52 protein-coding genes and 2 pseudogenes (2 of these 54 cut by a window edge) are annotated in these 57,671 nt (G+C 60.4%); 28 read left to right on the top strand and 26 right to left on the bottom strand.

What is annotated here, in order from left to right:
* Positions 1–67, top strand: the 3' end of a protein-coding gene (locus J3P73_RS27935) for a LysR family transcriptional regulator (protein WP_018480656.1). 884 nt of this gene lie to the left of the window's left edge; 67 of the gene's 951 nt are visible here — the last part of the coding sequence; its start codon lies off the left edge, out of view; its stop codon occupies positions 65–67.
* A 189-nt stretch (positions 68–256) separates the two neighbouring features.
* Here the strand turns inward: J3P73_RS27935 and J3P73_RS27930 are convergent, their stop codons facing one another.
* Positions 257–1,246, bottom strand: coding sequence for a potassium channel beta subunit family protein (locus J3P73_RS27930; RefSeq protein ID WP_024319743.1), 990 nt, complete (start codon positions 1,244–1,246; stop codon positions 257–259).
* A 1,798-nt stretch (positions 1,247–3,044) separates the two neighbouring features.
* On the opposite strand from J3P73_RS27930, the gene J3P73_RS27920 reads away from it, so the two are divergent.
* On the top strand, positions 3,045–4,676 hold the full coding sequence (locus J3P73_RS27920) for an ArnT family glycosyltransferase (protein WP_130687473.1): 1,632 nt from the start codon (positions 3,045–3,047) through the stop codon (positions 4,674–4,676).
* A gap of 145 nt (positions 4,677–4,821) precedes the next feature.
* Here J3P73_RS27920 and J3P73_RS27915 read toward each other — a convergent pair whose 3' ends face one another.
* On the bottom strand, positions 4,822–5,592 hold the full coding sequence (locus J3P73_RS27915) for an alpha/beta fold hydrolase (protein WP_130665752.1): 771 nt from the start codon (positions 5,590–5,592) through the stop codon (positions 4,822–4,824).
* A gap of 310 nt (positions 5,593–5,902) precedes the next feature.
* Entirely contained in the window at positions 5,903–6,655 is a 753-nt protein-coding gene (locus tag J3P73_RS27910) for an SDR family oxidoreductase (protein ID WP_024319740.1), read from the bottom strand.
* Between the two features lie 412 nt (positions 6,656–7,067).
* Between J3P73_RS27910 and J3P73_RS27905 the strand changes: the two genes are divergently transcribed.
* The 7 genes from J3P73_RS27905 to J3P73_RS27875 all read left to right on the top strand — a co-directional run bounded on the left by J3P73_RS27905 (position 7,068) and on the right by J3P73_RS27875 (position 14,698).
* Positions 7,068–10,703 carry a PAS domain-containing protein gene (locus J3P73_RS27905; RefSeq protein ID WP_130665753.1) on the top strand — a complete coding sequence of 1,212 codons (3,636 nt, stop codon included), beginning with the start codon at positions 7,068–7,070 and terminating at the stop codon, positions 10,701–10,703.
* Positions 10,700–11,341, top strand: coding sequence for a response regulator transcription factor (locus tag J3P73_RS27900; RefSeq protein ID WP_024319738.1), 642 nt, complete (start codon positions 10,700–10,702; stop codon positions 11,339–11,341). The genes J3P73_RS27905 and J3P73_RS27900 overlap by 4 nt, the downstream gene beginning before the upstream one ends.
* Positions 11,342–11,344: 3 nt before the next feature.
* The gene (locus tag J3P73_RS27895) at positions 11,345–11,722 is read left to right on the top strand and encodes a response regulator (protein WP_024319737.1); all 378 of its coding nucleotides are present in this window, start codon (positions 11,345–11,347) and stop codon (positions 11,720–11,722) included.
* Position 11,723: 1 nt separating this feature from the next.
* A complete protein-coding gene (locus J3P73_RS27890; protein ID WP_024319736.1) occupies positions 11,724–12,416 on the top strand; it encodes a response regulator transcription factor in 693 nt (230 codons plus the stop codon).
* Positions 12,417–12,615: 199 nt separating this feature from the next.
* Positions 12,616–12,969 carry an ArsR/SmtB family transcription factor gene (locus J3P73_RS27885; protein WP_024319735.1) on the top strand — a complete coding sequence of 118 codons (354 nt, stop codon included), beginning with the start codon at positions 12,616–12,618 and terminating at the stop codon, positions 12,967–12,969.
* Between the two features lie 451 nt (positions 12,970–13,420).
* Positions 13,421–14,086, top strand: coding sequence for a nitroreductase (locus tag J3P73_RS27880; RefSeq protein WP_024319734.1), 666 nt, complete (start codon positions 13,421–13,423; stop codon positions 14,084–14,086).
* Between the two features lie 39 nt (positions 14,087–14,125).
* Positions 14,126–14,698, top strand: a complete 573-nt coding sequence (locus tag J3P73_RS27875) for an NADPH-dependent FMN reductase (RefSeq protein WP_024319733.1) — start codon at positions 14,126–14,128, stop codon at positions 14,696–14,698.
* Between the two features lie 72 nt (positions 14,699–14,770).
* On the opposite strand, the gene J3P73_RS27870 is transcribed toward J3P73_RS27875, so the two are convergent.
* The 6 genes from J3P73_RS27870 to J3P73_RS27845 form a co-directional block, all read right to left on the bottom strand.
* A complete protein-coding gene (locus J3P73_RS27870; protein ID WP_018073084.1) occupies positions 14,771–15,958 on the bottom strand; it encodes a galactarate dehydratase in 1,188 nt (395 codons plus the stop codon).
* Between the two features lie 12 nt (positions 15,959–15,970).
* Entirely contained in the window at positions 15,971–17,182 is a 1,212-nt protein-coding gene (locus tag J3P73_RS27865) for a mandelate racemase/muconate lactonizing enzyme family protein (protein WP_024319732.1), read from the bottom strand.
* Positions 17,179–18,900, bottom strand: coding sequence for an ABC transporter ATP-binding protein (locus J3P73_RS27860; protein ID WP_024319731.1), 1,722 nt, complete (start codon positions 18,898–18,900; stop codon positions 17,179–17,181). The genes J3P73_RS27865 and J3P73_RS27860 overlap by 4 nt, the downstream gene beginning before the upstream one ends.
* A 7-nt stretch (positions 18,901–18,907) precedes the next feature.
* Positions 18,908–20,029, bottom strand: coding sequence for an ABC transporter permease (locus tag J3P73_RS27855; protein ID WP_017967395.1), 1,122 nt, complete (start codon positions 20,027–20,029; stop codon positions 18,908–18,910).
* Between the two features lie 9 nt (positions 20,030–20,038).
* A complete protein-coding gene (locus J3P73_RS27850) occupies positions 20,039–21,025 on the bottom strand; it encodes an ABC transporter permease (protein ID WP_003562632.1) in 987 nt (328 codons plus the stop codon).
* Positions 21,026–21,148: 123 nt separating this feature from the next.
* Positions 21,149–23,086 carry an ABC transporter substrate-binding protein gene (locus tag J3P73_RS27845; protein ID WP_024319730.1) on the bottom strand — a complete coding sequence of 646 codons (1,938 nt, stop codon included), beginning with the start codon at positions 23,084–23,086 and terminating at the stop codon, positions 21,149–21,151.
* A 321-nt stretch (positions 23,087–23,407) separates the two neighbouring features.
* Between J3P73_RS27845 and J3P73_RS27840 the strand changes: the two genes are divergently transcribed.
* The 9 genes from J3P73_RS27840 to J3P73_RS27800 all read left to right on the top strand — a co-directional run bounded on the left by J3P73_RS27840 (position 23,408) and on the right by J3P73_RS27800 (position 32,237).
* The gene (locus J3P73_RS27840) at positions 23,408–24,121 is read left to right on the top strand and encodes a FadR/GntR family transcriptional regulator (protein WP_018073078.1); all 714 of its coding nucleotides are present in this window, start codon (positions 23,408–23,410) and stop codon (positions 24,119–24,121) included.
* Positions 24,122–24,142: 21 nt separating this feature from the next.
* On the top strand, positions 24,143–24,973 hold the full coding sequence (locus J3P73_RS27835; RefSeq protein ID WP_024319729.1) for an NAD-dependent epimerase/dehydratase family protein: 831 nt from the start codon (positions 24,143–24,145) through the stop codon (positions 24,971–24,973).
* On the top strand, positions 24,970–25,863 hold the full coding sequence (locus tag J3P73_RS27830; RefSeq protein WP_130673593.1) for an SMP-30/gluconolactonase/LRE family protein: 894 nt from the start codon (positions 24,970–24,972) through the stop codon (positions 25,861–25,863). The genes J3P73_RS27835 and J3P73_RS27830 overlap by 4 nt, the downstream gene beginning before the upstream one ends.
* 57 nt (positions 25,864–25,920) lie before the next feature.
* The gene (locus tag J3P73_RS27825; protein WP_018073075.1) at positions 25,921–26,874 is read left to right on the top strand and encodes a dihydrodipicolinate synthase family protein; all 954 of its coding nucleotides are present in this window, start codon (positions 25,921–25,923) and stop codon (positions 26,872–26,874) included.
* A gap of 141 nt (positions 26,875–27,015) precedes the next feature.
* Positions 27,016–28,602 carry an ABC transporter substrate-binding protein gene (locus tag J3P73_RS27820; RefSeq protein ID WP_024319727.1) on the top strand — a complete coding sequence of 529 codons (1,587 nt, stop codon included), beginning with the start codon at positions 27,016–27,018 and terminating at the stop codon, positions 28,600–28,602.
* Between the two features lie 6 nt (positions 28,603–28,608).
* Positions 28,609–29,706, top strand: coding sequence for an ABC transporter permease (locus J3P73_RS27815; RefSeq protein ID WP_018073073.1), 1,098 nt, complete (start codon positions 28,609–28,611; stop codon positions 29,704–29,706).
* A 4-nt stretch (positions 29,707–29,710) separates the two neighbouring features.
* Positions 29,711–30,646: an ABC transporter permease gene (locus J3P73_RS27810; protein ID WP_018073072.1), complete on the top strand. Its 936-nt coding sequence runs from the start codon at positions 29,711–29,713 to the stop codon at positions 30,644–30,646.
* Entirely contained in the window at positions 30,643–31,497 is an 855-nt protein-coding gene (locus tag J3P73_RS27805) for an ABC transporter ATP-binding protein (protein WP_018073071.1), read from the top strand. The genes J3P73_RS27810 and J3P73_RS27805 overlap by 4 nt, the downstream gene beginning before the upstream one ends.
* The gene (locus tag J3P73_RS27800; RefSeq protein ID WP_018073070.1) at positions 31,494–32,237 is read left to right on the top strand and encodes an ABC transporter ATP-binding protein; all 744 of its coding nucleotides are present in this window, start codon (positions 31,494–31,496) and stop codon (positions 32,235–32,237) included. Before J3P73_RS27805 ends, J3P73_RS27800 begins: the two co-directional genes overlap by 4 nt.
* Positions 32,238–32,435: 198 nt before the next feature.
* Here the strand turns inward: J3P73_RS27800 and J3P73_RS27795 are convergent.
* A pseudogene (locus tag J3P73_RS27795) lies at positions 32,436–32,879 on the bottom strand (GNAT family N-acetyltransferase).
* 179 nt (positions 32,880–33,058) lie between these two features.
* The gene (locus J3P73_RS27790) at positions 33,059–34,156 is read right to left on the bottom strand and encodes a hypothetical protein (RefSeq protein ID WP_130657021.1); all 1,098 of its coding nucleotides are present in this window, start codon (positions 34,154–34,156) and stop codon (positions 33,059–33,061) included.
* A gap of 396 nt (positions 34,157–34,552) precedes the next feature.
* Here J3P73_RS27790 and J3P73_RS27785 point away from each other — a divergent pair, with 396 nt between their 5' ends.
* Both J3P73_RS27785 and J3P73_RS27780 read left to right on the top strand, forming a co-directional pair.
* On the top strand, positions 34,553–35,065 hold the full coding sequence (locus J3P73_RS27785; protein ID WP_032988759.1) for a hypothetical protein: 513 nt from the start codon (positions 34,553–34,555) through the stop codon (positions 35,063–35,065).
* A 112-nt stretch (positions 35,066–35,177) separates the two neighbouring features.
* Positions 35,178–35,381, top strand: coding sequence for a cold-shock protein (locus J3P73_RS27780; RefSeq protein WP_003550088.1), 204 nt, complete (start codon positions 35,178–35,180; stop codon positions 35,379–35,381).
* A gap of 190 nt (positions 35,382–35,571) precedes the next feature.
* On the opposite strand, the gene J3P73_RS27775 is transcribed toward J3P73_RS27780, so the two are convergent.
* The 12 genes from J3P73_RS27775 to J3P73_RS27720 form a co-directional block, all read right to left on the bottom strand.
* A complete protein-coding gene (locus J3P73_RS27775; RefSeq protein ID WP_024319724.1) occupies positions 35,572–36,513 on the bottom strand; it encodes an ABC transporter ATP-binding protein in 942 nt (313 codons plus the stop codon).
* A 22-nt stretch (positions 36,514–36,535) separates the two neighbouring features.
* Complete coding sequence (locus tag J3P73_RS27770) at positions 36,536–37,171, bottom strand: ABC transporter permease (protein ID WP_024319723.1); 636 nt, start codon at positions 37,169–37,171, stop codon at positions 36,536–36,538.
* Positions 37,168–37,800, bottom strand: a complete 633-nt coding sequence (locus J3P73_RS27765; protein ID WP_003550062.1) for an ABC transporter permease — start codon at positions 37,798–37,800, stop codon at positions 37,168–37,170. Before J3P73_RS27765 ends, J3P73_RS27770 begins: the two co-directional genes overlap by 4 nt.
* 37 nt (positions 37,801–37,837) lie before the next feature.
* Positions 37,838–38,656, bottom strand: coding sequence for a phosphate/phosphite/phosphonate ABC transporter substrate-binding protein (locus J3P73_RS27760; RefSeq protein ID WP_024319722.1), 819 nt, complete (start codon positions 38,654–38,656; stop codon positions 37,838–37,840).
* 6 nt (positions 38,657–38,662) lie between these two features.
* Positions 38,663–39,667, bottom strand: a complete 1,005-nt coding sequence (locus J3P73_RS27755) for an ornithine cyclodeaminase family protein (RefSeq protein WP_207580024.1) — start codon at positions 39,665–39,667, stop codon at positions 38,663–38,665.
* Positions 39,668–39,785: 118 nt separating this feature from the next.
* Positions 39,786–40,673 carry a glycine betaine ABC transporter substrate-binding protein gene (locus J3P73_RS27750; RefSeq protein ID WP_130663320.1) on the bottom strand — a complete coding sequence of 296 codons (888 nt, stop codon included), beginning with the start codon at positions 40,671–40,673 and terminating at the stop codon, positions 39,786–39,788.
* Between the two features lie 114 nt (positions 40,674–40,787).
* Entirely contained in the window at positions 40,788–42,293 is a 1,506-nt protein-coding gene (locus J3P73_RS27745) for an HAL/PAL/TAL family ammonia-lyase (protein WP_130687409.1), read from the bottom strand.
* Positions 42,290–43,057 (bottom strand): histidine utilization transcriptional repressor HutC, encoded by a 768-nt coding sequence (gene hutC / locus J3P73_RS27740; protein ID WP_130663322.1) that lies wholly within the window; start codon positions 43,055–43,057, stop codon positions 42,290–42,292. The genes J3P73_RS27745 and hutC overlap by 4 nt, the downstream gene beginning before the upstream one ends.
* Positions 43,054–43,905, bottom strand: a complete 852-nt coding sequence (locus J3P73_RS27735; RefSeq protein WP_024319717.1) for a MaoC/PaaZ C-terminal domain-containing protein — start codon at positions 43,903–43,905, stop codon at positions 43,054–43,056. The genes hutC and J3P73_RS27735 overlap by 4 nt, the downstream gene beginning before the upstream one ends.
* A complete protein-coding gene (locus J3P73_RS27730) occupies positions 43,902–44,708 on the bottom strand; it encodes an SDR family NAD(P)-dependent oxidoreductase (protein ID WP_130665756.1) in 807 nt (268 codons plus the stop codon). The genes J3P73_RS27735 and J3P73_RS27730 overlap by 4 nt, the downstream gene beginning before the upstream one ends.
* Positions 44,705–46,255, bottom strand: a complete 1,551-nt coding sequence (locus tag J3P73_RS27725) for an acyl CoA:acetate/3-ketoacid CoA transferase (RefSeq protein ID WP_130665757.1) — start codon at positions 46,253–46,255, stop codon at positions 44,705–44,707. Before J3P73_RS27725 ends, J3P73_RS27730 begins: the two co-directional genes overlap by 4 nt.
* 100 nt (positions 46,256–46,355) lie before the next feature.
* A complete protein-coding gene (locus tag J3P73_RS27720; protein WP_204337956.1) occupies positions 46,356–47,381 on the bottom strand; it encodes a YeiH family protein in 1,026 nt (341 codons plus the stop codon).
* A gap of 101 nt (positions 47,382–47,482) precedes the next feature.
* Between J3P73_RS27720 and J3P73_RS27715 the strand changes: the two genes are divergently transcribed.
* From J3P73_RS27715 to J3P73_RS38305, 3 genes and pseudogenes are all read left to right on the top strand, one after another.
* Entirely contained in the window at positions 47,483–48,406 is a 924-nt protein-coding gene (locus J3P73_RS27715; RefSeq protein WP_024319713.1) for a LysR family transcriptional regulator, read from the top strand.
* Positions 48,407–48,490: 84 nt separating this feature from the next.
* The gene (locus J3P73_RS27710; RefSeq protein WP_130692949.1) at positions 48,491–49,447 is read left to right on the top strand and encodes an IS481 family transposase; all 957 of its coding nucleotides are present in this window, start codon (positions 48,491–48,493) and stop codon (positions 49,445–49,447) included.
* A gap of 123 nt (positions 49,448–49,570) precedes the next feature.
* Positions 49,571–49,656: pseudogene (locus J3P73_RS38305) on the top strand (type II toxin-antitoxin system VapC family toxin); the annotation flags it as partial.
* A gap of 46 nt (positions 49,657–49,702) precedes the next feature.
* Here the strand turns inward: J3P73_RS38305 and J3P73_RS27705 are convergent.
* Positions 49,703–50,641, bottom strand: coding sequence for an AraC family transcriptional regulator (locus tag J3P73_RS27705; RefSeq protein ID WP_024319712.1), 939 nt, complete (start codon positions 50,639–50,641; stop codon positions 49,703–49,705).
* Between the two features lie 132 nt (positions 50,642–50,773).
* Here J3P73_RS27705 and J3P73_RS27700 point away from each other — a divergent pair, with 132 nt between their 5' ends.
* The 3 genes from J3P73_RS27700 (at position 50,774) to J3P73_RS27690 (ending at position 53,261) form a co-directional block, all read left to right on the top strand.
* Positions 50,774–51,490 carry an SDR family oxidoreductase gene (locus J3P73_RS27700; protein WP_024319711.1) on the top strand — a complete coding sequence of 239 codons (717 nt, stop codon included), beginning with the start codon at positions 50,774–50,776 and terminating at the stop codon, positions 51,488–51,490.
* 261 nt (positions 51,491–51,751) lie between these two features.
* Positions 51,752–52,669 carry a DMT family transporter gene (locus J3P73_RS27695; RefSeq protein WP_024319710.1) on the top strand — a complete coding sequence of 306 codons (918 nt, stop codon included), beginning with the start codon at positions 51,752–51,754 and terminating at the stop codon, positions 52,667–52,669.
* A 190-nt stretch (positions 52,670–52,859) separates the two neighbouring features.
* Complete coding sequence (locus J3P73_RS27690) at positions 52,860–53,261, top strand: pyridoxamine 5'-phosphate oxidase family protein (protein WP_130663324.1); 402 nt, start codon at positions 52,860–52,862, stop codon at positions 53,259–53,261.
* 70 nt (positions 53,262–53,331) lie between these two features.
* On the opposite strand, the gene J3P73_RS27685 is transcribed toward J3P73_RS27690, so the two are convergent.
* Positions 53,332–54,576, bottom strand: a complete 1,245-nt coding sequence (locus J3P73_RS27685; protein WP_024319708.1) for a DUF763 domain-containing protein — start codon at positions 54,574–54,576, stop codon at positions 53,332–53,334.
* A 115-nt stretch (positions 54,577–54,691) separates the two neighbouring features.
* Here J3P73_RS27685 and J3P73_RS27680 point away from each other — a divergent pair, with 115 nt between their 5' ends.
* Complete coding sequence (locus J3P73_RS27680; protein ID WP_130665530.1) at positions 54,692–56,203, top strand: phospholipase D-like domain-containing protein; 1,512 nt, start codon at positions 54,692–54,694, stop codon at positions 56,201–56,203.
* Here the strand turns inward: J3P73_RS27680 and J3P73_RS27675 are convergent.
* Complete coding sequence (locus J3P73_RS27675; protein WP_130657009.1) at positions 56,150–57,112, bottom strand: lysylphosphatidylglycerol synthase domain-containing protein; 963 nt, start codon at positions 57,110–57,112, stop codon at positions 56,150–56,152. The genes J3P73_RS27680 and J3P73_RS27675 overlap by 54 nt on opposite strands.
* Positions 57,113–57,231: 119 nt before the next feature.
* Here J3P73_RS27675 and J3P73_RS27670 point away from each other — a divergent pair, with 119 nt between their 5' ends.
* Positions 57,232–57,671, top strand: partial view of an endonuclease/exonuclease/phosphatase family protein gene (locus J3P73_RS27670; protein ID WP_130663326.1) — the 5' portion only. It continues 289 nt past the right edge of the window; 440 of the gene's 729 nt are visible here — the first part of the coding sequence; the start codon lies at positions 57,232–57,234; the stop codon falls past the right edge of the window.

Raw genomic sequence — 57,671 nt, 5'->3', positions numbered from 1 at the left:
GTCGGGCTTCGAGAGCTTGCGCCACCTGATCAAGCGTCATGAGGAAGCCGTCGTCTGGGGCAACTAGCGGGCAGCAGCCTGCGATGAAGACGCGCTTCGCTAACGACCGAAATATGGGATGCACGGGGGCGCTACGCGGCACTTCACATTCTCGAACGTGCCCACCGCCGTCGGCAGTACCATGGTGCTGGTAACATAACTGGCGCTTTTCCCTCGACGAACACTTAGTGCGGCTCGTCGAGGGAGATTTGTTCGCCTAGAAGCGACGTGGTCCTTCGGGCTTGTTTCCGACGATCGTGTCGATCCGTTCCAGAACGTCAGACGTCATCTTCTGTCGGTGTGAGAGGGCCGCGAGATTGTCCTGCAACTGGCTAGCGCGCGAGGCTCCAAGAATGACGGTCGAGACGTTCCGATTGGCAAGGCACCACAAGAGGGCGAGATGCGTGATCGACATGCCGATCTCGTCCGCGAGCTTTGCGAGCTCGCCGACTTGTCTGAGCTGGGCGCGGCCGGCATCACTGGACCACTTCTCCTTCAGCCATTCGTAGCCCGGCAGGTTCATCCGACTATCGGCCGGAACACCGTTATTGTATTTGCCGGTCAGGACGCCCGAGGCGAGCGGCGACCAGATCGTGGTGCCAAGGCCCATCAGGTCATAGAGCGGCAGATAGTCAGACTCGACCTTCTGGCGCTCGAAGATGTTGTACTGCGGCTGTTCCATGGTCGGCGGCGTGATGCGCAAGTCCCGAGCCACGGCGTAGGCTTCCGTCAATTGCTGCGCGGACCATTCCGACGTGCCCCAGTAGAGCACCTTGCCCTGGGCGACGAGATCATGCATCGCCCGGACCGTTTCCTCGATCGGCGTGTCGATATCCGGGCGGTGGCAGAAGAAAAGGTCGAGGTAGTCGACCTGAAGCCGCTTGAGCGCTGCATGGCAGGCGTCGGTCACATGCTTGCGCGACAGGCCGCGCTGTGTCGGCTTCTGGCCTCCCCAGAAGACCTTGCTGGAGACGACGAAGCTGTCACGGCTCCAGCCAAGCCTGCTGAGTGCCTCGCCCATCACGATCTCGGACTTGCCGCTCTCGTATCCTTCAGCATTGTCGAAGAAGTTCACCCCGTTGTCGTAGGCAAGCTTCATGAGGTCGACGGCGTCGCTTCCATTTACCTGCTTGCCGAACGTGACCCATGAGCCGAAGGAGAACTCGCTCACTTTCAGGCCCGACTTTCCCAAACGTCGATATTCCATCATGCAACTCCCGCAAGTTATGAATAGGTACCGGCCGGTCACCGGGGTCGGTGTCGCCCGATTGATCAACGACCGATTGGCGTAATCTATGGCATGAGCAACGATATGCGAGGCTCAGCTCGGTTCTCATACCCTCTTTTGTGACGAGACGCCGAATCCAAAGAAAAGGGCGCTCCACGACATCAGTCGGAGCGCCCGTGGCATGCGATCGACGACGTTTGCGGCGGAGGTCGACAGCAGCAACGGCAGAATGATGAGATTCGGAACGGATAGGCAACATGCGATTGGCATCTGCGACGTTATCGCCCGCTGATTGATCGTGTCGTCCACCGGATATCCACAGCCTATCCACAGGCACGGCGGCGGCGACAGCAACAACTTCAATGACATTCGCCTGGCGGCAAAACACTCCTCACAAATGCTTATGTGACTGTGGGATGACACCGCATTTTTGTTTGTCTCTTCGGATACAAACCGTGGCCTCGCTCAGATAGGCTCAGCGCTCCTCCCGACCGTGGCGGCGGACGCCGGGAGGGGTGGGCGGTGGGCAACATGAGGGCCCGCCGCCTTCTTTTAACCGCGCCCCCGGCCCGGCCAGTTCACACGTATAGTTTGACAATTCCCTTGGCTTCCAGGGCCTCGACCGACCTCCGGCGAGATACGCCCTGGCGATGTCATCGACGTCGACCTTCCCGAGGCGCCTCACCGAAAACTCGAGGGGGTCGAACACTAGTTCTGTGAGCCACTCTCACGGACAACCAAGTATGGTCGGAGATGACCGCCAGACTTCTGCATTGTCGTTGAAAGGCAATTCGCGCGTCCTCCAACCGCCGGCCCTTTACCACGCGCATTACTAGCCTGACGGCGTGGCGGCCGGTGTTGCCGATGAACTCCTGCGTGCCGTCAACTGATTGCTGCAGGTGCGCCGACGATCTGTGCGGCGGCCTGGAAGCCCGCGTAATCCGATGCCAATCCTTTGGACCTTCCGGCGACACTTCAACGCTTTTGCCGCCAGAATCCGGCCCAACGTTGACTTACCCGGCAAATGAATGTTTGCCATTTCCTGTTTTGCAGTGCACAATATTTGCTGCTAACAGGACTTGGCCGGTGAGAATTTGCATCTACAAATCAGATGAAGCTCCTGAGGTAACGCTGTTTTTGCGAGAAGGCGTGCCGGTGCCTGCACATCCGAAGGGCCAAAAGTGGCGGCACTTAAAAGCGGTTGTTGGCGAAGAGGTAAGGGCGGACCTTCTGACACAAATAGAGATCGGGAATGGATGTCTTTTTGTCAATCTTGGGGCATCTCCGAAGCACTGATCTAGGATGCCGCGGTGAACGCTGTTCACCCGACATGGAAATATACTCGCTCATTATCGCACCCCCCAGATCACCAATCGGCTGCCCTCCAAAAGAGGCCGATAGCGGCGTGCATATTGCCCTTAGATAGGCGACACCCCCTCACGCTCATCGTCTCCCACGGCTTCGCTGAGCGGCGGCTCGCGCATCTCCGCACTCCATATCTCAGTTTTCGGATTGGCAGCCGCCCCGCCGGCGTTCTTATTATGTTCGCGTGAGTCAATAATCAATCTGGGTGAATTGCTTTTTAAGGCTTTGCTGATGAACTGCCATCATGACAAAGCCGCCCCGCAAGCCGTCCGAGCCGATGCTCGGTGAAGCCTACGAGCAGCTCCGCAGCCGGCCGCGCCGGCGGCGAGATCCCGCTCAGCCTAATCTTCCTCACGATCCGATGCCGGCGCGTATCGCGCCGCCTCGGGCGTCACGGCCGACACGGTTTCATATGACGCACGACCCGGAATTGAATCAGGGCGAAGGTCAGGAACACCCGCAGCAGACGACCGACCGGGACATGGCTGCTCGCAACTACCTGAACCTCGACACCGCGATCTTGCTGGGGATCCTGTTCATTGCGATCGTCTTCAGATTCCACAAGATCACCTTGCCGCTGGTCGACGGCTTCAGCTGGCGCGAGATAAGCACTGCAATGATGGCCGACAATTTCCAGCAGCGCAGCTGGAACATCTTCTTTCCGGAGGTCAGCTGGACCGGGCCTGGGCCAAGCTATCAGGGCCGCGAGTTCCAGATCGTCAGCTATCTCACAGCCCTGCTCTACCAGCTCTTCGGCTGGCACGACTGGTTCGGCCGCATGGTTGCGGCCTTCTTCGGTCTGGTGACGGTGTTTTCGCTGCACCGGTTAACGGCGCTCTGCTGGAACGAGATGCACGCCCACGCGACCGCACTTGCCTACGCGCTGATGCCGGCGGCGATCATGATCGACAGCTCGTTTCTTCCCGATCCCGCGATGCTGGCCTTGGTGACTCTTGGCGTCTGGCTGTTCGCCAAATACTGGGCCGGCGGCAGCGGCTGGTTCCTGCCGCTCGCCACGGTCTGCTTCTCGCTCGGCGTGCTGTCAAAGCCACCAGGCATCGCTGCCGGCGCCGTCATCTTCTATCTGATGGTCTGCTGGATTCTGGAGAAGAAGCGAAAGCAGGCGGCCTGGGTTTTCCTGTCGGGGCTTTTGAGCCTGGCCATCATTGGCGCTTATTTCAGCTGGGCGATTTATCTCGGCCGCAGCTATCCGCCGTTTCATGTCGCCGGTAGCGGCGGCTATATCTGGGATTACGGCTTCTGGACATATGTCAGGGACAGGTTCTACTTCGAATCCTTATCGAACACCTCCGTCTTGTGGTTCTACGGCTATCCGTTCCTGGTGCTGCTCGCGGTCGGCTTGTGGATGCCGCCCAGCCCTGCCAAAGACCCGAAACAACGCACCCTTTCGGCCATTCCCTATGTGTGGCTGGCTGCGGCCATGATCGTCTACCTGGCGGCCGCGGGTGAGATAACCAGCAATGTGTGGAACTTCCACATCTTCCATGTACCTGTCGCGATGTTCTGCGGCCACGGCGCGCTTCTTCTGGCAACGCTTGCATCGCGGAGTATTCTAACGCCGGCGGTGGTGCTTCGCTCGATCTGCATCGTGGCCGTCGCGCTTGACTGGTCGACCTTGCCCCTCGTCAGGACGATGAAGAAGCCAATCGCCATGAAGGGCAAGCTGCTTGGCGAGGAACTGGCGCGGTTGGCGCAACCGGGCGATCTCGTCGTCGCCATCGCCCCCGAGGTCGGCGATCCCGTCGCAGTCTACTACAGCAGGGCGCGCGGCTGGGTGTTCCCGCCTGGCGGAGGCGATGTCGAATGGTCGAAATTCGTCGCGGATGACGCCACCGCGATCGCACAGCTCGAGGAATTGCGCGCGCAGGGCGCGGATTTGTTCGGCGCGGCCAAGAACGCCGTCGACAAGCAGGACCGGCTATTCGTCGAGCATCATGATGGGGTCATCGACTATCTGGACAAGACCGCAACCAAGCTTGTGGATTCGGATGATTTGCTGGTCTATAGGATCACCCGCCCATGAGATCGCGACAGTCCAGGGCCATCGGCCTGGGACAGGATATGGCCTCGACTGTTCGAGAGAAAAGAGAGTTCATAATCTCGCATTGCGTATTGCCTTACCACGACCGGATCAATGCTGATCCGGTCGCAGAACCACAGTGCGCCGTTTATTTGTTGGACGCAGCGTCTTCGATGACCTTCGCGACTTTATCGGGATGAGAGACCATCACGACGTGAGACGCGCCTTTAACCACAACCGTCTCTTTAGAACCCGCTCGTTCCGCCATCCATCCTAGCGCCTTTGGCGGTATGTTTTTATCCGCGTCACCATAGACGAACCAAGACGGGATCTTCTTCCAGCTCGCCACAGTCGAGGCCTCGCCAAGAGCCTTATCGGTGATTGGGCGCTGTGTTGCGGCCATCAGCTTGCCCTCCGCCTTGGATACATCTGCAGCGAATTGATCGTGAAACGCGTTCTGCTTGATGTACAGGTCCTTTACTCCACCATCCAACGGGACGGGTTCCGCAAGGGTCGGTGCGAGCGTGCTTCCGGGAAACTTGCCCGAAAGCACGAGGGCCGTTTCCCCAACATCGGGCGCGAACGCCGCGACGAAGACGAGCGATTTGACATTGGCGCTGCCTGCTGCTGCCTCGTTGATCACTGCGCCACCGTAGGAATGGCCGACGAGAACGACGTCAGTCTTCAATCCTGCAACCACTTTGCCTACGTAATCGCCATCGGACGTTACACTTCGAAGCGGATTAGCGACCGCCACCACCGGATAACCATCTTTTTCGAGACGTGTGATCACGCCATTCCAACTGGAGGCGTCGGCAAATGCGCCATGCACAAGGACGACCGTCGGCTTTTCGGCCGCGTGGGCGTTCAAGAGGCCACCTGCGGTGATCGCGGCAGCGGCGACAAATATCTTCAACATAGTCAAACTCCCTTTGTATCGCACACGATTACCTAGCGCACAATCTTTCAGAAAACAAGTCCTGGAATTCCCGTTCACCTCGATTTGAAGATTGCGGTGAGCCATTAAGGCCGCACGTTGCTCAGACCAGACCCGGCAACGATGCCGGTCCTTCGCCGCATCCGGCTCTTACTCTAGGAAACTGTTGCGATTCCACTGGGCCGCGCCATTTGGCACATTCAAAGGCGCCAGGGCTCCAATCGAAGTTGGGTGAAAGTTCAGCGGCAGGTCAACTTTAAATCCCTTAGCTGCCGGCGAAAAGCCGCACGACCTACTCCCCCATCGATTGGTAGAGCCAGTCGGAGAGCTTCTCGGTTGCCACTCGCGCACCGGCGCCCGGAAGCAGCGCGTCGTCGGTCAATTCAACGCCGAAATACGAGGCGGATGGATCCGTTACCACCTGCCGTTCATCTTCATTCGCGGCGAGATAGATCCGAGCGATTTCATCAATACCGAATTGTTCCGGGCCGCTGATCTCGGCGATACCGTCCAACGGCGCTCCCGTTGCCAATTCAGTCAGCAATGCGGCGACGTCCCCGGCTGCGACCGGCTTCATGAACGCCGGCGGCAATCGAAACACATCACCATCGGCACCGGTGTCGATCAATCCGCTGATGAACTCGTAAAACTGTGTGGAGCGGAGAATAGTATAGGGTCGCTTTGACGCCCTGATGAGATTCTCCTGCACCATTTTCGCGCGGAAGTAATCGCTTTCCACGAGACGCGGCGTGCCGACGACGGAAAGTGCAAGATAGTGCCTGACGCCGGCCTCAGACGCGGCAGCGAGCAAATTCCTGGTCGAAGCCCTGAAAAAATCCAGCGCTGCGCTGTCGCCGAAGGACGCGGCGTTGGTGACATCAATAATGACCTCAGTCCCTGCCAAGGCCGCATCAAGGCCTTTTCCGGTGATGGTGTCGACGCCGAGCGACAACGACGCGGCCGTGACTTGATGACCGGACTGACGGATGTTTTCGCTGAGCCGTGTTCCGATAACACCGGTTGCTCCCGCCACAGTGATATTCATCTCAGCACCCCCTTGTTGCATTGCGCGGCGCAGATGAGGACGAGATCGCCGACGGGCTCGCTATCGTCTTCAATGTCTGGCGATCGATTGGATCGACAATGACTGGAAAGCCAGGCGCCCTCTATCGTCCATGGGGTCCGGTCGCTTTAGCCGTAGGTCTAGGAAAGCCAGCCCAACGGTTAGGATGCCCCACCAGGAAGGCAGAACAGGTCCCCAATTCCTCGTTCGCGCAAAGGTGCCGACCCCGGCACGGGGGCTACATCCCCGCGCAATGCATGGGTTTCCATGAGTTGCGGTTGTAATGTGGCGGGGTTACGGTTTGAACATGAGCTCGCCAGCCCCGAAATCGAGAAGAACTACGGTACGAAACGCCGACGATCCGCTGGCTTTGTCTGTCCGGCAGGAGCAACTGATGATGAGCGTCTGGTCGCACCGCCCCCGACCCCTGCACCTGGGGCTTTTCGTCGTGGCCTATGTGCTGGCCTGCGGATTCGCACAGTCGCTGGCGATCGTCCCTGGAACCGGTATTTCCATCTGGCCCGCGAGCGGGCTTTTCATCGCAACACTTGTCCTCGCCTCCGGCTACAGCTGGCCCTGGTGGATACTGGCGGGCTGCCTGGCTGAACTATTCAGCAATTACCTGTGGTTCCACAGCCCCTTGCCTGCGGCCGTCCTGATCTACATCGGCAACGCCCTTGAAGCGGTGGCCGGGGCATGGCTCGTCAACCAGACTTTGAAGCGGCCAGTTCGGCTTGAAACCTTGCAGGACGTTTTCGCATTTGTCGTACTGGGCGCAGGGATTGCGCCCATCGTCAGCGCGACTGTGGGAAGTGCGACCCTGGCATGGTTTGGCATGCAATCGCAATCCTTTGCAACGGCTTGGCCTCTATGGTGGATCGGAGACGCCACCGGCGTCTTGATCGTAGCACCGCTGGCACTGGTCGTGTTTCATAGCTGGCGCGGCACGACCCGGCTCTCAGCCGCGCAATGGGTGGAAGCTGGCGTCCTGGGGTTGATCTTTCTCGGCGTTGGCGCTCTTTCTCTGAGCGGCTACCTCCCCTTCGCATACATCATCATGCCGCCCCTTCTTTGGGCTGCCGTTCGCTTCGAGTTCAAAGGGGCTGCCGTATCCTTGGCTCTCCTCGCCCTGATCACGGCGCTGTTTACGATAACGGGGACCAGCCAGTTCGCCGGCGATCCCGAGTCCCAGAAGCACAAGCAGGTCATGCTGCAGCTTTTTCTAGCCATCTCGGCATTTTCGGCGCTCATCGTGGCCGCCATTTCCCGGCAGCACCAGTCGGCAGTGCTCAATTTGCGCCAAAGCATAGAAACATTGCGGGAACGGGAGGAGGAGCTTTCGCATCTCGTGGATATGGTTCCGAGCCATGTGTGGCGCCTGACGCCCGATGGCGAGCCGACATTCTTCAATAGGCGGATGGTCGATTTCCTCGGCCTGGATGTCGTGGATTTCAATAAGCCGGGCATGAGTCGGCTGGAGGCGCTCCTGGACGCCACCGTTCATCCCGAGGATGCGGTGGGGTTCGGTGATGCCCTTCGGAGGTGTCTTCTCACGGGCGAAAACTTCGCCAGCCGCTATCGCTTGCGTCGCGCCGACGGAATTTATCGCTGGATGTCGAGCCGTGCCGAGCCAATGCGGGATCAGGCGGGGCGCATCGTCCAGTGGTACGGCCTTTGCCACGACATCGACGATCAGGTCCATGCCGAGGACGCTGTGCGTCGGAGCCAACAACAGCTTCAGCAGATCATAGACGCCGTGCCGGTCCGCATCTGGAGTGTAGAGCCCGACGGCGGGTCGTTCTATTTCAATAAGCGGTATCAGGATCATTTCCGCTCGGTTATCGCCAATTTCGACGCTCTCGGTGAACCGCGCATCGACGATCTGCTGCAGCAGCTGGTTCATCCCGAAGACGCTCCCGGTATCCAGCGCACACTCCGGAACTGTTTCGAAACCGGCGACGGCTCCGCGATGCGATTTCGCTGGCGCGAAAAGGATGACGTCTACCGCTGGGCGGAGTGCCGGGTGGAGCCTCGGCGCGACGAAAACGGAACGGTCGCGGAATGGTATGGCGTTTCTCTCGACATCGACGATGAGGTACGCGCACTGGAGGCGTTGCGCAACCGAGAGCGCGAACTCTCGCAGCTCGTCGACATGGTCCCGGCTCAGATCAGGCGCCTGACGCCGAAAGGCGAGCCGGTCTTCTTCAACAAACGCCTGATCGACTTTTTCGGTCTCGACGTAGGCGATATGGACAGGCCCGACATGAGCCGCCTCTCGTCGGTCATTCACACCCTCGTCCATCCCGATGACGCATCGAGGTTGCTGGAGACGGTTCACCGTTCCCTCGCCAGTGGCGATCCCTTCTCGATAAAATACCGCATGCGCCGTTTCGACGGTGCCTATCGCTGGGTCGACGGCCGTGCGGAACCGCTGCGGGATCAAAGCGGCGCAATCATCCAATGGTATGTGATCTCAGTCGACATCGACGACGAGATGCGTGCGCAGGAAGCGCTGCGCGACCGCGAGCGAGAGCTTTCGCAACTGGTGGATATGGTTCCCAGCATGCTCTGGCGGCTCAATTCGGAAGGCACGCCGACCTTCTTCAACCAGCGCCTGATCGATTTTCTCGGTCTCGGCATCGCCGATATGGAAAAGCCCGGCTTGAGCCGGCTGGCAGCCCTCATCGAAGCCGCCGTCCATCCCGATGATGCCGCCAACCTCGCCGAAGCGCTCAACCATTCGCTCGTCACCGGCGAGCGCTTCTTGAAGCAGTATCGCCTGCGGCGCGCCGATGGCGTCTACCGCTGGGTGAAGGGCAGCGCGGAGCCGTTGCGGGATGAAAACGGCCGGATCATCCAATGGTATGGTCTCTCGCATGACATCGACGATCAACTGCGCGTCGAGGAGGCGTTGCGGGAGAGAGAACGCTCGCTTTGGCAGCTCGTTGAAACGCTGCCGGCGATGATCGATTGCGCCGCACCGAATGGCGAGCCGATCTATCGCAGCCAGCAACTGCGTGATTTCCTCGGTTATAATCTCGAAGAGTTGGATGGAACGGGCAAAACCCGGCTGGACGGCACACTCGATGCCGGTGTTCATCCCGACGATGTGGCAGGGGTCAAAGAAAACTATGCCCATTCATTGGCCACTGGCGAGCCCTATGCGCGTAGGCACCGTCTGCGGCGCCATGATGGTGAATATCGCTGGGTCGAGACGCGTGCGGCACCGATGCGCAATGCCGAAGGCGTCATCGTCCAGTGGAATGTCATCTGCCTTGATATCGACGGTGAGGTTCACGCGGAGGAAGATCTGCGTCGAGCGCGAGAGGGTCTTGCACGGGCGAGCCAGGTGGCGAGCCTGGCCGAGCTTTCTGCCTCCATCGCGCACGAGGTGAACCAGCCGCTTGCGGCCGTCGTGGCCAACTCACACGCCTGCCAGCGCTGGCTCATGGCCGAGCCGCCGAATATGGAGCGGGCACAGAGGACGGTCGAGCGCATCATCCGGGATGCCAACTCGGCGGCGGATGTCGTCAGCCGCATTCGCGCTCTGTTCAAGCAATCCGTTGACAGGAGGATCCAGACGACGCTCTCCAGCATCATCGATGAAGCGCGCAACCTCATGGCCGACGAAGCGTCGCGGCGTCGCGTTCGGATCGATGTGGGCATCGACGGCAACTTTCCGCTCATCGCAGTCGATCGCATCCAGATCCAGCAGGTTCTGATCAATCTGATCCGCAACGGTATTGAGGCGATGGAAGCCATTGCAGGAGATAAGTTGATCGAGATGCGCGTGCGCCACATCGGCAATGTCGTCCAGACCGAAATCAGCGATCGCGGCCACGGTATCGAGTTCCCCGAGAAGATGTTCGACCCGTTCTTCACGACAAAGGAAAATGGCATGGGCATGGGGCTGGCGATCTGCCGCTCGATCGTCGAGCAGCACGGCGGCCGATTGTGGGCCGAGAAGAACGAACCCCACGGAGCGACGTTGGTCTTCACCTTGCCCATAGAAATGAAGGCGGCGTCATGACGATTGATGACCATATTGTCTTCATCGTCGATGACGACGAACGTGTTCGGGAAGCGCTCAGCGAGCTGCTGGACTCGCACGGCATGCGCGCCATCGCCTTCGAATCGGCCGGCGACTACGTGAGAGCGGACAAGCCGGATGTCCCCGCCTGCCTCATCCTCGATATCGAGCTGCCTGACATCAACGGCCTCGATCTGCAGACACAGATCGCCGGCAGGGATCATCCGCCGATCGTCTTCATCACAGGACATGGCGACATTCCCTCCTCCGTGCGTGCGATCAAACATGGCGCGGTGGATTTCCTGACCAAACCCTTCAGCGATGCAGACCTCATGGCGGCAATCCACGCAGCGATCGCTGAGGATCGAGAGAAGAGATCGGAACGCGCCGAGCTCGATATGCTCAGACGGCACTATCTCGACCTGACGCCGCGAGAGCGCGAGGTGCTGCCACTCGTCGTCAGCGGCCTTCTCAACAAGCAGGCGGCAGCCGAATTGGGGATCAGCGAAGTGACGCTGCAAATCCACAGAAGAAATGTGATGCAGAAAATGGCGGCGGCATCGCTCGCCGATCTGGTGCGGATCGCGGAGAGATTGGAAATACCGATAACCCACTCGCGCCGAGTGGGAGGGAATTGAAACATGAACAAGACAAGACACGTCGTGGCAATTGTCGATGACGATCCAAGGTTGCTTGAATCGATGGGCGACCTTCTGGAATCTGCGGGTTATGTGGCCCGCAGCTTCTCATCGGCGGGCTCGCTGCTCGTCAACGGGCTGTCGGACCTCGACCTGCTCATCACCGATATCGGAATGCCTGGCATCGACGGCTTCGAACTTCGTGACCTGGTAAGGAAATCACGTCCGGAGCTGCCGGTATTCATGATCACGGGCCGCCACGAAATAGCCGATCAGGGACGCGCTCAAGGCGCGGGCGGATTTTTCCGCAAGCCCTTCGATGCCCAGGCCCTGCTGGCGGCCATCGCCAACGCTTTGCATAAATCGACAGATGGAGGGTGACATGAGAGTTGACCAGCCGTTGCAGCGGAGATCGGCGCCGTTATCACTGCAATGCACTTATGAAGAGAATCAGCCGCTTGTCATAATTGTCGATGACGACGCCTCGGTGCGCGAGGCACTGTCTGAGCTGATCTTGTCGGCGGGTTTCCAGTCGACCAGTTTTGCTTCGACCCGAGAATTGCTTGAAGCCGATATATTGGATAGCCCCGGCTGCCTGATCCTCGACGTGCGCATGCCAGGCGCAAGCGGCCTTCACCTGCAGAGTCATCTGGCCGAAAACGGCATTTCCAAACCGATCATCTTCCTGACCGGACATGGCGACATCCCGATGACCGTCCAGGCGATGAAGGCCGGCGCCGTGGACTTTCTCACCAAACCGGCGCGGGACCAGACGCTGCTCGACGCCATCAGTGCGGCCATTGCGATGGATGCCGAGCGACGGGCGGAAGCCGCTATCGCCAAGCGCAATATCGAGCGCCTGGAGACGCTGACGCAGCGTGAACGCGAGGTTCTGCATGAAGTGGCGCGCGGACGTCTCAACAAGCAGATTGCCTTCGATTTCGGCATCAGTGAGGTGACGGTCAAGCTGCATCGCAGCAATGTCATGCACAAGATGGAGGCGGCCTCCATCGGCGAATTGATCCGGGCGTGGGAAACACTGCCCGCACAAATGCGCCAGGTCGGCCCGCGCTAGCTTACTCGCTTATAGGTGATGAATGCCGGCCTCGAACATGATCTGCCGCCGCTGTCCATTTGATGCGCGCCGTATCCGATTCGCGCCGGAAAAGACGATGCGGCGCCGATAGTGGGTTTCGGCCCCGCACCCATGCGTTATCTCTAAATTAAAGCTCGGGGATATGACCCGGCTTTGGTTCCCCAAAGGAGATCTCGCCTTGAACAATCAATCGTCAGCCGCGCCTTCCCCTGAAACCAACGCCTTCGACAACGAAGCAAACTTCCTGTCAGCCATGGGGAATGCCAAACGGCTTCACATTCTGCATCTGTTGGCCGAAGGAGAAATGTCTGTGAGCGTCCTGGCCGACGAGGTGGGATTAAGCCAATCTTCGACTTCCCAGCATTTGGCAATTCTTCGAGAACAGGAACTCGTGCAGACCCGAAGGGCTGCCCAGACGATCTACTATTCACTTCAATCAGCTGCAGCCACAGCGATGCTCGATACGCTCGCCGACATCTTCGGATGGCACCGTCGCACCGACGTAGAATGTGCCCGAACCGTACTCACCTGACGAAATCACGAAGCGTTGCTCTTGCGGAGGATGATCTTGTCGGCAACTCAGGATCGACGCCGGGGCAACGAAGAGCAGCGCAATGGCGAAGAAGGCGGTTTCGAAAGAGATGACTGCGGCTTGAGCGTAAGCGCCAAGCTGAGGCCGTTCAGGCGGCGCAATTCCAAGGCCGGGATGCGGTGGCGCGGGAGCCCCGCGGTGCTTGGCCCACATGCCCCTCGAACGCGTCGATCCCTGATGTACGTTTGATGTACGCCTCCTAGACCACGGTGTGATTACGCCTCCATTGCGAATGGCGATAATGGACCACATCAGGAACGGAACAGTCAGGAGACGGCCATGAGTATGGACAATACTTCATACCCCGGCAGACCAGAACCCGACGAACTTTCGTCGCGCTATGCGCTGCGGATCGGCGAGATTGCTGGGCTGGGGGCGGACGGAGGCGATCATGGACGTATATGAGGCAGTCAAAAGTCGACGGTCGGTGCGCGGATTCAAAGACGAGCCTGTGGAGAGGGAGGTACTTGAGCGTGTACTGTCCGCCGCAGCTTGGTCGCCGTCAGGATCGAACATCCAGCCGTGGAACACCTACGTGATGACCGGCGCATCGCTGGCCGAGCTCAAGACGTCCGCCGTCGAGCGCGTGGCCCATGGTGACCCCTGGGATAAGCGGGAGTACGAGATGTACCCGCCCGCGCTGAAACCTCCCTACGGGGAGCGCCGGTCCGCCTTCGGCAAGGAGCGCTACAGCGCGCTCGGCATTGCACGCGAGGACTGGGAGGCGCGCCAGCGGGCAGCAATCGCCAACTGGAACTGTTTCGGCGCGCCCGCCGCCCTGTTCTGCTACATTGACCGTGACCTGGGCCCACCCCAATGGGCCGACGTTGGCATGTATCTGCAGACCGTCATGCTGCTGCTCCGCGCCGAAGGTCTGCACAGTTGCCCGCAGATGGCGTGGTCGCAGGTTCGCGAGACGGTCGCGGAGGTCCTCTCACCCCCGGACGGGCTCATCCTCTTCTGCGGCATGTCGATCGGGTACGAGGACCCCACGGTCAGTTACGCCCGTACAGGCCGCGCCCCGCTCGGCGAGACGGTCACGTTCCTCGGCGATTAGTGACTTGCCAATCATCATCGCGAGATATTGGAGAACGCCATGACCACGCATAGAGTAGGCTATCTCATCGGCAGCCTCGCCAAGGGCTCGATCAACCGCAAGCTCGCCAAGGCGTTGGTGCGGTTCGCCCCGCCGGAACTTGAAATGTCGGAGATACCCTTCAAGGACCTGCCGCTCTACAGCTACGACTATGATGCCGACTACCCTCCGGCTGGCAAAGCATTCAAGGCGGCAATCGCGGCCGTCGACGCCGTGCTGTTTGTCACGCCCGAATACAATCGATCCATACCCGGCGGGCTGAAAAACGCAATCGACTGGGCGAGCCGCCCCTACGGCACCAACTCGTTCAGACGTAAGCCGTCAGCGGTGATCGGCACGTCGCCGGGCGCGATAGGCACAGCAGTCGCCCAGCAGAATTTGCGCAGTGTGCTCAGTTTCTGCAACTCTCCCCAGATGAATGCCCCGGAAGCCTACATCCAGTTCACACCGGGGTTGATCACCGATGACGGCGAGGTCACGAACGACACCACCGCCGATTTCCTTCGCACTTTCATGCAGGACTTTCATGTCTTCATCGCAAGGGTTCGCTCAGTGCTGCCTAGGGATGCCTAGAAGCGTCGCCCTGCGGGCGCTGGCCGGGTCCATCCGGACGGCCAGCTCCTGTTTTTAAAGCGCGCGATGCCCTCAGGCGAAGGCGTAGGAGCCGTCAGGCCGCTTCGGCACGCGCCGCTGCCAATGGATGTAGCCTTCCTCTTCCATCGCCTTCTCGTCCATTTCGACGCCCCAGCCCGGCCGATCGGGACGCAATTCGAGATAACCGTCCTTCGGCAGATAGGGATCGACGACGTAGCGGGTTTCTCCCTGCCGCTTCTCGATATCGATGCCGCCATAGACGTAGGCCTGTCCCTTTGGCAGCCGGTATTCGAGGATGCGGAAATTCTGCGCCGCGGCCGAAAAATGAACATTGACCGCGGTGGCAAGCGGTCCCATCGGGTTATGCGGCGCCACCCCAACGAAGAAGGCTTCGGCGAGCGTGGCGATGCGGCGCATTTCGCTGATGCCGCCGACAACGCAGATATCCGGCTGGATGAGGTCGGCGCCCTTGACCTGCAGCAGGCGCAGGAACTCGTTTCTGTTATAGAGCGACTCGCCGGTTGCGAGCACGCAATTGAGCCCCTGTTTCAGGTCGCCCCAGGCCTCGATATTTTCAGGACGCAGCGGCTCCTCGTAAAACAGCGGGTCGTAGGGGGCCAAGGCATTGCCGAGTTGCCTTGCGGCGATCGGCTCGAAGATCTTGGCGTGGGCGTCGAAGGCGATCTCGTATTCGTCATTGACCGTTTCGCGCAGCGAGCGGAAATAATCAGCCGAGGCCTTGACGACGTTGCCCCAGCGATGGGCGTGCATGTCGAGACGCCAGGGGCTGAGCTTGAAGGCGGTAAAACCCCACCCCTCCTTCAGACGATCGAACTCGTCGCGGGCCGCCGGCGCATCCGGTGCGGTGTATACTCCGGCATAGACCTTGATGCGGTCGCGCACTTCGCCGCCCAGCAGCTTGTAGACCGGGACGTTCGCTGCCTTAGCCGCAAGGTCCCACAGGCAGTGATCGAGCGCGGAGATCGCGGCAAGACCGAGCGCGCCCGGCGGGAACCGGCTTTGCTGGATCAACAGATTGACCAGATAGTCGACGCGTGTCGGATCCTGGCCGGACAGAAATTCGTAGAGGTAATCCAGCAGCGGCGGAAGCGCCTTGTCGGGGCCGTGATTGTAGCATTCACCCCAGCCCGTTAGCCCATCATCGGTGTCGAGCGCGACGATCACGCGGGGACGGTCCTTGTCGCGGGTCATGAAAACCCGCATGCGGTCGATCTTCATCTTTTTGTCCTTCTAGCGATTGAAATAGCTGCGGCGCGACTGGCGCGTCTGCACGTAGAGATGCTGGTTGTCGGTTCCGGGATTGTAGGCGCCGGCACCTTGCGGCACCGAGACATTGCCGCCGCTGGGGAAGCGCGCCACGAAGGCCTCGTCGATATCGCAGCCAAGTCCCGGGCCATTGGGAACGGCGATCAAGCCGTCGACCTGCTCAGGATGCGGCACGATCGTCTGGCGACGGCCGTCCCAATCATCGTCGAGGCGCTCGAGGATGAGGGCGTTGGGGATCGCCGCAAGCAGATGCAAAGCCGCATATTCCGCCACTGGCCCGAGCGAGCCCGAATGCGGCGCCATCTGGATATGATGCGCCTCGGCCATGGCCGCGATCTTCTTCATCTGGGTGATGCCGCCGGCCCGGCCGGTGTCCGGCTGGATCACGTCGACCAGTTCCTTCTCGATGAGCTCACGCTCGCCGAAGATGGTTGCAGAGCGTTCGCCAGCCGCAAGCGGCACATGCGCTGCGTCGCGGATGCGACGGTAGCCGTCGATATTCTCCGGCGCGATCGGATCCTCCACCCACATCAATTCATAGGGTTCGAGCGCCCGAACCAGCCGGCAGGCATCCGCAGGCGTCAGCCATGGCGGCCCATGCAGATCGATGGCAATGTCCATATCGTCGCCGACGGCGTCACGCAGGGTGGCAACCTTGCGGACCGGATCGGCGACCCCGCCGCATTTGATCGCCTTGATACCGCGCGCTTTGAGGGCAAGCGCGCGCTCGGGTGTATTCGCGTGCGAATAGATCGGGATCCGGTCGCGCACCTTGCCGCCGAGCAGCATCCAGACAGGCACGCCGAGCGCCTTGCCCTTGATGTCCCATAGCGCCATGTCGATGCCGGTCATCGCACCGCCACCGACCGTCCCGAGCATGCCATGGCCCATCATCGCGATATGCATCTTCTGCCACAGCCGCTCGGTATGAGCCGGATCTTCGCCGATCAGGAGTGGGGCGAGATCATGGATCGCCGTCTCGACGACGCGCGGCCAGCCGGAGCATTCACCGATGCCGGTGATGCCCTCGTCGGTATCGATCTTCAGAAAGAGCCAGTTTCTGGTACCGCCGAACTGCTTGGAGGCGCCATCACCCGCACGTTGGTCGGAAGCCCATTTCGAGGGGTCTGGCTGACCGACATGCATGAGAAAAGTGCGGATCCCGGTGATTTTCATCGCAGAGAACTCCCATTCTTCAGAATGTCCGGCGCGACGTAACGGAAACGCCGCGACTGATCGCGATCACGCGGATCGGGGCGCGGGATCGCTGATATCAGCGCCTGCGTATAGGCGTGCTCGGGCGTGCGGCAGACCTTCTCCGCATCGCCGATTTCGACGAGCTGGCCTTTGTACATGACGCCGACACGGTCGCACATGTAGCGGATAACGCCAATGTCATGGCTGATGAAGATATAGGCGAGGCCGAGTTCGTCCTGCAGGCGCATCAACAGATCGAGCACCTGCGAGCGCACGGAAACGTCGAGCGCCGAGGTTGCCTCATCGGCAACGATGACGCGCGGATTGAGGGTGATGGCGCGGGCAATACCGATGCGCTGACGCTGGCCGCCGGAGAATGCGTGCGGATAGCGTTCGCGTGCCCTCGGGTCGAGACCAACCTGCTCCATCAGGTGGCAAACCCGCTCTTCCAGCGCCCGCCCTTTTGCGACGCCATTGACGAGCAGCGGTTCGCCGATGATCTGGGAGACGGTCATGCGCGGGTTGAGGGAGCCGAAAGGATCCTGAAACACCATTCGCAATTCCCGCCGTGCGGCGGCGAGCGTCTGACCTTTTGCCGTTGCCAGATCGATGATGTCGCCGTCGGCACGGCGATAGAGGATTTCGCCTGCTGTGGGATCAATCAGCCGCATGATCGAGCGACCCATCGTCGTCTTGCCGGATCCGCTCTCCCCGACGATGCCGAGTGTTTCGCCCGGCAGAAGCGAAATGGAAACATCGTCCAGCGCTTTCACCTCGCCGAAATCCATCGATACATTGCGGAGTTCGAGGATCGGTGGCGCCGTCGTGTCGAGCGGCAGGCGCGCCAGCCGGATTTCGGCCTTCGCTTCCAGCTTCAGCACCGAGCCGATCAGCATCCGGGTATAGTCGTCTTTCGGCGCATGAAAAATCTGCTCGACCGGCGCATATTCCTTGGCGACGCCGTTGTGCATGACGAGCACATCGTCGGCGATCTGCGCCACGACGCCCATGTCATGCGTAATGAACAGAACGGCCATGCCCTTGGCCTTCTGCAGCCGGGCGATCAGGTCGAGAATTTCGGCCTGGGTCGTCACGTCGAGGGCCGTGGTCGGCTCGTCGGCGATCAGCAGCTGCGGCTTGCAGGCGAGCGCCATGGCAATCATCGCGCGCTGGCGCATCCCGCCGGAATATTGAAAGGCATATCGGTCCAGCGCTTTATCAGGTGAGGGAATCTCGACCTGCTTAAGCAGCGATATGGCCTCAGCGCGCGCCTCTGCCTTACTCATCCTGGTGTGAAGGCGAAGCGCCTCGACGATCTGGTTGCCGACCGTGTGGATCGGCGACAGCGACGACATCGGCTCCTGGAAGATCATGGCGATGTCGCGGCCGCGGATCGCTCGGATCTGACGCCCGCGCGGATTGAGGCTGGTCAGATCGATCGAGCCGCCGTTCTGATCGTTCAGTGTGATCGATCCGCCGGATATCCGGCCGGGCGCATCGACGATCTGCAGGATCGAACGCGCCGTCACCGACTTGCCGGATCCGCTTTCGCCGACGACACAGAGCGTCTTGCCCGGCTCGATCGAGAAAGACAGATCGCTGACCGCGCGAAAGACGCCGGTGCGCAGAGGGAACTCGACCGTCAGATTTTTCACCTGGAGCAGAGGCCTGCCGGCAATGGGAAGGATGTCGGTCATGCCGGCCTCATTTGTTGTAGGGATCGGCCGCATCGCGCAGGCCGTCGCCGAGAAGGTTGAGCGCCATCACGGCGACCACGACGGCACAGCCCGGCATGAAAAGCCATGGCGCGGTGGCAATCGAGCGAATGTTCTGGGCCTCGCGCAAAAGCACGCCCCAGGAGATGGTCGGCGGCTGCAGACCGAGCCCCAGGAAAGAGAGAGAGGTTTCGGCAAGGATCATCGCCGGCACTGCAAGCGTGATCGACGCGATGATATGGCTGGCGAAACTCGGCAGCATATGGCGAAAGATGATGCGTCTTTCGCGAACACCGTCGAGCCTCGCGGCAGCGACGAATTCCTCGGTGCGCAAAGACAGGAAGCGGCCGCGAACGACGCGGGCAAGCTGCGCCCAGCCGGTCAGCGACAGGATGATCGTAATCATCATATATTGCAGCGTCGCAGGCCAGTCCTGCGGCAGGGCCGCGGCCATTGCGAGCCAGATCGGAATCGTCGGCAGCGACAGCACGAAATCGATCACCCGCTGCAGGAAGAAATCGATGCGGCCGCCGTAATATCCCGAGATGCCGCCGAGCACGATGCCGAGCATCAACGAGAAGAAGACACCGACGAGGCCGATCGACAACGAGATCTGCGAGCCCTGCACCGTTCGGCTGAAGACATCGCGCCCAAGCCTGTCAGCGCCGAACAGAAGCAGCGGCGTCGTCTTGTCGGGCGAGGCGATCAGATGGATGTTGGTTCTGAACAGGCCGAACACCGAATATTCATAGCCGCGCCCGAAGAATTGGACGTCGACACGTTTTGTCGTGTCCTCCTTGAAGATGGCGGCCAGCGTTTCCGGATCGCGGGTCAGCTTCATCGGATAATAATGCGGGCCGAAGGAGAAGCCGTTCTGGGTATCGATCAGATGCAATCTCTGCGGCGGGTGAAAAGTCGCCCGCGCATTTTGCAGGTTCGGATCGTTGATGGCGAAGAAGCCGGGAAGCAGGGCGACGATATACATCAGCACGGTGACGACGAGCGCCACCATGGCCAGCCGATGCCGGCGGAAAGCCCACCAAATGAGCTGCCACTGCGACGCAACGGCGGCGCGATCCGGCGGAATGTTCGTAACGGTGATGTCGGCCATGTGAGGCTCCTATTCCAACCGGATGCGGGGATCGACCAGCGCAAGCAGGATATCGCTGATCAGAGAGCCTATCAGCGTCAGCGCGCAGATCAGCAGGACGAAGGCACCGGCGAGATACATGTCCTGAGCCATCAGTGCCTGCAGCAGCAAAGGAGCAGCCGTTGGCAGATTGAGGACGATGGCGACGACGACCGAGCCGGAAATGAGGTTGGGCAGCAGCCAGGCAATTGTCGAGATGAACGGATTGAGGGCGATCATCAGAGGATATTTCATCAGCAGCCGGAACTCAGAGAGCCCTTTTGCCCGTGCCGTGGTCACGTAAGGCTTCGGCAGCTCATCGAGCATGTTCGCCCGCATGACGCGGATGAGGCTCGCCGTCGAGGAGACGGCAAGAATGATGACGGGAAGCCAGAGATGCGAGAAGAGGTCGACCATCTTGGCGAAGCTCCAGGACGCGTTCTCGTATTCCGGCGAAAACAGCCCGCCGACATCCTGTCCGAATTCGACCGCCGCGACATACATCAGCACCAGCGCCAGCAGGAAGGACGGAACGGCCAGGCCGAAAAAGGTGAAGGCGGTGAAGAAATAGTCGCCGATCGAATATTTGCGCACGGCGGAATAGACGCCGATCGGCAGCGCGATCGCCCAGGTGGCGATCAATGTCGACAGGGCCAGAACGAGCGTCAGCGCCATGCGCTCCCAGATCAGGTCCGAGACCGGCTGCTGCCATTCAAAAGAGATGCCGAAATCGCCGCGTGTGAGAATGCCCCATATCCACTTGAAATATTGGACGAGCATCGGGTCGCCGAGGCCGAAGCGCTCGCGCAATTGCGCCGCCGTGTTCTGATCGACGATCTCGTTGGAGGCCGCCAGCGTCGCAATATAGGTCGTGACATAATCGCCCGGCGGCAGCTGGATCAGCACGAAAGCCAGGAAGCTGACGGCAAACAGCGACGGAATCATCCATAGGAAGCGTTTGGCGATAAAGACCAGCATGAGGCGCCTCTTGCATTGAACGCCGCCTCCCGGGCCTTGTCGGCCGTCAGGACCGGCAAGGCATCTCGGAGGGCGAACTGAAAGAAAGCGCCGTACCTGATGGCACGGCGCTTAAGACGAAAATCAGCTCGTGAAGGTGAATTGCTGCGGCATTGCAGGGCCGGGATTGGGCCAGGACCAGCTATCCGGCTCCTTCTCGGGAACATTGCGCAGATTGTTGCGGATGATGCCGAAGCCGCCGACGGCAAGGCAAAGGCCGACGGTCTCGAATTCCTCCGCGGCGATGTCGAAGATCTGCTTCATGATCGCGCCGCGCTTGTCGAGATCAGCCGTCGAACGCGCTTCGTCGAAGAGCTTCATGCGCTTCTTCTGGCTTTCCGGCGGCTCTTCGCCGCGTGCACCATTGGAGGTGTACCAAAGCGTCCACGGAATGGCGTAACGCGAGCCCTGCGGATGGAACGCGAAGAAATCGCGTGGATCGAGCATCGGATCGAGACCGCCAGGGCCCGGCCATACCGCCGCATCATGGGCATTGTCGTCGCCGCGGGTGTAATAGAGCGCCCGCTCGATCGTGTTGACCTTCATGTCGATACCGATCTGGGCCCAATGCGTCTTGACCAGTTCCAGGGCATCGACGAGGTCGGGATAGAGGGTCGGAATGACGTCGATCGAGAAGAACACCTTCTGGCCGTCGGGCCGGAGGCGGAAACCGTCGCCGCCTTTCTTGTAGCCGGCCTCATCGAGCATCGCGCCCGCCTTGTCGGCGTCATATTCGGTGAACTGGCGCGCGTATTTCTCGTTATACCAGGGATGGGTCGGACGCGGCCCAGCCTGGTAGGGCTCGCTCTGGCCGAAATAGACGATATCGATGAGTTCCGGGCGATTGATGCCGATCGAGAGCGCTTGCCGGAACGCCTTATCCGCAAACATCTTGCGCATCGCAGGATCTTTGTGGGTGATGTTGAAATAGATCTGGCACTGTTGCGAGGCTGAAGGCACGAGCGTCAGCAGGCGATAATCGCCTTTCTCCATGTTCTTGGACAGCGTCGGCTTGTTGGCGAGGACGCTGATATGGCGTTCCTGGATGTCGATCTTTCCGGAGATGACATTCAGCATCAGCGATTCGACGTCCTGCGAGATGCCGAAGTTGATTTCATCGATGTAGGGAAGCTGGTTACCCTCGGTATCGACCTGCCAGAAATAAGGGTTGCGGGTCATGACGACGCGCGTAGCCCCCCCGACATAGGGCTCCTTGACCACCCATGGGTCGAGCGTCGGCTTATCCACATTGCCCCATCGCGATGGGATCTCGATGTCACCGCAACGGCTGCGGAACAGCTCCGTCCAACTGGTGACGCCGGCCTTCTTCACATCGGCCTCGATATTCGGATTATATTTCGGCAGGAACTGGCTGCAGTAATGCTTCGGGAACAGCGTCGGATGCTGGCCAAGCGGCGTGGCGAGGTTTTCCAGGTAAAGCGCATTGGCCGCGGCAAAGGTGAACTTCACCGTATAGTCGTCAATCTTCTCGACCGTGACCGGCTTGCCGGCGACAGCAAGCTGCGCCGGTGTCGAGCTGTAGAGCTCGGTGTTCTTGACGCAGTCTTCGATCGCGAAAACGACGTCATCGGCCGTAAAGGGATGACCGTCGGACCAGCGCACGCCTTCGATGAGATGGAACGTGAATTGTGTTGCGTCGTCGCTGACTTCCCAGCGTTCGGCAAGGTTCGGCTGCACAGCGGTAAAATCGAGATTCCAGCGCACAAGGCTCTGGTTGCCGACCATACGCAGGATGCCGTTATGGTCGGATGAACCGCGAAGGCCGCGGCGCAGCGAGCCGCCATAGGTGCCGACTTTCTCGAACGGCGTCACGACCATCGGCTTTTTCGGCAGGCGCTCGGCGAGCGGCGGCAGCTTCCCCTCCTTGGCGAGTTGCGCAAGGGCCGGCGCTTCACCGCCTGCGGCAGACACGCGACCGGCGATAGACAGCGCCGCGACACCAGCCATGCCACCAAGCACGGCGCGGCGGGTGACGCCACGCGACAGTATTTCTTTGGCCATCGAATTCCTCCCTTTTGTGCCGGCGCAGCCTTTGCACCGGCTGATGCGTCGGGCTCCCGACCCGACGCTGACGCCCTCCTCGGCGCTACGACCGAAACCATAGACACGTTCCCAAATGATTACAAGAGTTGACAGATAATTACAAATTTCGTAGCGATGCAGCATCGATATACGAGGTTGTGCCGCTAAAAACACGGCTAACAGGACGAAAAACGTTAGATCTGTCAGATGCTGTATGCTGCCTTGAGCATTATGGTCGGCGACAGCCAGGGTGCGGCCGTCAAACGCCGTCGCACATGGCGTTGAGAGAAAAGGATCAGAATGACATTTACGGTCGATGCCGTTTCGAACAGGGGCGCAACGCGCTTCAGCGACATCATCTACGAGAAGATCGTGGGGATGATCGCCGACGGCAACTTTCCGGTGAACGAACGGCTGCCGCCGGAAACGAAGCTCGCCGCTGATTTCGGCGCGTCGAGACCTGTCGTGCGCGAAGCGCTCGAACGCTTGAGAGCCGATGGCCTGGTCGTTTCGCGTAAAGGGTCCGGTTCCTATGTCAGGCAAAGACCGGATTCGTCGATGCTGAAAATGGTGCCGGTCGGCTCCTTGGCCGATGTCCAGCGGTTCTTCGAATTCCGCGCCGGTCTCGAAGCCGAGGCGGCGGAGCTTGCCGCACGAAACTGGCAGCCGGCCGACAAGGAGCGGATAACGGCAGCGCTTCTTTCGATCGAGCAATGTCTGCGCGACGGGGAGCTTGGCGCCGAAGAGGACCAGGCTCTACATGATGCAATTGCCATGGCGACCGGTAACCAGTTCCACATTACCCTGCGCGAGTGGTTCAAGCCGCATTTCGCCATCGGGCATTCCGTTACGCGAAGCTTGAGCTTGAAGCGGACGCCGGAACAGATCCGCAGCGTCCAGGATGAGCATGCGGTGATCGTCGAGGCGATCTTCGCGCACCGGGAAACCGAAGCACACGATGCGATGAAAAAACACATACTGAATGCTCGCGCCCGCATGTTCCAGGGCGTTTGAGCGACAATGGGAGAAGAGATGATGAAACGGGTCGCCATGACGGGTGCTGCCGGACGCGTAGGGACGCTACTGCGCCCGTTCCTTCGGTCGCATGTCGAGCACCTCAGCCTGATCGATCTCCAGGAGCCTGACGGGCTTGGCGAAAACGAGAGCTTCGTCAAGGCCGATCTTACAAAGCTCGACGAGGCGACGGCTGCGCTGAAAGATGTCGATGGCGTGGTTCATCTCGCCGGTATTGCAAGCGGCACGGACATGAACGCCATTCTGCATGCGAACGTGCTTGGTACTTACAATCTCTACGAAGCGGCGCGGACCAACAAGGTCCAGCGGGTCGTCTATGCATCGAGCAACCATGCCACGGGCTTTTATCCGCGCGGCCAGCTCGTGTCGCCGCTCGACCCGATGCGTCCCGACAGTCCTTATGGGCTTTCCAAATGCTGGGGCGAACTTGTGGCGGGGCTTTACTACGACACGTCGGGCATTCGCTCTTTGTCCATCCGCATCGGCAATGCGGGCACCTATCCCAACAGCGAACGATCGATTGCGATCTGGATCAGCGCGCGAGACCTGGCGCAATTGGTCAGGATCGGCCTGTCGCACCCGTTGATCGCAGCAACAGTGGTCTACGGCGTTTCTGACACCGAGGAGATGTGGTGGGAGAACGATCTGGCGACACGATTGGGCTACCAGCCACAGGACCGGCCGCGTGACCACGCCCTGATCGAAGAGGGATCCGAAGGGCCGGTCGCGCTGGCGTTCCAGGGTGGCGGGTTCTGTGAGATCAATCACGACGGCACCATCCGCATGCGCGACGCCGAGGGTCTGGCCAAGAACCTGGAGACGGTTGAATGACGGCCCCGCGCATCATCCGTCCGGACGTCCGTTCCGTGATCCAACAGCCGCTGACGGTTGGTGAATCGCCGGTATGGGACGAGGAGACCGGCACTTTGTGGTTCGTCGACATTCAGGCGCCAGCACTCGTCCGGCGCTCGGCTTCGGGAAAGATCGACCGCTTCGACATGCCGGCCGCAATCGGCGCCCTCGGACTTTGCCGCGATCACAGGATCGTCGTGGCGCTTCAGACGGGCGTCCATCTCTTCGATCCCGTTGCTGGAGATTTTGAGCTTGTGTCGGATCCAGTCGGGCGCCACATCAACTGCCGCCTCAATGACGGAAAGGTCGGCCCAGACGGGCACTTCTGGATCGGATCGTTCAGCGAAGCCAAGCCGCAGACCGATGAGGCCGCACTTTACCGCGTGGGCGCCGATGGCCGCACGCGGACCGTTGCAACCGGACTGACGAGCTCCAACGGCCTTGCCTGGTCGCCGGACGGCCGGCGGATGTATCACTCCGACAGCCGGCAATGCTTCTTGCAGGCATTCGACTTTGATCCTGATACGGGCGACCTCGGCGATGGGCGCCGGCTTCGCAGCTTCACGGAAGACGAGGGTCGGCCGGACGGAGCGGCAACCGATCGTGACGGGTTCTACTGGAGCGCCGGCGTTTCCGCCGGCCGCCTCAACCGAATATCGCCCGAAGGCGAAATCGTCGAGATCTACATTCTGCCCGTCGCGGCACCGACAATGCCGTGTTTCGGAGGGCCGGATCTCCGCACCCTCTTTGTCACGAGCCTGTCGACGGACCGCACCGGACGTTTCGAGGCGGGGACGGTCATCGCCTTCGACGTGGATGCAGAGGGCCTGCCGCCCTTCCGCTTCGGGACGGGTCACCCTCCGGGATGACAACGAGCCTCCCTTCGAAATGACAGCGAATAGATGGAAAGATAACGGGGAAGAAAGATGAGCATCGCAACCATGCGCAAGGCGCTTACAGGTGTATCGGGTGTTCCCGTCACCGCCTATGACGGCCAAGGTGAAGTCGAACCCCGGATCACGGCGAAAGTCTATGAGCGGGTCGCGGCAGCCGGCATTCACAACATCGTCGCTGCCGGCAATACCGGGGAATTCTATGCTCTGACGCCGCAGGAAATCAGGATCGTCCATGAGGCGGCGGTTTCAGGCGTCAACGGCACGGCGCCGGTCACGGCGGCAATCGGCCGATCGCTGCGCGAGGCGATCGGCATGGCGAAAGATGCGGCCGCGATCGGCGCATCCGCCGTGATGTCGCATCAGCCCGTCGATCCTTTCGCAGCACCTTCGTCCCAAATCGACTATTTCTGCAATCTTGCGGATGCTTCCACCCTGCCGCTCATCGCCTATGTCAGGGCCGAGGGTTTCGGTGTTGACGATATCATCCGTCTCGCAAACCACGGTAATATTGCCGGCATCAAGTTCGCCACGACCGATCTGATGCTGCTGTCCAGAGCGATCGCCGCAGCCGATCCGGCCGGTGCGTTGTTCGTCTGCGGCCTGGCGGAGAGCTGGGCGCCGACATTTACCGCTGCGGGCGCGCGCGGCTTCACATCCGGTCTCGTCAATGTCGCGCCGCATCTGTCGCTTGCCGTTCACGATGCGCTCGAAAGAGGTGACTTCGGCGCCGCAAGGGCTATCGTCAACCAGCTTGAACCATTCGAGCGGATGCGGACCAAATTCCGCAATGGCGCGAACGTGACTGTTGTCAAGGAGGCCGTCACCTATTCCGGCCTCGATGTCGGCCCCGTGCGCGTGCCGGGATTGCCTCTGCTCGATCGGCATGATCGCGAGGAACTTCATCGGCTGCTTCAGCGCTGGGATGCCGCCGGCAACAACCAGATCCATCCACACCAGCAGGATTCCGCAAAGGCGGCCGGCTGAGTTCGACACGAGAGCGGCTCAGCATGAATGCGCAGAGCCGCTATAACCCTTTGTTTTTACGCAATTCTGGGCGGAAAACCGTTTCGCGCTTTTCCTGGAATTGCTCTATTTCCGCAAACAACAGGATTGGGAGGTCTTGAGATGTTGAGACAGGTACTGACGACGATCGCAATTACCGGCGCCATGATGACGGCGCAGCCCAGCTTCGCGGCGTCGCCGCCCAATATGCTGGTGATCGGCACCAATCTCACGGGCATAAGGACACTCGATCCGGCGCAGAACAATGCCCGCACGGTTTCCGAACTGATCTCGAACATTTACGACAACCTCGTGCAGCTGTCGCCTGACGACCTTAAGACGCTGAAGCCGATGCTCGCGACGCAATGGAGCGTCTCGGCGGATGGCAAGATCATCACGCTGACATTGCGCGAAGATGCGGTCTTCCAGAGCGGCAACAAGGTGACCGCCGACGATGCGGCCTGGTCGATCCAGCGCGTCATCAAGATGGGCCAGGTCGGCTCCACCGACGTGGCACTCTGGGGCTTTACACCTGACAACGTCGAAAAGCTTGTTCGGGCAAAGGACGAACATACGCTCGAAATCGAGCTGCCGCAGGCCGTGAACACCGATCTGGTGCTCTATTCGCTTGCCGGCTCATCGATCGGCATCATCGACAAGAAGACGGCACTGTCGCATGAGGCAAATGGCGACTTCGGCGGTGCTTGGCTTTCTGCCAATTCGGCCGGCAGCGGCCCGTTCGCGCTGACGCAATGGCGGCCGAACGACGTTGCGATCTTCAACGCACGCAAGGACTATTGGGGCGGAGCGCCGGCCATGGCTCGCGTCGTCGCCCGGCACATTCCAGAATCCGGCAACCTCAGACTGCAGCTCGAAGCCGGAGACGTCGATGTCGGCCAATACCTCGCAAGCGGCGACCTCGATGCCCTGTCCAACAAAAAGGACATGGTGATTGAAAGCGTTCCGGGCCTCGGTTTCTATTATATCGCACTCAACCAGAAAGACCCGGATCTGCAGAAGCCGAAGGTTCGCGAGGCCTTCCAGCATGCCTTTGACTGGAAGGCGATCTCCGGCAACATCATGCGCTATACCGGCTTTCCCTGGCAGTCGATGATCCCGCGTGGCATGATCGGCGCGCCTGAGGAAGCTGCCACCCACTACGATTACGATCCTGCCAAAGCCAAGCAGCTGCTGGCGGAAGCCGGCTACCCCAATGGCCTGAAGAAGGTGCTCAATCCCTCGGGTGCGGCGACATTGCCCTTCGCCGAAGCGCTGCAGGCGAGCGCCCGTGCTGCCGGCCTCGATCTCGATCTCGTGCCCGGCGAATTCACGCCCGCATTTCGCGAGCGCAAATATGAGGTTCTGCTCGGCAATTCCGGCGCCCGACTGCCTGATCCTTTCGCCGTCGCCACACAATATGCCTACAATCCCGACAATAGCGACGAGGCGCGCCTCGGCAGCTATTATCTTTGGCGCACAGGCATGAAGGTGGACGACCTCAACACACTCGTCGACCAGTCGATGAAAGAGCGCGATACGGGCAAGCGCTCGGAAATCTTCAAGAAGATGGACGGCATCTACAGCGGCATGGCTTCCCCACTCGTCATCTTCTTCCAGCGAACCGACCCCTATGTCATGCGCACCAACGTCAAGGGCTATCATGGGCACACGACATGGTCGACGCGCTGGCATGACGTGACCAAGGAGTAGAACGCCGTGGCGAGCGCCGATCTGACATCGAAGCCGGAGAGCAGCCATCGTTCCACGGAGGGCGGGTTCGCCGATGCGGCCCCGCACCCCGTGGTGAGCCTGTTGCGGCGCTTGGCAGGACGCGCCGTCGCGGTCGTGACGACGCTGCTCGGCCTGCTCTTCCTGACCTTTTCGATGGGTCGCCTGCTGCCTGCCGACCCGGTGCTTGCCATCACCGGGGCGGAGGTCAGCAAGGAGGTTTACGATCGCGTCTTTAATGAGCTGGGGCTCGGGCAACCTGTCTGGATGCAGTTCCTCGCCTATGTCGGGAAGATCGCGACAGGCGATCTCGGCACATCGGCGACGACGGGCCAGCCGATCCTCACCGATCTCCTGACGATTTTTCCCGCCACCATCGAGTTAGCGGTCATCGCCATGATCATCGGGGCGATCGTCGGCGTTCCCCTGGGGATCACGGCCGCCGTCAGGCGCGGAACGATCATCGATCACGTCGCCCGCATCGTTGCCCTTGCCGGCCATTCCATCCCGATCTTCTGGACCGGGCTGATGGCGCTCTTCATCTTCTATGCAAAGCTCAAGCTCGTCGGCGCATCAGGCCGGATCGACGTCTTCTACGAGGGTCTCGTCACGCCGGTGACCGGCTTTCTTCTGATCGACGCGGCGATAGAGCGGCAATGGGACGTGTTTCACAACGCTCTTGGCCACATCATCCTGCCGGCGGCAATCCTTGGGTACTATTCCGTCGCCTATATCAGCCGCATGTCGCGAAGCTTCATGCTGGAGCAACTGAGCCAGGAATACATCATCACGGCGCGGGCAAAGGGGCTTGGCACCCGCAAGGTGGTGTGGCGCCATGCATTCAAGAACATCCGGGTGCAGCTTTTGACGATCATGGCGCTGACCTTCGGCGGGCTGCTCGAGGGGGCGGTGCTGATCGAAACCGTCTTCGGGTGGCCGGGGCTCGGCCAGTACCTGACCCGGGGGCTGCAGATGAACGACATGAACGTGGTCATGGGTTCCGTCCTGACGATTGGCGCCGTCTTCCTGACGATCAACATCCTGTCGGACTTCCTTTATCGCATTCTTGATCCGAGGACACGGTGACGCCATGACGATCTCCTCTGAGCACGCAGACAGCCTTAACACTGGCGGCCTTCGCAACTGGCTGCTCACGCCGGAGCCTCGAGGCTGGTTCCAGTCGTCCGCGCAGCAAATTCATCAAGGCTGGCGGAAATTCAGCCTGCATCCACTTGGCCTCGTCGGATTGGCGATCATCGTGCTGCTGATCGTCGTGGCGACGGCGGCGCCCTTGCTGACGAGCTATGATCCGATCGTTCAGGACATGGCCGGGCGGCTTGCCGCGCCATCGGCGAGCCATTGGCTCGGCACAGACAATTTTGGCCGCGACGTCTTTTCCCGGGTGATCTATGGCGCCCGCACCACGCTCTACATCATCATGCTCGTCACGGTCATCGTCGCCCCGCTCGGCCTGCTGATCGGCACTGTCTCAGGCTATTTCGGCGGCATCGTCGATGAAATCCTGATGCGCGTCACCGACATTTTTCTTTCCTTTCCCGGCCTCGTGCTGGCGCTGGGTTTTGCCGCTGCGCTGGGTCCGGGCATCACCAATGCGATCATCGCGATTTCACTGACCGCCTGGCCGCCGATCGCGCGTCTTGCGCGCGCCGAGACGCTCAGCCTTCGCAAGGCGGATTATATCGCCGCCGTACGCCTGCAGGGCGCGACATCAATTGCGATCATCACCCGCCACATCCTGCCGATGTGCATTCCCTCGGTGATCGTCCGCGTCACCCTCAACATGGCCGGCATCATCATCACTGCCGCCGGTCTCGGCTTCCTCGGCCTCGGTGCGCAGCCGCCATGGCCGGAATGGGGTTCGATGGCCGCCAGCGGACGTGAATTCATGCTCGACAGCCCCTGGGTCATCGCCGCACCCGGCATTGCCATCGCGCTCGTCAGCCTCGCCTTCAACCTCGTCGGCGATGCGCTTCGCGATGTTCTCGATCCCCGAGGTTCAGAATGACGGACTTGATCGATATTCAGAACCTCGAAATCGCCTTCGGCGGCGGACAGGTACGGGCCGTGCGCGGCGTGAGCTTTTCGCTTGGACAGGAAAAGCTCGGGATCGTCGGTGAATCGGGATCGGGAAAGTCGACCGTCGGCCGCGCGATCATGAAGCTGCTGCCACCGACCGCGATCGTCAATGCCGAGCGGATGCGCTTTCGCGACGTCGATCTGCTCAAGGCGACCGAAAAAACGATGATGACGATCAGGGGCCGGAGGATCGGTCTGATCCTGCAGGACCCGAAATATTCGCTCAATCCCGTCATGCGGATCGGCGAACAGATTGCCGAGACCTACCGCTTCCATCATCCGAGGACGAGCAGGGCAAAGACCTGGCAGCAGGCGCTCGATATGCTCGAAGCCGTTCAGATCCGCGATCCCGAGCGTGTGGCCCGCCTTTATCCGCACGAAATCTCGGGCGGTATGGGCCAGCGGGCGATGATCGCCATGATGCTGATTGCCGAACCAGAAGTGCTGATCGCCGACGAACCGACGTCAGCACTCGATGTGACGGTGAGGCTCGAGATCCTGGCCCTGCTCGACGAGCTCGTCCTGCGCCGCAATCTCGGGCTGATCTTCATCAGCCACGATCTCAATCTCATCAGGAATTTCTGCGATCGCGTCCTCATCATGTATGCGGGGCGGGTCGTGGAAGTGCTCGAGGCGCGCGATCTCGACAAGGCCAGACATCCTTATACGCAGGGGTTGCTGGCATCCTTGCCGACGATCGAAGATCCCCCTGCCCGGCTGCCGATCCTGAAACGAGATCCGGCCTGGCTTGAAGAATTCGCATTGGAGCCGCCGCGGTGATTAAAATCGACAATCTTACGGTCCGTTTCGGACCCGGGCAGCGGCCTGTCGTTCGAGACGTAAGCTTCGCCATCGAAAAGGGAACTGCTTTCGGCCTGGTCGGCGAGTCCGGCTGCGGGAAGTCCACTGTCCTGAGGGCGCTTTCCGGTCTCAACGCCAACTATGACGGCCGGATCGCGCTCCACGGCGAAACGCTGGACCGACAGCGCAGCCGGCCATTCTTTCGTCGGGTGCAGATGGTGTTCCAGGACCCCTACGGTTCCCTGCATCCCCGCAAGACGATCCGCTCGCAGCTGAAAGAACCGCTGCGCAACCAGGGTCTGGATACGAATTCCGTCGACATGAACGCGGTCCTGAGATCGGTTGGCCTCGATCCGGCGCTGAGCTACAGATTTCCGCACCAGCTCTCCGGCGGCCAGCGCCAGCGCGTGGCGATCGCCCGTGCCCTGATGCTGGATCCGGACGTTCTGCTTCTCGACGAACCGACATCAGCGCTCGACGTGTCGGTTCAGGCGGAAATCCTCAACCTCCTCCAGGATTTGCGTACCAATCGCGGTCTGACCTATCTGCTCGTCAGCCATGATCTCGCCGTCGTCTCGCACATGTGCAGCCGCGTCGCCATCATGGAAGCGGGCGAGATCGTCGAACAGGTCGATGTCGGCGCCTTGCGAAAAGGTACGGTCGAACACCCCTATTCGCAACGCCTGCTGCGCGCGAGCAGGATGTATGGAAAGGCGTAATTCTCGACCGATATGCGGCGGCGGCTTGAAGTCGTCGCAAGCTCCGCCATCCACATCAAGCCGAACCGGCTACCTAAACCAATTGTAGTAGCGATCGCCGATGATGTTACGCACTCTTTGAAAGACGCTCGGCCACTCGCACTTCAACCATGCATACTCAGGATTTTCGCTGGCGGATCGGAAATTCCCATTCGAGCGTTATCCGCTCGATCTTGAGTAGATACCGAGGTCGCTTCTCATAGCAAACCCGCAACGCTGATAAAACTCCGACAGCGCCCCTCCTCGCTGTGAGATCAACCAAACGCTGCTACATCCTTCAGCGTTGGCTGTTTCAAACATCGCTGAAAGTAGAGCGGTCCCTATTCCCTTACCCTGCGCGTCGGGCTGCACTGAAAGCTCGTCCAAGTAAATGATCGGGCCGGTGGCGGCGCTGTCTTATCCCAGCGCACTCCCGAGCACCCTACCTTCATCAACCGCCACAAGTGCAACCGATCTACGGGTTTCAAGCACATAGGTCACATTTTCAGCTGCCGCTTCAAGGGACCAGTTCTCATTCCACGGAGGCAGGGCATAGGTGTTTACCAATACATCGGCCGCGCCACTGACGTGTTTTGCAACCAGAAGCTCGATCCGAGATGACATAAACTCACCTCGCCCCAAGGAAGGTGACATTTGCCGAAGTACTCCCGGTTCGGCAACGGGGTATTACCTACCATCCGCAAGTTTTCTTGCCGGCAAGTGTGCAGCCGACGAAAACCGCCAAGTTCGAAGATACCGGTCTGCGGCAGACCGGGAAGCTCGGCAACAGACGGGTTCAACCTCTATTTCCAACTCGTGTAATCGTCGGCTACGCAACCAAACGGCGCGCGCCCCTCGCCGAACCTCTTCTTGAGCTGCTCGCATCCCCACTCGTTCAACGGCGCCGGCATGAGATTGTTGATGTCCATGCCAGGCGATTGGAATGGTGTCGTGGAGGTGGTGACGTACCAAAGCCAGAAGCCGATCGCACCGACGAGGATCAGAAGCAACATACCGAAGAAAAGCTGCAACCGCCTCCAGATCGATACCCCCGCCTGCTTGGGTTCTCCGATCAAAACCGGCACACCTCCATCGCTTTCTTGCTGATACGCGAAAGGTGCAAGAGCGGTGTTGCGCTCATCATCCGTAAGGTTCACGCGCTGCAGACGATCGTCCAGAAGCACTGGCAGGGCAGTATTGCCGTGCCTGACAGCCAGTCCGATCGCTTTGCCATTGGCTTCACCGACGATCAGAGGCTCCTCACCATTCTTCATGCGCGTGTAAACCGATCGCCCGGTTTTGTCGTCGGCAATCTTGTCGTTGTAGGTAATGGAAAGGACGCCGCGTTTGCGGTCGAATGCGGTGATCTCGACCGGGACAGGGGTCAGCATGGCAGGCCGAAGCAATTGGCCCTTAACCCGCCAAATGCGGATACCGAGAAAGATCATCCCGAGGCCCATGCCGCCAAGCAGGACGGCGAACACAGTAAGCGTGATGATCCGGTTCCAGAGCATGTCCAGACCCAGGCTCATCGTCGCAAGTTCCGGATGATCGGCTGATATCACAAGACCGGTTTCGTAGTCGCCGGTATGGAAATCGACGAACATGACCTCGACTTCGGTGTCGTAGTCTCGTCCACCGTAGCTGTAGACAAGGCGTGCCTCGCAATCGGTAAAGACTGCCTTGCGTGTCGTGCATCGCCCGTTTTGCACGTCGCCATTTTCGAGGGTCAAAGGGTTCTGGCTGATCTGGAAATCGCGGATCACGCCCGGTGCTTCCGAGATGAATAGAAAGACAGCCAGTGCCAGGATGATGGGCGTTGCCCAAAAGTAAGCATTCGGCGTAGAGATGACGTTGCGCGCCAACGAGAGCGGGCGACTAGGAAGAATAAGCGAAGACAATGGCGTCGACCCCTCATATGTGACAGCGCGGTGGGCTGGCAAAGTTTCAGGCCATCTGCACAGCAATTCAAAACGCTACAACCTCCTTTGCGCGTCTCAAAAGACGCGCGGCGCTGTAGCGGAATTGACGCCATTTCAGCCGGCTTGCACAATCTCATTGTGTAAGACCGATCTAAATGCTCAGGCGGGTGATCGGCAATCCCTTTCAACGTCCGTAGGTAGCAATGGTATGTTGATCCTGTTGAAAACGTGCGGCCTGCGGCGAGCGGATGGTTGCGAACGCGGTCGAATGCTTTCCACACGGAACTAAGTCACTGCCGAACGGTTAAATGGTACCCTCTCCTCGATCAGCGGAGCGTCATGATGCGGATGTTACGCGGTCCGAAAGTTAATCACATGCTTAAGGTCCTTGTATGCGCGTTCGCCGTTGCGACGGCGTCGATAGCTATGGCTGGCGCCGCCAACGCCGACGAATCGGCCTTTCTGAAAACACTGGCGGGAAGTTGGAGCGGTAAGGGGACGGTGAAAGTGCGGATAAACGCACCCACCATTAACGTCACCTGCCGTTTCAAGTCGGATGCGAATGCAAGCTCCCTCGCACTCAATGGACGCTGTACCAGCCTTGTCGTTTTTTCCCGCGTCATCAGCGCTAACCTCAAGGCCAGCGGTGACACGTACACTGGCTCCTACGTGGGGGCGGGCACCGGCACCGCGGGGCTTGGCGGAAGGCGCGAGGGTAACGCCATAAGCCTCGCGATAAGATGGGCGAAAGAAGTGAATGGCGATCGACGTGCCCAGATGACGATCGAAAAAACCGGAGCGTCGGGAATGCGTCTCACAACCGTCGACACCGACCCTGCTACAGGTCGATCGGTTGTTACCAGCCGCATTGAACTTCGTCGGAGCTGATGTCTTTTTGCGTTCAAAAAGCCACCAGTGTGCTAAAGGGTTGATACAGAAGCGCCGAAGCTATAGTTTCGCCTTCGCAAATCGTCGAACGATACAAGGAAATATTTATCTCATGCCGACAGGTACCGTTAAATTCTTCAATGACGACAAGGGCTTCGGCTTCATCACCCCTGAGGGTGGCGGGCAGGACGTTTTTGTTCACGTGTCTGCGCTTCAAAGCGGCGGGTCGCTCCGCGAAGGCGACAAGGTCAGCTTCGAAGTTGGACAGGATCGCAAGACCGGAAAATCGAAGGCTGAGAACGTCTCGACCCTCTGATCGAATCGAAGATGGCCCAGCCCGCGTTGAGCGGGTTGGGCTTGTCGTCACGGCGACCTGCAATGTCGCCCTCTTCCGCAAACGACTCCAGCCGGAGCGTTTCCGCTTTTTGCGTGCGTCACGGAAACGTTCCATCTTATTGTTTTGTGCATTTCCGGGCGCAAGACCGCTGCGCACTTTGCTGGATGCTCTAAAGCCGATTGGCGCGCAATAGGGTGTCACGAGACAAATATCCCGCAAGCGTCCCATCGGCGGCCCTGACGTGCAGGCCCGGCATCTCACCGGAGAGGATGAGCGCCAAGGCGTCGTGAACCGTGGCGTCAGCGGCGATCTCGGCATCGCCGTTGGACGGTTCCGGCGCGGTCATGATCATCGATACGGCAATCAAGCTTAGCCTTTTTATGGCTCGGTCGGGGCCGAGGAAACTCTCGACGAATTCATTGACGGGACGCGCGAGGATTTCCTGCGGGGTATCATACTGAAGGAGGCGGCCATCCCGCATGATGGCGATGCGATCACCCATTTTGATTGCCTCATCGAGATCATGGGTAACGATGACGACGGTCTTCTTCACCTTCCTGAGAATATCGCGGAATTCGTCCTGAAGCCGAACGCGGGTGATTGGATCGATCGCGCCGAACGGTTCGTCCATCAGCATGATTGCAGGGTCGGCGGCGAGCGCGCGCGCGAAACCGACGCGCTGACGCTGCCCTCCCGACAATTCGTGTGGCAGGCGCTGTCGCATGATGGCCGGATCAAGCCCCACGAGATCCAGCAGCTCGTCGACCCGGCGATCGCTGCGCGCCTTTTCCCAACCGAGAAGCCGCGGCACGGTTGCGACATTGCGCGCGATCGACATATGCGGAAACAGACCGACTTGCTGGATGACATAACCGATGCTGCGGCGCAGCTCTTTCTGATCGACCCGGGCGATATCTTTGCCATCGACCAGCACACATCCCGCCGTGGGCGTTTCCAACTGATTGATCATGCGCATGGTCGTGGTCTTGCCGCAGCCCGAAGGGCCGATCAGGGCAACCGTCGTACCGGTCTCGATCAGGAGATCGAGATTGTCGACCGCATGCTGGCCGCCGCCGTCGTAATTCTTCGTAACATGGTCGAGATGAATCATCCTGATATCCGCTTTCGGCCGCTTAGCGCCGTTGAGTGAAGACGCGCTCCAGGGCGCCGAACGCCAGTTCCGCAAAGATCGCGAGCAGCGCTATCGGGACCGCTCCGACGAGAAGGCGCGGCATATTCATGATCGCAATGCCGGCATTGATGAAATCGCCAAGCCCGCCGCCGCCGATGAAGGAGGCCAGCGCCGCCCCGCCGATGACCTGGATGGCACTCGTCCTGACGCCTGACAGAATCGAGGGAACGGCCAGAGGAAGTTCGATCTCCCACAGCATCTGCCCGGCGCTCATGCCCATTCCATCGGCCGCATCGATCACCGAGGCGTCGATCTCGCGGATGCCGATGATCGTGCTCAACAGCAGCGGCGGCACGGCAAGGACGATGAGAGCCACCACCGACGGCAACAATCCGATGCCGAGAAACGGCATCGCCGCCGACAGGATCGCAAGGCTCGGTATGGAGCGCAAGGCGCCGGCAATATTGACCACTGCAAAGGCGGCGCGAGGTGCCCGTGCGACGGCAAATCCGAGTGGCACGGCAATAACGAAAGCGATGCCGAGCGATAGGACGCACATCAGAAGATGGCGATTGAAAGCATTGAAGAAGGCGCCGGAGTTGTTGAAGATCCAGCTGAATGCATCGATAACGATCATGCTGCTTTACCTCCACTGCGCCGGCGCAGCAGCTTTTCGAACGATGCAAAACAGTAGTCGGCAAAGAGCGCCAGAAATGACGTCAGCAGCCCGCCGGCGATGATCTTTTCGGGAAACCGCTGGTCGATGCCTTCGAAAATGATGACGCCGAGCCCGCCGGCATTGATATAGGCGGCAACGGTCGCAATGCCTATGACCGTCACCATGGCAATGCGGATACCGCCGACGATATAGGGCATCGCCAGCGGCAGCTCGACTTCCCAGATCCGGCGCGCCGTGCCGTAGCCCATGCCATCGGCAGCTTCGAGTATGTCACGCGGAATTGCCTGAAACCCCATGCCGATATTGCGGATCAGGATCATCAGCGAGTAGGCGGCAAGACCGGTAATGGCGGGTGCCGCCCCGATCCCCATGATGGGAATGAGAAGCGCAAACAGCGCCAAGCTCGGCACGGCGAACAGGATACCGGTGAAGATGATGATTACCGCGAAGCTTCGCGGCCGCCTTGCCGCCCATATCCCGACGATCAGTGAGATCACCAGGGCAATGCCCACCGAGGAAAAAACGAGATACAGGTGCTCCAACAGCGCTTCGAATAGTCGGTCGAGGTGTTTAGGGACCCATTTCATCGTCGAGACCTTCGCGTCCGGGCGCTCGTTCGCCTGTCTACCATGAGATCCCCAATCTGCGATCGGCGTCGTCGGCTCTCTGCGGCAGGACATCGTAGGCGGACGGAGTGACCGCCGAAAATCGTCTGAGGCCGAGCCGTTCCAAAACCGCCGTTCCCCCAGGCGTTTCATGCAACGTCACGAGGCCTTGCTGTAATGCTGTGGCGATGTCCGCGGGCAATGTCTGCGCGGCAACCAATAGCGGCGCGGGAAGCGGATCGGTCGTCGCCAGAATACGAAGGCCATCGATCGCGTCGCGCTCGTGCATCGACAACAATTGGAAGGCATAGGCGTCGATCGCGCCCGCATCGATCCTGCCATCCTTGAGGGCTGCGACGATGCCTGAGGGGTTGAGCAGCGGTCCGACCGTCGTGCTCTGCTTCATCGTGCCCGCAAATCGGTCGGCAAGGTAGGAGCGCGCCGCGTGGTAGCCCGATTGGGAATCGCGCACGGTCCAGCCCCAGCGTGCGGCAGCGAGATCCGCCACCGCGTTCACCGGCCCGGTGGAGGCGACGAGGATGTGGCTGGCATAGAGCGGCTGGTCCAAAGACCACGCTTCGCTCGAGACGGGTGCAGCAAGGACAGCCGGTCTCGTGTCCTCGGGCATGCGTGAAAACGGATAGCCGCACATGAAGACCGTTCCCATGTCCGGCCTCGACCATAACGCCGACAAGGGTGCTGGTGCGGCATGGGCGATGATCTCGAGCTCGACGCCGGACCGTAGGCTGACCAGCGCAAACAGCGCGTCCCACAGGCCGCGAATGCGCGGGCTGAGATTATACATTCTCGAACAGGCGATTGGCTTGGACATGACCATGGCTATCTATGCGAACCGCAGGCGCTGGCCGATATTCATCTCCCTGGCCTTCTCCACCATGGCGGCGCCGAGCGCTACGTCGGTCGTGCTGAGGCCGCGATGCCAGAACAGGATCGTCTCCTCGTCGCTCTCGCGGCCGGGTTTCATGCCGCAGACGATCTGGCCGATTTCGGCATGCAAGTTCTCGGCCGTCACCTTGCCCTCGTCGACGTGACGGCGAAGCGCTCCGAACGGCTTGCCGGGCCCGCATTGTCCCCAATCGTCGACGACGACCTTGTCCATGATATCGGTGAGATCGGCTTCAAGCGCGCTCATCGTGCCATAGGGCACGACGAAGGCCCCCTTCTTCACCCATTCCGTCTTGAACAGCGGTTCCGGTTCCGGCAGGCGGCTCGCCTCGACCATGATATCGGCGCCCTTGAGGCAATCCTCCCAATTGTCGGTAACGATGATCTTCTTGCCGAGATCCGCCTCAAGACGCTTTGCGAAGGCATCGCGACTTTCCGGGCGGCGCGAATGCACGCGGATTTCATCGAAGTCGAAGAGATGATCGAGAAGGCGGACATTCCAGTACGAGGTTCCGCGGGCACCGATATGGCCGAGAATCTTGCTGTTCTTGCGGGCGAGATATTTTGCGCCAAGGGCGGTCACGGCGCCGGTGCGCATGTCGGTGATAGCCGTTGCGTCGATGATGGCCTTCGGCACGCCCGTGTTCGGATCGAACAGGTTGAGGACCGCAAGCTCCGAGGGCAGATCGACCTTATAGTTGTCGACGAAATCGCCGACGACTTTGACGCCGGCATAGTTCAGCGCTTTGACATAGCCGCGAAGCACGTTGAAATGGCCCTTGTCGGAGCTCTCCGGCACAAGATGAACACGCGGCTCGATGACGGTTTCGCCCCTGCCCTGCGCATCCAGCGCTTTCGACACCGCATCGAGAATCTCGTCATTCGTCAGCGCCAGCGCCTTGGCATCGAGGGCGTTGAGATAATCGATCCAGATTTCCTGCATTTCCCGCTTCTCCACATTCCTGTCCAGCTGCTGAAGGGACGGATTTTTGAACAGACACCCTAAAGGGATCGCCACGCCAGATCGCGGCCGGATCGATACCCGGCCGCGGGCGTGACAATCATTTCGGCAGCAGGCCGTTTTCCTTGAGGAATTCGACCGCCACGTCCTTGGCTTCCTCGTGATCGGTCTCGACCTTGGCATTGAGGACGCGCATTTTCTCATTGTCGAGATGGGTGCCGACCGCTTCCAGCAGTTCGGCAACCTTCGGATTGGCCTTCAGCACGTCCTGGCGGACAACGGGGGCCACGTAGTAGGGCGGAAACAGACCCTTGTCGTCTGCCAGCGGCACGAGGTTCTTCGAGCCGATTTGCCAGTCGGTCGCGGCGCCATTGGCGACGTCAATGTCCTTTTGTTCCAGCGCGTCATAACGAAGGCCAAGCTTGGCAAACTGCTTGAACTCCTTGAACTCGGCGCCGTAGACACGCTTCAGGCCGGGCAGGCCATCGGCGCGGTCCGGAAATTCAGCGCCGCCGCCGAAGACCAGGGTCTTGGAAACCTTGGCGAGATCCGACAGGCTTTTCAGATTGTTGGCCTGCGCCGTTTCCTGCCGGACGACGATGACATAGCCATTGTTGATGCCGCTCGGCTTCAGCCAGGTGAGGTTGAACTGCTTGGCGTAGAAGTCCTTGACCTGCGTGTAGACCTTCTCGGCATCGGTCGACATCTCACCCTTGACGACAGAAGCCAGCGCCGTGCCGGTATATTCCGGATAGAGATCGATCTCGCCGGCCACCAATGCCTGGTGAGCAATCAGTGTGCCGCCGAGGTTGATCTTGCGCTCGACTGTGATGCCGGCATTTTCCAAAACGGCGGCGTACATTTCGGCGAGGATAAACTGCTCGGTGAAATTCTTGCTGCCGACTTTGATGGTCTCTGCGGATGCAGGCTGGAACATGGCGGCTGCCATGATGCCGGCTGCAAAAACGCCTTTTGTCCAATTTTTCATAGTCATTCCCTCTTGTTGACTTTTCAATGAACGGACTGACGGCATTCTCCTGAATGACCATCAGCATGACCGGTCGGCGCCCTGCCCTTCTTGCCGGGGCAGTGGCAAACCGGCTTATTGCGGGCCACGCCCGATCAATGCGGCAATCGTCGCAAAATCCGGCCCTTGCGCGCGATCCTCTTCAAGCGCCGGGACGTGGGTGCGGACAAAGGCATAGGCTTCCGCCGATCCCTTGCCCAATTCGCCTGAGACGCCTCTGAGCTCGACGGCCTGTACCGAAGCAATCAGTTCGATGGCGACCAGATAGCGCAGGCGCTCGACGATCGCCTGCGCCTTTGCCAAAACGCTCGGAGCCATCGATGCCTGGTCTTCGACGCCATCGGCGACAGGAATGGGCGAAAGCGAAACCGGCATGGCTAGATGGCGGATTTCGGCTTCCATGGCCGAGACGGTCTTTTGCACGGTCGCAAAACCGGTACGGCTCTGGCCCATCGGGGTCAGAAAGCGGGGCAGGTCGGACATGCCAGGCGACATGATCTTCATGATCCGATAGGCGGTGCCTGCCGCACAATGCGCCATCGCCTGCCCCAGCCTTTCCCAGGCGAGCACAAAAGCGGTCATGTCAAAATTGCCGTGTGAAAGAATGACGCCCTCGGATGCGATCACGACAGGATTGTCACTGGAACTGACGAGCTCTATGTCAGTCGCCTGCCTTGCCTCATCGATCGCATGCCGCAACGCGCCCCAAACCTGCGGCGTGCAGCGGTAGCTCAAAGGATCCTGCAGACGCCTTGCCGCATCGGCGGCAAGCAAGGAGCTGCCCGAAAGAAGCTCCATCAGCTGAGCGGCGACGCGGCGCTGCCCAAAGGCCGGTCTTGCAGCCAGAGCGCGGTCGTCGAAGGCACTGACATTGGCCCGGAACGCTTCGAAATTAACGGCAATCGCCTTCAGGGACCAATCGAAGAGCCGCTCGATATCCACAAGCGCCAAGCAGGCGAGGCCGATGGAGAGGCTGTTGGCCACAACAAGCGCATGCCCGTCCTTCGGCGCCAATTCGAGGGGCTTCAGGCCGGCCCTGTCAAGGGCGATGGCGGCCGGCAGCACTTCGCCGTCAAACTCGATCTCACCGAAGCCCAGAAGGCCCCGGCTCATATGGGCAAGCGGCGCCAAATCCGCCGCACCGATCGAGCCCAATGAGGGGACGACAGGATGGACACCGGCATTGATGGCGGCAATCAGACCCTGGAAGATTTTCAGCGAAACGCCGGAACCGCCCGCCGCCATGCCGGCGGCCCTGACGGCCATCATCGCCCGCATGGATTCCTCGGCAAGCGGCTCCCCGACACCGACGGAGCGGGCTTGCGGCACACGCATCTGGAACGCTACCAGATCTTCCGTTGCAAGTCGGGTATCGACCCCCGCCCCAAGTCCCGTCGTCAGGCCATAGACCGGCAGATCGCTTTCCGTATAGCGATCGACGACGGCGCGCGCGCCCACAATCCGGGCCTCGACCTCGGCCGATACCTCGATCCTTGCGTGACGACGGGCAATTGCTGCGATGTCCTCGATCGTCGGCGCCGCCGCACTGAAGATGATCGATGGAGAATTGGTGGCGCTCACTGTTTCTCTCCGAGAATGGCTACGGGCCGTGCGGGACCCTTGGTGGACCGTGCTTCCAGCCGATATTGCGCGCCGGGATAGTATAACAGCGCACAGGTCACGACGGCCTCGCCTGACCAAGTTCTTCGAAAGACGCGCAGGCAAGGGTGATCATTCCTGAGGCCGAGATATTTGCGTATGGCCGGATCCGGTTTGACGGCCTGGACGATATGTTCGAACGCCGTTATCGGAGCCACCTCCGTCAGATATTCGTGCGGCGTCATGCTGCGGAAGTCGGCCGACAGATAGTCGGGCGCGACCAGCGGATTGACGTAGCGCTCCTCGACCTGAATGGGCCGGTCGTTTTCCATGTGCACGATCAGCGAATGCATCACCTCAGCGCCGAGGATGAGTTCGAGCGCGTCGGCGACGTTGGCATCCGCCTTCATCAAGCCGGCCTTGACCACGATCGCCTGATGCGTGTGGCCCCGCTCCAGTATTTCGTCGGCTATGTTGCGGATTTGAAGCAGATCGACGTCGAGGTGCTTTGGCGACACGAAGGTTCCTATCCCGGCGGATCGCTTGAGAACACCCTCGAACATCAACTCCCGCAGCGCCCGGTTCGCCGTCATGCGGCTGACGCCGAATGCCGCCACCAATTCGCTCTCAGAGGATACCCGGTCTCCCGGCTGCAGCTTGCCCTCGGCGATCTCGGCCAGAATCTGCTCCTTGATCCTGATATAATGGCGCGCCTCGCCGGCGGCGGGTTTGACCGCTTTCGTCATGACAACCTCGCCATGCCATTGTCGAGGATGATCGCGCCGCGAGAAGCAACGAGGCCTCGGAAGCGAATCTCGGCATCGTTCCGCCACATCTGCACGGTGATCGTTTCGCCGGGAAAGATCGGCGCGCTGAAACGCGCCGCGATGGCGCTCAAGGCGCTCGCCAGGCTTGGATCGATGGCAGCGACAATGGCGTAACCCGCATAACCGAAGCTGCACAGCCCATGCAGGATCGGCCGGTCAAAGCCGCTTTTGCCGGCTGCCCGCGGGTCGACATGCAGCGGATTGAGATCGCCGTTCAGGCGATAAAGCAGAGCGGCGTTGTCAGGGATGTCGACATTGATTTCAAGATCCGGCGCTCTCTCCGGGACTTTCGACAAGGGTTCGGGCGCAGATCCCGCCGAACCGCACCCACCGTCGCCGCGGCACGCATTCGTCTGGACGATCGTCGCGATTGGCTCACCATCGTCCACGGTTGCGATCAAGCGCTCGAAGCTGACGAACATCCCTTTCTCAACGCCGCGGTCGACCACCGACAAGACGCGCGAGCGTGAGATCAGCGGCACATCGAGAGGAACCGGCCGATGGATCGTCAGGCGATGTTCGGAATGCACCAGACGCGCCCAGTCGACGCCTGTCTGCTGCATCCATGGGCCTGGATGCGCCACGATATTGGCAAGGGTCGGCGCGGTCACGAGATCGCGTTCATAGACGTAGTTCAATGTCTTTTCGTCGAGCGCGTTGGTGCCGTAGCCAACCGACAGGGCGTAAAGGATGGCATCCCTTGCGGTAACCACATGTGTCGCTTGCGGCACCGGGAAGTCGAGGATGGATTGGGCCGATAGCGTCACGATGCGGCTCCCCCGGATGTCGCGGGTTTGCGAGCGCCACCGGACAGGCGGATGCCGCCGTCAATGGAAAGCAATTCACCGGTGACGAAGTCAGCCCCCTGAACAAGCCAGACTATGGCGCCGGCAACGTCTTCCGGTGTCGCGACCCGGCCGAGCGGCGCGGTTTCCGAAAATCGCTTGGCAATGGCTCCATAGGCATCCGGCCCGAGCGTGTCGCGCATCCAGCGCGTATCGATGATGCCGGGGCAAACCGCATTCACGCGGATATCGGGACCGCAGGTGCGCGCCAAGGCCAAAGTCAGCGCATTGAGCGCACCCTTGGAGGCCGTATAGGCAAGCGAACTGCCGCCGCCGGTAAAGGCAACGTTGGATGAGACATTGACGATCGCACCGCCGCCGCTGTTCCGCATCGCAGGTATCGCCGCCCGGCACATCTGATAGACGCCGATGACGTTGACACCGAAAACGTTCTGGAAGTCTTCGGCCGACAGCGTCTCCAGATCGAAAGGATCGGATATGACCGTCATTGCGGCATTGTTCACCAAGGCGTCGAGCCGTCCCCATCGATTGACGGTAATCGCGACCATCCGGCGGCAAGCCGCGTCGTCGGCAACGTCGGCTTGGACGATCTCGACCTCCGTGCCCAGACTGCGGCAGATATCGCCGGTCTCATCGGCCTCTTTTTTGCTGCGGCTGTAGTTGATGACCACCCGGGCGCCGCCCTCGGCGAATTGCTTCACGCATGCAGCCCCGACACCCGTTGCCGAGCCCGTGACGATGATGGCGGCTCCATCGATTTTCATGGGGCAAAGTCCTTCATGGCATGGGTCGAAAACAGGCGCACATCCATCTGCTTCAGCTGGTCCGACACCGCGATGCCCTTCGGCAGGCGGTCGAGAACATCGGCGGCAAGATCGATGCCGGGGGCAAACTCCGTCAGCGTCAAGCATCCGCCGATCACCCGAAAAACCGCCCGCTCAGTGACGACGAGCTGTGACTGTCCCTCCGGCGCAAAGGCTGGGCTCGAACTGATCTGGTCGACAGCCTCGACGATCTTGCAAAGGCGGCCGTCCTGGATGATGTCGAGCCTGCCGTTGGCAACTGCAATTTGCGCGCCGCCCGCCGAAAATGCGCCGAGATAGACAACATGCTTGGCTGTCTGCGAGATATTGGTGAATCCGCCGACCCCGACGATGGAATTGTTGAAGCGGCTGACATTGACCGCCCCATGCCGATCCACCTCGGCCATGCCGAGAAAGGCGATGTCCAGGCCGCCGCCGTCGTAAAAGTCGAACTGCGATGCCTGTGGGACGATGGCGGTCGGATTGACCGCGGCGCCGAAGGACAGCTCTTCGGCCGGCACGCCGCCGATGACGCCGGATTCGATCGTCACGGTATAATCGTCGAATCCCTCTTCGCTGGCGATACGGCCGATCCCGGCGGCAATGCCGATGCCGAGATTGATCGTCGGGCGGTTCAGCGGCGCCAGTTCCAGGAAGGCGCGTCGCTGAATAATCTTATCGACCGACAGCGGCGCCGGCTGCAGGCGGCTCACCGCCATCCGGACGCGCCCGGTATAGGCGATATTGTCCGTTTCAGCGAAACTGATGCCGTGCTGGGCCGGATCATCACAGACGACGACATAATCGACGAGCGCCGCCGGGATACGAACATCGTTGGGCTGCAGCGAGCCGCGCTCGGCAATCCTTTTGACCTGCACGACGACGATGCCACCGGAGTTTCGGCCCGCCTGTGCCATGGCGAGCACATCGAGCGGGAAGGCCTCGTCCTCGAGCGTGATGTTCCCGTCTTCGTCGGCCGTCGTTCCGCGCAAGAGCACGCAGTCGAGCGGCATCGACGGATAAAGCAGCCATTCCTTGCCGCGCAACGACACACGCTCGACAAGCGAACGCGGTGTCGTCGCATTCATGCGGCCGCCGCCATGAAGCGGATCCATGAAGGAACCGAGACCGATATGGGTGACCACTCCAGGCTGACCCGCCGCAATCGCCCGATAGAGTTGCGCGATGACGCCCTGCGGCCAGCAATGCGCTTCGATCTTTTCCTCGATCGCAAGCTTTCCAAGGCGCGGCGTTCCGCGCCATCCCCCGGCAATCACACAGGCGACCAGGCCTTCATAACCGAAGTGCCCCATGCCGCGCGTCTGACGATCGCCCGTACTGGCAGCGAACAGAAGCGTCAGGTTGCGGGGTTTTCCAGAGGCGAGGAAACGCTCCTCGACAGCGGCCGTAATGGCCTCGGGATGGCAGCATCCTCCAAAACCGGAAGCAGCGACAGTCATCCCGTCTTCGAGAAGATCCGCAGCTTGCTGTGAAGAGATGACCCGCATGACGATCTATGCTTCCGCCTAACCTGTATATACAGGCTAGCTGCTGATCGTTTGGAAGGCAACCGGATTCTTTGCAAGTATTTTGGGCATATCACCTCGATCAGACGATATTCAGCAGCCCGATCAGGCAAAGCCCGAGAGCCCCCAGCGCCAACAGCGACAGCGCCGCCGCTGCGAGGACACGACCGCCGGTATGGGCGACGGATCTGACATCGACGGAGAGGCCCAAAGCCGCCATGGCGGTGACGGTGAAGGCGGCGGAAACAGCCCCCATTCCGGGCAGCAGCGGCGCCGGGATCGCGTCGAGGGAACGAAGCGTCGCCATGGCTGCAAAACCGAGGATGAACCATGGGAGAACATGGCGGAGCTTGACTGGCGAACCGCCAGGACGGCGGCCATGAACTGCGCCGAGCACGAGGATGACGGGTCCGAGCATCATCACGCGGATCAGTTTGACGAGCGTGCCCACCTGGGTGCTGACGGCTCCGGCAGAGGCCGTGGCCGCCAAGACCTGCGGGACGGCATAGGCTGTCAGTCCGGCGAAAACGCCATATTGTACGGCGCTGAAACCAAAGAGCAGGTGAAGAAGCGGCAGCGTCAGCACGGCACCGATACCGAGCAGCGCGGTAAAGGCTATCGAGGCGGCGATATCGTCGGGTTTGGCGCCGATCACGGGCGCTGCGGCGGCAATCGCAGAATTGCCGCAGATCGAATTGCCGCAAGCAACCAACGTCGCCAGGCTGGCCGACAGCCCGAAGAGCCGCCCGATAACAAAGCTGCCGGCCAAAGACAGAGCAACCAGAACGGCAACTCCGCCGACAAGCGGCAATCCAGCCTGTCGGATGGCAGCCGTGCTGAGCGAGGCGCCGAGCAACACGACCGCAATCTCGAGCAGTGTCTTGGCGGCGAATTGGATGCCGGGAATGAAGGTCTGCGGCAGGCAGACCGAGGAGCGCACGGCAATGCCGATCAGAATGGCAAGCACAAGGCTCTCGATCCAATGCGAGCCGAAAACCATCATCTGCAGCTGTTCAACGAGATACGCAGAGAGCGTGACTGCCGCACACAGGAGGAGTCCTGGCAGGGCGGCAGGAAGCGACAGGGAACGTGAGGCGGAAACGATCATCGGCAAGTCCTTGCGGAGGACCGTAATCTCCCACACTCGATTGTCGACTTCTATTGAATAGTATAGCATAGTTCATTCGCTAAAATCGAACGATTGAATCAATGACGTTTGAACAGCTTTCCATTTTCGTCGCGGTTGCGGAACGCGAGCATCTGACCAAGGCCGCGTTTGAGATCGGGCTCACGCCATCGGCCGTCAGCTCGGCTATCCGCAATCTCGAGACCTCCTATGGCGTCGAGCTTTTCCATCGCGTCGGACGCCGCATAGAGCTGACATATGAAGGACGGGTGTTTCTGGGGGAGGCTAGAGCGACGCTGGCGCGCGCAAAGGCCGCAGCACTCGTCCTGTCCGATCTCGGCGGCTTGCAAAAGGGTGAACTGGTCGTTTTTGCGAGCCAGACGATCGCCAGCTACTGGCTACCGGCGATGCTGATGCGTTTCAAGATCCGCTACCCGGGCATTGACCTGAAGCTGATGATTGGCAACACGACCACGGCGGCAAAAGCGGTTCTCGATGGATTGGCCGAAGTCGGTTTCGTCGAAGGCAGCGTTGATGAGCCGGCGCTGCATGTTCAGCCGCTTGCCGAGGACGAACTCCTTGTCGTCGTCGGTCCGCGCCATCCCTGGGCGCGTGGCAAACCAATTGCACCGGCAGACCTGGTTTCGGGCACAAAATGGGTCATGCGGGAAAAGGGGTCCGGAACCCGGTCGGCTTTCGAGGCGGCGATTTCCAATCTCGGCATAGACCCCGGAGATCTGGCTGTCGCGCTGCAACTGCCGTCGAACGAGGCGGTCATATCGGCAGCAAGGGAGGGCCTCTGCGCGACAGTCGTTTCGGGAGCCGTGGCCGCGCCACTCTTGACGCAAGGTCTGCTGGTAAAGGCGCGCTTCCCTCTGCCGTCCCGCCAATTTGAGATCCTGCGGCATAAACAAAGGCACTCCAGTCGTGCCTCGCTGGCGCTGGAAACCATTTGCCGCGAGGACAAAGCTGCCGAAGTCCAAAATTGGGATGATTGGGCGCTCTAGCTGTGAGCTTTCCGGAGGTTGTCCATTCGGAGCGGATTTAGGAGACTGGAGTTACCACACCTCAGTTTTCCAGGATCACTCCGAATGAACATCCATAAGAATGCCCGACTGACCCCGTTGCGTCGAGAGGAAATGGCTTTGGCCGTTGCCAAAGGCCAAGTGTCCAAAGCCCAGGCTTCCCGCCTTTATGGTGTCTCGTCAAAGATCGTTTCGCGCTGGGTCGAACGGTTCAGGGCACAAGGACGCGCCGGGATGGCGGACCGCTCGTCCCGGCCCAAAATCAGTCCACGTCAGACGGGTCAGTCCTTGGCAGAGCGCATCGTCGCACTTCGCCGTCAGCGCCGGACAGGCAAGCACATCGCCATGGAAACAGGCGTGTCGCCCGCCACCGTCAGCCGCGTTCTCAGGCGTGCAGGCCTGTCACGGATGAAGGATGTCGATCCCGCCGAGCCGATTGTACGTTACGAATATGCCGAGCCGGGTGGTCTGATCCATCTCGATATCAAGCGCCTCGGCCGCTTTCATCGCGTCGGCCACCGCATCACCGGCAACCGGACCGGCCAAAGCAACTCGCGTGGTGTCGGCTGGGAATACGTCCACATCTGCATTGACGATGCCTCCCGCATCGCCTTTACCGATATCTTCCCCGACGAAACCGCCGTTAGCGCCATTGCCTTCCTCAAGGCGGCCGTCACCTATTATCAGAGCCTGGGCATCACAGTCACGCGGGTGATGACCGACAACGGCGCCTGCTACAAGGCCAAGGACTTCGCAACCACCTGCAAGGCACTCGGCCTCAAGCACATCCGCACCAAACCCTATACCCCCAAAACCAACGGCAAGGCGGAGCGCTTCATTCAGACGGCTTTGCGAGAGTGGGCCTATGCATGCGCCTATCCGTCATCCGAACACCGAAAAGCCCATCTGCCAAGCTGGACCCATATGTACAATTGGCATCGTCCGCACGGCAGCCTGAAATCAAAAACACCCATCAGTCGCCTCGGCCTCAACCGAGACAACCTCTTGAGCATCCACATCTAGCTGATCCAAGCCGCCGACGGTCTTTGTCGTTGCTGCTCACAGGCGCGTCAGCAGTACTCTTCCACGCCCGCGGGAACGGTTTGGCCTGCTTCATGGCATTATGGTGGTCGCCACGCACGACGACGTCATGACATTTTCAGCATGGGCATGGCTACATGGATGCCCACTTGCTGCCATCGGTGCTCCTTGATCAGCGAGCGGGCTTATGGATGAACGTGCCAGCCAAATCCTGAAACAATACTATCACGAGGCTCGCTAGATTGCGCGTCCGAAACTTGTCACCGCATCGTCTGATGCGTCCGACGTCACCGGCGCAATAGGCTTGGCGCGAAGCCGGCTTGCGTCGCGGGCGGGCGGAAGTCCGAACAGCCGCCCGTATTCCCGGCTGAATTGGGACGCGCTTTCATAGCCGACGGCGAAAGCGACACGGGCGGCGTCGCCCGGAGTCTCGAGCAACAGACGGCGTGCCTCGTGGAGACGGAACCGCTTCTGATACTGGATGGGCGTCATGGTCGTTGCCGCCTTGAAATGGCGGTGGAACACCGAAGCACTCATTCCCGTCATCCGCGCCAGATCTTCGACCTTGAAAGATTCCGTGAAGTTTTCGCGAATCCAGGCGAGCGCCCGCCTGACTTGAGACTGGCGGCCGTCGATCTGTGCGATCTGCCGCAGCTTCGCTCCCTGCGGTCCCCGCAATAGCCGGAACAGGATTTCCCGCTCAATCATTGGTGCCATGACGGAAATTTCGTTTGGCCTATCGAGAAGTCGCATCATCCGTAGAAATGCTTCTTCGAGCTGAGGATCGGTCGGACTCACGCCGAGGCCACATAAGAATTCCGGATCGTGCACATCAGGCATCTCAATCAGAAGGTCGGCGATGTTACGGGCGTCAAAGCTGAACCCGACGCCGAGAAATGGCTTCTGGAGGCTCGCTTCGGATATTCTGCCAAAGACAGGAACCTCGACCGAGGCCACGAAGTAGCTGCCCCCTCCATAGTGCAATACGTTCTCGCCGCAAGTGATTGCCTTGGCGCCTTGTAACACCAGGCATATGACAAGCTCCGTCATGCCTGCCGTCGGCTCAGTCGTGCGTTCTGCTCTTAGCAAACCGACGCGTGGAATGGCGGTCGTCGTACGACCGCCACGCGAGTGCCTGTCGATCAGGGACCTTAGTTCTTCGCCCACATTGTCCATGCTGTTAAATTGCACCCTCCTCCAACGCGCGCAAGTCTTTCGGCAGGATTAGGCAAGAGTTCAATAGAATTTGGCACGCGGCCGGAAAGGCGCCTACTCATATTGGACGGGCAACCAGAATGGAGAACGACCATGTCGAAGAATGCATTGATCACCGGCGCCAACAAGAGCATCGGCTTTGAAACCGCTCGACGGCTCGGGGGATTGGGTTATCGTGTTTGGCTTGGTGCCCGCGATGCGGGGCGCGGTGAGAGTGCGGCGGAAACTTTGCGAGCTCAGGGTCACGATGTGCGCTTCCTTGAAATTGCCGTCGAGGACGACGCAAGTGTGAAGGCAGCCGCGGATCGTGTCAGACAGGAAGACGGCAAGCTCGACGCACTGGTCAACAATGCGGGCATACCCGGAGCATTCATCGATCCGGCGGATCAGACCTTAGACGACATCCGTCAGGTCTACGAGATCAACGTATTCGGGCCGATCCGAATTACGCAAGCTTTCCTGCCTCTGCTCAAAGCAGCGGGGTCCGCCAATGTCGTCAACGTCAGCAGCGAGCTCGGTTCGCTTGGCGCCCTGACAGACCCGGAGAGCGAATTCTATGGTGTGAACAGCATGGGCTACAACAGCTCGAAGACCGCCCTCAACGCAGTGACCGTATCGTTTTCCAAGGCCCTCGCGTCGTTCGGCATCAGGGTCAACAGCGCGGATCCCGGATACACAAAGACCGATTTTAACGGCAATACAGGCTATCGGACGGTCGAGCAGGCGGCTGAGATCATCGTCCAGCTTGCAGTCGCGAACGACGGCCAGACGGGTGCCTTCATCAATGACAAGGGCACACTACCTTGGTGAGCCTGACTTAATGTCCAGGGCGGGGGCCGGTGCGCCCTTTCCTAAAGACAGCCAATTTAATCGCTGGTTCCACGATCGTACGTCGCGGTGCCGCCGGTCAGACAACTAAGCTGTCGGTCAAGGTGAACGAAGACTGTCGCTCGCTGTACCCCCTGGCAAATTCGAGTGCAGCCGCTTCAAACTGACCATTGACATCGGCAGCGTTAAGGCAGAAGCCGCACTCGGCCGCGCATGCGCGGCCGTTTTGCGAGGATGCCAAAGATGACGACCAAGACTGGCGTAGCCAATGCCGGAAATCTGATCATGACCGGCGTCTTGCTGATGCTGCTTGGCGATCTGCTTTTTGCGCTGAACGATGCAATGGGCAAGTGGCTGGTCGCCAGCTTTGCCGTCGGCCAGGTGCTGGTGATCCGCTCGATTGGCGCTTTCATCGTGCTCGGACCAATGATCCTTCGGCAAGGGCCGATGGCCTTGTTCCGCGTCGAGCAGAAGGGCCTCCAGTTCATCCGTGTTTTTATGGCGACCTGCGATGTCGCGCTGTTTTATGCCGCTGTCGCCTATCTGCCGCTCGCAGATGTGATGACCTTCTATATGGCCGGTCCGATCTACATTGCGGCGCTCTCGCATTTTTTTCTCGGAGAAAAGATCGGCTGGCGCCGGTGGCTGGCCGTTCTGATCGGCTTCGCAGGCGTCGTCATCGCGCTGCGTCCGTCCATGGCGATGCTGTCGCTTCCATCGCTCTTCGGTCTTGCCGGCAGCCTTGCCTTTGCGCTGTCGCTGGTGATGAGCCGCTATCTGCGCTCGACCAGCGACACGACGCTGGTGACATGGCAGACGATCGCCGCGCTCGTCACCGGCATCGTTTTAAGCGTCGGCCACTGGCAGTCGGCAACCCTCATCGATTGGTCCGGCATGTTGCTGCTTGGCATCGTCGCCTCGTGCGCGCATCTGCTCATCACCCGCTCGCTCAAGCTCGCACCGGCATCGCTGCTCGCCCCGTTGCAATATACGCTGCTGCTCTGGGCGATCGTCCTCGGCTACCTCTTCTTCAACGATATTCCCGATGCACAGATCATCATCGGTGCCGCAATCATCGTCGTTGCGGGGCTCTTCATCTTCCACCGGAAGAACCTGAAAGAGACGGTTCCGGTCGAAGCCGTCCCGCCCGACGGTCATTGAGGGCTACAGCGCTGCTTATCTTTCAGCTTCGCATGGGACGCTGCTGTAACTCCTGGAATTCCCACATACTTCCATCCTTAAACCGTGCGGGAATAGATCAAACGGATGGGGGCTCAGTCACGCGGGCGTTCCACGGAACAATTTGGACGCTTGCACGCTACTCCCGAGCATTCAAACCTGGGAGATCGCAATGGCGTCCATGACCCTCGAAGACCTGTCCTCGCAACTGAAGAAGATCGATTTCTGCATGCTGTCGACGAACGCCGGGTCGGGCCGCATCTCGGCCCGGCCGATGAGCAACAACGGCGACGTCGAATATGACGGGGATTCCTGGTTCTTTTCGTATGAAGACAGCAGCAAAATCACGGAGATCGAAGGCATCGACACCGTCTCGCTGACGTTCACGGCACCTCCCAGCCTCCTCGGCAAACCGGGGATTTTCATCGCTGTCGAGGGCCTCGCCTCGCTGGTACGGGACAAGGCTGCATTCCAAGAACATTGGGTCCCCGATCTCGAGCGGTGGTTTCCTGAAGGTGTGAACACTCCCGGGATCGTTCTTATCAAGGTTTCAGCATCCTCCATCCGGTACTGAGATGGTGAGAAAAACGGCGAGGTCGCCCTGCCTGGCTCAGCGAGTTAGGGTAATGGCATAAAAGGGTGCCCTACTCTGCGGGCGGCTCCTCCCAACCGAAGACGCTCCGCCCTCCGAAATCGGCGGATTGGCGGAATTCGCCGGCGATGAATTCTTTGAGGTCGGGACCTGTCACATAGCGTTCCATCTGCCTGGACTGATCGTCCAGGCGCTTGAGCGCCTGCAATTCCTCCTCGCGTCCGAGCCTGCCCTTCTGCACCGCCGATTTCATCACGGCGATCGTCTCGTCATAGACCTTGAGCGGGACCGGAAAAGGATGGCGGTCCTTGCCGCCATGGGCGATCGAGAAGCGCGCCGGATCGGAAAAACGGCAGGGTGCGCCGTGGACGACTTCCGCCACCATCGCCAACGCCTTCACCGTGCGGGCGCCAACGCCTGGAACGAGCAGCAGCTCTTCGAATTCCGCCGGCCCGCGATCGGCGGCGGCAGCCAGATTTCCATGCAGGCGGCGCATGTTGACGTCGCTCTCGCGGACGTCGTGATGGGCAGGCATGATCAGGTGCGGCAGCATCGGCTGTGCGGCGGGTTCGGGCGCCGGCGCTTCGGCGCGCAACAATGCGGCGGCTTCGCGGATGATCCGGTCGGGACCGAGGGTCGCTAGCAGATCGAGCTGACCGCGCCGCGAGCGTTCGGCGCGCCGGTCGGCAAGATTGACGATCTCGCCCTGGCTCCTTCCCTCGATTGCCGCATGCGGCGAGTCGACGAAGCTCTCCAGGCCTTCGGACAGCCAGTGATAGCGCCGGGCCTGCCGCCTGTCGCCGTTCATGCCCTGCTGCACGACCACCCAATGGCCGTCATCGGCAACGATGAACCCGTGCAGATAAAGATCGAACCCATCCTGAAGGGCGGCGCTGTCGACCTTGGCGATAAGACGGCTGGTGGTCGCAAGCCCCTCGCCGTCGAGACCGACACGCTCGCCGATCGAGACGAGTTCCTGCGGCGTCTTGCGCGAATGCGCGCCGCGGCCGCCGCAAACATGCAGGCCGAGCTCGCCGGCACGCGGCTTCAGCCCGCGCTTCAACGCCCCGAGAACACTGGTCGTGATGCCTGAGGAATGCCAGTCCATGCCCATGACCGCGCCGAAGGACTGGAACCAGAAGGGATGCGCGAGCCTGCGCAGGAATTCGTCGCGGCCATAATGATGAACGATCGCCTCGGTGATCAGCGTTCCCAACCGCGTCATCCGGTCGCCGAGCCAATACGGTACGCGTCCCCCGTGAAGAGGAAGATCGGCGCTGCCTGCTCGTTGTGACATCTCGTTTCCTTGCATTTTGCATCGCAGGCTGCCCACAGCGCGCCACTGGCCGACGCTATCGGGGAACTCAGGCAAATTCCGGGCGTTTGTGCTCCAGTTAGAGGCCGAGGCAATCATGACGACATTCGAAACCATCTTCAATAACCCGAGCTTGCCCCAGACAAAATCACAACGGCCGGGCGGCCGCCAGAAACAGGAGGGCAGCGCCTTGTCCCCGGAAGGGAGCGCTGCGAAGGCGGCCTTCCTGATCAACGGCAACAGCTATTTCGCAGAGCTGGCGCGCGCGTTGCGACAGGCGCGGCGCACCATCTGGATCGTCGGGTGGGATTTCAATCCGAACATCCGGTTGGAACCCGATAAGTCCGACAAAACGCTGGCCGACCTGTTGCATGCCCTGGCAGCGGCAAATCCGAAGCTCGAAATACGCATCCTCATCTGGGCGCTCGGTCCCGTTTATTCTGGCAAGTCCCTGCAGCCGCTGCGGAAGAAAAACTTTCCCAGAAATGCGCGGATCGATTTACGCTTCGAACTTCAGCCGACATTGCGCGGCTGCCACCATCAGAAACTCGTCTGTATCGACGATGCCGTCTCCTTCATCGGCGGCATAGATCTGACGTCGCGCCGGTGGGACACCTGGCTCCACCGCGCCAAGGATAAGCTACGGCGCGACCCCGAGGGCGTTTCCTACGATCCGCTGCACGACGTTCAGGCAATGGTCACCGGCGATGCTGCCAGGTTGATCGGCGATATCGCCAGGCGGCGCTGGGAAAACGCCACCGGCGAAAGCCACCTGTCGTTGGCCGAAAACGTCCCCTTCGCCTGGCCGGACGATCTCGCAGTTCCCCTGAAGGAGATCGCGGTCAGCTTCGCGCTGACGGAGCCCTCGACCGCACTTCGCCCCGGCATCAGCGACGGCATCGCCATGACATTAGACATTATCGCCCGGGCGCGGCGGCAGCTTTACATCGAGGCGCAATATCTTGCCTCCTTCCGCGTCGCCGACGCCATTGCCGCGCGGCTGCAGGAGGAGGACTGCCCCGAAGTCGTCATCATCTGCACGCGCAGCTCTCACGGGCTGATCGAAAAGATTGTCATGGGCGGCAATCGCGACAGGGTCATCCGCCGCCTGAAACGCGCCGATCGTGCGGACCGCCTGCGCGTCTACTATGCTGTCGTGCCCGGGCCAGTCACGCCCGGAGAGAACGGCGAGGTGGAGGTGCTCGTCCATTCCAAACTGATGATTGCCGATGACGAACTGGTCCGAATCGGCTCGTCCAACCTCAACAATCGCTCGGAAGGGCTGGATTGCGAATGTGACATGCTTGTCGAGGCCGGTAATAACGAGCATCGCCGCGCGATCGTGGATCTGCGCAATCGCCTGCTTTCGGAATATCTCGGAACCACCCCGGAAAGCTTTGCCGCAGCCTTTATGCAAAGCGGCTCGTTGATCGAGACAGTCGACGCGCTCAATGACGGGCCTCGGGGTTTACGGGAATTCACCGTCGAGCTGCCGGGCAGCATTTCGCCGATTTTAGGCACCGCCCTCTTCGATCCGGTTCGACCCTTCGCGCCCCTAGACCGACTGGGCCTCGGCGCGCTCGTCCGCCTCCTCATTCGCCCCGCGTGACGTCCGTCGGAAAACGACCTCGCTGATGACGAGAAGCGTCGTGCCGAGCGCCAGCGGAATGAAGAAATAGGCGCAGCGAAACGCAATCAGCGCGCCGATCGACGCCTCCTTCGGCACGACATAGGAGACCGTCGCCTCAAGCACGCCGAGACCGCCCGGAACATGGGTTGCGAGGATCGCTGAATTGGCAAGCACGTACGCCGTCACCGACCTGAAGAAGGCAACGTCGCCGAAGGCCGAAAGCATCTGATGCAGGCAGGCGGCGACGAGCATGAAATTGATCGTCCCGACCGCAACCTGTGCGACCGCGATCGAAAATCGCGGTAGCTGAAACGACCAGCGCCACAGCCGCAACGTGCCGCGGATGAAAAACGCCAGGCCCGCATAGACCCCCGGCACGACCAGCGCCAGCAAACCGAAGATGCGCACACTTGCCGGGTCGATGCGCAGCAGGCGCCCGGCATCGCCGGGATTGACGATCATGGCAAGACCGCCAAGTGTGATCAGCCCAAGCCCCACCGTGACACCACAAAAGAGGATGATCTTCGCCACGTCCTCCGCCGTCAGCCCCCAGCGCGAATAGAAACGATAGCGAAAGGCGCCGCTGCTCAGCCCGGCAAAGCCGATATTGTGGCCGAGCGAAAGGCTGATGAAGGACGCCAGTGCAATCCTGGAATAGGGCAAGGATTTGCCGAGCGAACGGATCGCCAGGACATCGAAGCAGCTCAGGCACAGATAGGACCCCGTCGCAAAGAGAAGTGCCATGCAAAAGGTCGACAAAGGTATGCTGCGAACCGATTGGACGATCTGATCGAGGCTGTATTGTTGGAAGATCCGATAGAGGAGAAAGACAGCAAGACAAAGGGCAGCAACGAGCAGTCCATTCCATATCATGCTTTTCAAGCTCATCGATTGTCCTCAGGAGTGCGAGCGCGATGGTTCGATCATCGGGAACGATCAAACTAGTTTTGTGTTCCCCGGAGAACACATTCTATGTTCTCCCGGGGGGAACGAGTTCAGCGGGGCCTATGCCGGATAAATCAATCAAACTCCTGACCTATAACGTGCACAGTTGTATCGGCGGCGACCGGAAGCTCGATCCCGGCCGCATCGCGTCTGTCATCGCTGAGGCTGAGGCTGATATCGTCGCTCTTCAGGAGGTCGACGTCCTCAGGCGCAGGACTGGCGGCGTTGACCAGGCCCATGCGATCGCCTCGCTTTTGAAGATGCAGGCTCATTTCCATCCAGCGCTGTCGATCGCCGAGGAGCAGTATGGCGATGCGATCATCACTTCGCTGCCGACAGGCGCGGTCAAGGCCGGACCATTGCCATCCATCGGCGAACAGCGCGGCGCCATTTCCGTCGAAATACTGGTCGGCGACAGAAAACTGCTGGTCGTCAACACTCATCTCGGCCTCCGAGGCCGCGAGCGCATCCGGCAGATGACGACATTGCTGAACCCGGGCTG

Source organism: Rhizobium ruizarguesonis (assembly GCF_017357285.1).
GTDB classification, from domain to species: Bacteria; Pseudomonadota; Alphaproteobacteria; order Rhizobiales; family Rhizobiaceae; genus Rhizobium; species Rhizobium ruizarguesonis.
This window is presented reverse-complemented; position numbering and strand designations above follow the sequence as displayed.

What these genes read in the sequence shown, in the direction of transcription:
- J3P73_RS27825 (WP_018073075.1), top strand. Translation starts at nt 25,921, where the DNA reads ATGAGCATCGCAACCATGCGCAAGGCGCTTACAGGTGTATCGGGTGTT.
- J3P73_RS27895 (WP_024319737.1), top strand. Translation starts at nt 11,345, where the DNA reads ATGAACAAGACAAGACACGTCGTGGCAATTGTCGATGACGATCCAAGG.
- J3P73_RS27775 (WP_024319724.1), bottom strand. Translation starts at nt 36,513, where the DNA reads ATGATTCATCTCGACCATGTTACGAAGAATTACGACGGCGGCGGCCAG.
- J3P73_RS27690 (WP_130663324.1), top strand. Translation starts at nt 52,860, where the DNA reads ATGGCGTCCATGACCCTCGAAGACCTGTCCTCGCAACTGAAGAAGATC.
- J3P73_RS27725 (WP_130665757.1), bottom strand. Translation starts at nt 46,255, where the DNA reads ATGCGGGTCATCTCTTCACAGCAAGCTGCGGATCTTCTCGAAGACGGG.
- J3P73_RS27765 (WP_003550062.1), bottom strand. Translation starts at nt 37,800, where the DNA reads ATGAAATGGGTCCCTAAACACCTCGACCGACTATTCGAAGCGCTGTTG.
- J3P73_RS27700 (WP_024319711.1), top strand. Translation starts at nt 50,774, where the DNA reads ATGTCGAAGAATGCATTGATCACCGGCGCCAACAAGAGCATCGGCTTT.
- J3P73_RS27760 (WP_024319722.1), bottom strand. Translation starts at nt 38,656, where the DNA reads ATGGTCATGTCCAAGCCAATCGCCTGTTCGAGAATGTATAATCTCAGC.
- J3P73_RS27835 (WP_024319729.1), top strand. Translation starts at nt 24,143, where the DNA reads ATGAAACGGGTCGCCATGACGGGTGCTGCCGGACGCGTAGGGACGCTA.
- J3P73_RS27715 (WP_024319713.1), top strand. Translation starts at nt 47,483, where the DNA reads ATGACGTTTGAACAGCTTTCCATTTTCGTCGCGGTTGCGGAACGCGAG.
- J3P73_RS27865 (WP_024319732.1), bottom strand. Translation starts at nt 17,182, where the DNA reads ATGAAAATCACCGGGATCCGCACTTTTCTCATGCATGTCGGTCAGCCA.
- J3P73_RS27880 (WP_024319734.1), top strand. Translation starts at nt 13,421, where the DNA reads ATGGACGTATATGAGGCAGTCAAAAGTCGACGGTCGGTGCGCGGATTC.
- J3P73_RS27850 (WP_003562632.1), bottom strand. Translation starts at nt 21,025, where the DNA reads ATGCTGGTCTTTATCGCCAAACGCTTCCTATGGATGATTCCGTCGCTG.
- J3P73_RS27920 (WP_130687473.1), top strand. Translation starts at nt 3,045, where the DNA reads ATGACGCACGACCCGGAATTGAATCAGGGCGAAGGTCAGGAACACCCG.
- J3P73_RS27675 (WP_130657009.1), bottom strand. Translation starts at nt 57,112, where the DNA reads ATGAGCTTGAAAAGCATGATATGGAATGGACTGCTCGTTGCTGCCCTT.
- J3P73_RS27875 (WP_024319733.1), top strand. Translation starts at nt 14,126, where the DNA reads ATGACCACGCATAGAGTAGGCTATCTCATCGGCAGCCTCGCCAAGGGC.
- J3P73_RS27780 (WP_003550088.1), top strand. Translation starts at nt 35,178, where the DNA reads ATGCCGACAGGTACCGTTAAATTCTTCAATGACGACAAGGGCTTCGGC.
- J3P73_RS27905 (WP_130665753.1), top strand. Translation starts at nt 7,068, where the DNA reads ATGATGAGCGTCTGGTCGCACCGCCCCCGACCCCTGCACCTGGGGCTT.
- J3P73_RS27720 (WP_204337956.1), bottom strand. Translation starts at nt 47,381, where the DNA reads ATGATCGTTTCCGCCTCACGTTCCCTGTCGCTTCCTGCCGCCCTGCCA.
- J3P73_RS27840 (WP_018073078.1), top strand. Translation starts at nt 23,408, where the DNA reads ATGACATTTACGGTCGATGCCGTTTCGAACAGGGGCGCAACGCGCTTC.
- J3P73_RS27860 (WP_024319731.1), bottom strand. Translation starts at nt 18,900, where the DNA reads ATGACCGACATCCTTCCCATTGCCGGCAGGCCTCTGCTCCAGGTGAAA.
- J3P73_RS27900 (WP_024319738.1), top strand. Translation starts at nt 10,700, where the DNA reads ATGACGATTGATGACCATATTGTCTTCATCGTCGATGACGACGAACGT.
- J3P73_RS27755 (WP_207580024.1), bottom strand. Translation starts at nt 39,667, where the DNA reads ATGCAGGAAATCTGGATCGATTATCTCAACGCCCTCGATGCCAAGGCG.
- J3P73_RS27930 (WP_024319743.1), bottom strand. Translation starts at nt 1,246, where the DNA reads ATGGAATATCGACGTTTGGGAAAGTCGGGCCTGAAAGTGAGCGAGTTC.
- J3P73_RS27915 (WP_130665752.1), bottom strand. Translation starts at nt 5,592, where the DNA reads ATGTTGAAGATATTTGTCGCCGCTGCCGCGATCACCGCAGGTGGCCTC.
- J3P73_RS27730 (WP_130665756.1), bottom strand. Translation starts at nt 44,708, where the DNA reads ATGAAAATCGATGGAGCCGCCATCATCGTCACGGGCTCGGCAACGGGT.
- J3P73_RS27855 (WP_017967395.1), bottom strand. Translation starts at nt 20,029, where the DNA reads ATGGCCGACATCACCGTTACGAACATTCCGCCGGATCGCGCCGCCGTT.
- hutC (WP_130663322.1), bottom strand. Translation starts at nt 43,057, where the DNA reads ATGACGAAAGCGGTCAAACCCGCCGCCGGCGAGGCGCGCCATTATATC.
- J3P73_RS27785 (WP_032988759.1), top strand. Translation starts at nt 34,553, where the DNA reads ATGCTTAAGGTCCTTGTATGCGCGTTCGCCGTTGCGACGGCGTCGATA.
- J3P73_RS27770 (WP_024319723.1), bottom strand. Translation starts at nt 37,171, where the DNA reads ATGATCGTTATCGATGCATTCAGCTGGATCTTCAACAACTCCGGCGCC.
- J3P73_RS27680 (WP_130665530.1), top strand. Translation starts at nt 54,692, where the DNA reads ATGACGACATTCGAAACCATCTTCAATAACCCGAGCTTGCCCCAGACA.
- J3P73_RS27845 (WP_024319730.1), bottom strand. Translation starts at nt 23,086, where the DNA reads ATGGCCAAAGAAATACTGTCGCGTGGCGTCACCCGCCGCGCCGTGCTT.
- J3P73_RS27810 (WP_018073072.1), top strand. Translation starts at nt 29,711, where the DNA reads ATGACGATCTCCTCTGAGCACGCAGACAGCCTTAACACTGGCGGCCTT.
- J3P73_RS27685 (WP_024319708.1), bottom strand. Translation starts at nt 54,576, where the DNA reads ATGTCACAACGAGCAGGCAGCGCCGATCTTCCTCTTCACGGGGGACGC.
- J3P73_RS27695 (WP_024319710.1), top strand. Translation starts at nt 51,752, where the DNA reads ATGACGACCAAGACTGGCGTAGCCAATGCCGGAAATCTGATCATGACC.
- J3P73_RS27830 (WP_130673593.1), top strand. Translation starts at nt 24,970, where the DNA reads ATGACGGCCCCGCGCATCATCCGTCCGGACGTCCGTTCCGTGATCCAA.
- J3P73_RS27705 (WP_024319712.1), bottom strand. Translation starts at nt 50,641, where the DNA reads ATGGACAATGTGGGCGAAGAACTAAGGTCCCTGATCGACAGGCACTCG.
- J3P73_RS27910 (WP_024319740.1), bottom strand. Translation starts at nt 6,655, where the DNA reads ATGAATATCACTGTGGCGGGAGCAACCGGTGTTATCGGAACACGGCTC.
- J3P73_RS27710 (WP_130692949.1), top strand. Translation starts at nt 48,491, where the DNA reads ATGAACATCCATAAGAATGCCCGACTGACCCCGTTGCGTCGAGAGGAA.
- J3P73_RS27870 (WP_018073084.1), bottom strand. Translation starts at nt 15,958, where the DNA reads ATGAAGATCGACCGCATGCGGGTTTTCATGACCCGCGACAAGGACCGT.
- J3P73_RS27805 (WP_018073071.1), top strand. Translation starts at nt 30,643, where the DNA reads ATGACGGACTTGATCGATATTCAGAACCTCGAAATCGCCTTCGGCGGC.
- J3P73_RS27820 (WP_024319727.1), top strand. Translation starts at nt 27,016, where the DNA reads ATGTTGAGACAGGTACTGACGACGATCGCAATTACCGGCGCCATGATG.
- J3P73_RS27750 (WP_130663320.1), bottom strand. Translation starts at nt 40,673, where the DNA reads ATGAAAAATTGGACAAAAGGCGTTTTTGCAGCCGGCATCATGGCAGCC.
- J3P73_RS27890 (WP_024319736.1), top strand. Translation starts at nt 11,724, where the DNA reads ATGAGAGTTGACCAGCCGTTGCAGCGGAGATCGGCGCCGTTATCACTG.